Source organism: Paenibacillus sp. MSJ-34 (assembly GCF_018918005.1).
Taxonomy (GTDB): domain Bacteria; phylum Bacillota; class Bacilli; order Paenibacillales; family Paenibacillaceae; genus MSJ-34.
Genome location: NZ_JAHLPR010000041.1, coordinates 1 through 57671, shown reverse-complemented (window position 1 = coordinate 57671; position 57671 = coordinate 1). Strand labels below are relative to the sequence as shown.

The 57671-nt window shown below is 46.1% G+C and carries 45 protein-coding genes and 1 rRNA gene (1 of these 46 running past the window's edge); 30 read left to right on the top strand and 16 right to left on the bottom strand.

Annotated features, from left to right (window positions below; genetic code table 11):
* Nucleotides 1-971, bottom strand: partial view of an O-antigen ligase family protein gene (locus KQI79_RS20350; RefSeq protein WP_216540131.1) — the start only. Its footprint begins 1516 nt before the window's first position; only the first 971 of its 2487 coding nucleotides appear in the window; it begins with the start codon at nucleotides 969-971; the stop codon falls past the left edge of the window.
* A gap of 205 nt (nucleotides 972-1176) precedes the next feature.
* Here KQI79_RS20350 and KQI79_RS20345 point away from each other — a divergent pair, with 205 nt between their 5' ends.
* From KQI79_RS20345 to KQI79_RS20260, 18 genes are all read left to right on the top strand, one after another.
* Nucleotides 1177-1965, top strand: coding sequence for an ABC transporter permease (locus KQI79_RS20345; RefSeq protein ID WP_216540130.1), 789 nt, complete (start codon nucleotides 1177-1179; stop codon nucleotides 1963-1965).
* The gene (locus KQI79_RS20340; RefSeq protein WP_216540129.1) at nucleotides 1955-3205 is read left to right on the top strand and encodes an ABC transporter ATP-binding protein; all 1251 of its coding nucleotides are present in this window, start codon (nucleotides 1955-1957) and stop codon (nucleotides 3203-3205) included. Before KQI79_RS20345 ends, KQI79_RS20340 begins: the two co-directional genes overlap by 11 nt.
* Complete coding sequence (locus tag KQI79_RS20335) at nucleotides 3202-3897, top strand: class I SAM-dependent methyltransferase (protein WP_216540128.1); 696 nt, start codon at nucleotides 3202-3204, stop codon at nucleotides 3895-3897. The genes KQI79_RS20340 and KQI79_RS20335 overlap by 4 nt, the downstream gene beginning before the upstream one ends.
* A gap of 14 nt (nucleotides 3898-3911) precedes the next feature.
* Entirely contained in the window at nucleotides 3912-5312 is a 1401-nt protein-coding gene (locus KQI79_RS20330) for a BUD32 family EKC/KEOPS complex subunit (RefSeq protein ID WP_216540127.1), read from the top strand.
* Nucleotides 5309-7906: a glycosyltransferase gene (locus KQI79_RS28345; protein WP_367398217.1), complete on the top strand. Its 2598-nt coding sequence runs from the start codon at nucleotides 5309-5311 to the stop codon at nucleotides 7904-7906. The genes KQI79_RS20330 and KQI79_RS28345 overlap by 4 nt, the downstream gene beginning before the upstream one ends.
* Before the next feature lie 15 nt (nucleotides 7907-7921).
* Nucleotides 7922-8893: a GDP-mannose 4,6-dehydratase gene (gene gmd / locus KQI79_RS20320; protein ID WP_216540126.1), complete on the top strand. Its 972-nt coding sequence runs from the start codon at nucleotides 7922-7924 to the stop codon at nucleotides 8891-8893.
* An 11-nt stretch (nucleotides 8894-8904) separates the two neighbouring features.
* Nucleotides 8905-9855 (top strand): GDP-mannose 4,6-dehydratase, encoded by a 951-nt coding sequence (locus tag KQI79_RS20315; RefSeq protein WP_216540125.1) that lies wholly within the window; start codon nucleotides 8905-8907, stop codon nucleotides 9853-9855.
* Nucleotides 9855-11225: a sugar phosphate nucleotidyltransferase gene (locus KQI79_RS20310; protein ID WP_216540124.1), complete on the top strand. Its 1371-nt coding sequence runs from the start codon at nucleotides 9855-9857 to the stop codon at nucleotides 11223-11225. Before KQI79_RS20315 ends, KQI79_RS20310 begins: the two co-directional genes overlap by 1 nt.
* Before the next feature lie 326 nt (nucleotides 11226-11551).
* Nucleotides 11552-12292, top strand: a complete 741-nt coding sequence (locus tag KQI79_RS20305) for a class I SAM-dependent methyltransferase (RefSeq protein ID WP_216540123.1) — start codon at nucleotides 11552-11554, stop codon at nucleotides 12290-12292.
* Complete coding sequence (locus tag KQI79_RS28340; RefSeq protein ID WP_216540122.1) at nucleotides 12279-12683, top strand: GtrA family protein; 405 nt, start codon at nucleotides 12279-12281, stop codon at nucleotides 12681-12683. Before KQI79_RS20305 ends, KQI79_RS28340 begins: the two co-directional genes overlap by 14 nt.
* On the top strand, nucleotides 12680-13699 hold the full coding sequence (locus tag KQI79_RS20295; protein ID WP_216540121.1) for a glycosyltransferase family 2 protein: 1020 nt from the start codon (nucleotides 12680-12682) through the stop codon (nucleotides 13697-13699). Before KQI79_RS28340 ends, KQI79_RS20295 begins: the two co-directional genes overlap by 4 nt.
* Nucleotides 13686-16409 carry a DUF6311 domain-containing protein gene (locus tag KQI79_RS20290; protein ID WP_216540120.1) on the top strand — a complete coding sequence of 908 codons (2724 nt, stop codon included), beginning with the start codon at nucleotides 13686-13688 and terminating at the stop codon, nucleotides 16407-16409. Before KQI79_RS20295 ends, KQI79_RS20290 begins: the two co-directional genes overlap by 14 nt.
* Nucleotides 16410-16457: 48 nt before the next feature.
* The gene (locus tag KQI79_RS20285) at nucleotides 16458-17201 is read left to right on the top strand and encodes a sugar phosphate nucleotidyltransferase (RefSeq protein WP_216540119.1); all 744 of its coding nucleotides are present in this window, start codon (nucleotides 16458-16460) and stop codon (nucleotides 17199-17201) included.
* 12 nt (nucleotides 17202-17213) lie between these two features.
* Nucleotides 17214-17762 (top strand): dTDP-4-dehydrorhamnose 3,5-epimerase, encoded by a 549-nt coding sequence (gene rfbC / locus KQI79_RS20280; protein WP_216540146.1) that lies wholly within the window; start codon nucleotides 17214-17216, stop codon nucleotides 17760-17762.
* Between the two features lie 13 nt (nucleotides 17763-17775).
* Entirely contained in the window at nucleotides 17776-18783 is a 1008-nt protein-coding gene (gene rfbB / locus KQI79_RS20275) for a dTDP-glucose 4,6-dehydratase (RefSeq protein ID WP_216540118.1), read from the top strand.
* Nucleotides 18784-18792: 9 nt separating this feature from the next.
* Nucleotides 18793-19638, top strand: a complete 846-nt coding sequence (rfbD, locus tag KQI79_RS20270) for a dTDP-4-dehydrorhamnose reductase (RefSeq protein WP_216540117.1) — start codon at nucleotides 18793-18795, stop codon at nucleotides 19636-19638.
* A 20-nt stretch (nucleotides 19639-19658) separates the two neighbouring features.
* A complete protein-coding gene (locus KQI79_RS20265; protein WP_216540116.1) occupies nucleotides 19659-20588 on the top strand; it encodes a glycosyltransferase family 2 protein in 930 nt (309 codons plus the stop codon).
* 49 nt (nucleotides 20589-20637) lie between these two features.
* The gene (locus tag KQI79_RS20260; RefSeq protein ID WP_216540115.1) at nucleotides 20638-21501 is read left to right on the top strand and encodes a glycosyltransferase family 2 protein; all 864 of its coding nucleotides are present in this window, start codon (nucleotides 20638-20640) and stop codon (nucleotides 21499-21501) included.
* 51 nt (nucleotides 21502-21552) lie between these two features.
* Here the strand turns inward: KQI79_RS20260 and KQI79_RS20255 are convergent, their stop codons facing one another.
* On the bottom strand, nucleotides 21553-23046 hold the full coding sequence (locus KQI79_RS20255; RefSeq protein ID WP_216540114.1) for a sugar transferase: 1494 nt from the start codon (nucleotides 23044-23046) through the stop codon (nucleotides 21553-21555).
* 140 nt (nucleotides 23047-23186) lie between these two features.
* Between KQI79_RS20255 and KQI79_RS20250 the strand changes: the two genes are divergently transcribed.
* Nucleotides 23187-24263: an acyltransferase family protein gene (locus KQI79_RS20250; protein ID WP_216540113.1), complete on the top strand. Its 1077-nt coding sequence runs from the start codon at nucleotides 23187-23189 to the stop codon at nucleotides 24261-24263.
* 18 nt (nucleotides 24264-24281) lie between these two features.
* On the opposite strand, the gene KQI79_RS20245 is transcribed toward KQI79_RS20250, so the two are convergent.
* Nucleotides 24282-24704, bottom strand: coding sequence for an HI0074 family nucleotidyltransferase substrate-binding subunit (locus tag KQI79_RS20245; protein WP_253298287.1), 423 nt, complete (start codon nucleotides 24702-24704; stop codon nucleotides 24282-24284).
* Nucleotides 24631-24987 (bottom strand): type VII toxin-antitoxin system MntA family adenylyltransferase antitoxin, encoded by a 357-nt coding sequence (mntA, locus tag KQI79_RS20240; protein WP_253298286.1) that lies wholly within the window; start codon nucleotides 24985-24987, stop codon nucleotides 24631-24633. Before mntA ends, KQI79_RS20245 begins: the two co-directional genes overlap by 74 nt.
* Before the next feature lie 251 nt (nucleotides 24988-25238).
* Here mntA and pcrB point away from each other — a divergent pair, with 251 nt between their 5' ends.
* From pcrB to KQI79_RS20210, 6 genes are all read left to right on the top strand, one after another.
* Nucleotides 25239-25925, top strand: coding sequence for a heptaprenylglyceryl phosphate synthase (pcrB, locus tag KQI79_RS20235; protein ID WP_216540111.1), 687 nt, complete (start codon nucleotides 25239-25241; stop codon nucleotides 25923-25925).
* A gap of 44 nt (nucleotides 25926-25969) precedes the next feature.
* The gene (pcrA, locus tag KQI79_RS20230) at nucleotides 25970-28312 is read left to right on the top strand and encodes a DNA helicase PcrA (protein ID WP_216540110.1); all 2343 of its coding nucleotides are present in this window, start codon (nucleotides 25970-25972) and stop codon (nucleotides 28310-28312) included.
* Between the two features lie 58 nt (nucleotides 28313-28370).
* On the top strand, nucleotides 28371-30368 hold the full coding sequence (gene ligA, locus KQI79_RS20225) for an NAD-dependent DNA ligase LigA (RefSeq protein ID WP_216540144.1): 1998 nt from the start codon (nucleotides 28371-28373) through the stop codon (nucleotides 30366-30368).
* Between the two features lie 591 nt (nucleotides 30369-30959).
* On the top strand, nucleotides 30960-31508 hold the full coding sequence (locus KQI79_RS20220; protein ID WP_216540143.1) for an ECF-type riboflavin transporter substrate-binding protein: 549 nt from the start codon (nucleotides 30960-30962) through the stop codon (nucleotides 31506-31508).
* A gap of 9 nt (nucleotides 31509-31517) precedes the next feature.
* Nucleotides 31518-33245, top strand: a complete 1728-nt coding sequence (locus KQI79_RS20215; RefSeq protein ID WP_216540109.1) for an ABC transporter ATP-binding protein — start codon at nucleotides 31518-31520, stop codon at nucleotides 33243-33245.
* Nucleotides 33238-34065 carry an energy-coupling factor transporter transmembrane component T family protein gene (locus KQI79_RS20210; protein ID WP_216540108.1) on the top strand — a complete coding sequence of 276 codons (828 nt, stop codon included), beginning with the start codon at nucleotides 33238-33240 and terminating at the stop codon, nucleotides 34063-34065. The genes KQI79_RS20215 and KQI79_RS20210 overlap by 8 nt, the downstream gene beginning before the upstream one ends.
* Nucleotides 34066-34192: 127 nt before the next feature.
* Here KQI79_RS20210 and KQI79_RS20205 read toward each other — a convergent pair whose 3' ends face one another.
* The 7 genes from KQI79_RS20205 to KQI79_RS20175 all read right to left on the bottom strand — a co-directional run bounded on the left by KQI79_RS20205 (nucleotide 34193) and on the right by KQI79_RS20175 (nucleotide 43594).
* Nucleotides 34193-35386, bottom strand: a complete 1194-nt coding sequence (locus KQI79_RS20205; RefSeq protein ID WP_216540107.1) for a hypothetical protein — start codon at nucleotides 35384-35386, stop codon at nucleotides 34193-34195.
* Between the two features lie 207 nt (nucleotides 35387-35593).
* Nucleotides 35594-36598 carry a carbamate kinase gene (arcC, locus tag KQI79_RS20200; RefSeq protein WP_216540106.1) on the bottom strand — a complete coding sequence of 335 codons (1005 nt, stop codon included), beginning with the start codon at nucleotides 36596-36598 and terminating at the stop codon, nucleotides 35594-35596.
* A gap of 90 nt (nucleotides 36599-36688) precedes the next feature.
* Entirely contained in the window at nucleotides 36689-38050 is a 1362-nt protein-coding gene (locus tag KQI79_RS20195) for a tetratricopeptide repeat protein (protein ID WP_253298284.1), read from the bottom strand.
* A gap of 54 nt (nucleotides 38051-38104) precedes the next feature.
* Complete coding sequence (locus KQI79_RS27745; RefSeq protein WP_253298283.1) at nucleotides 38105-39652, bottom strand: xanthine permease; 1548 nt, start codon at nucleotides 39650-39652, stop codon at nucleotides 38105-38107.
* Nucleotides 39653-39768: 116 nt separating this feature from the next.
* The gene (locus KQI79_RS20185) at nucleotides 39769-41196 is read right to left on the bottom strand and encodes a YlbE family protein (protein ID WP_216540104.1); all 1428 of its coding nucleotides are present in this window, start codon (nucleotides 41194-41196) and stop codon (nucleotides 39769-39771) included.
* Nucleotide 41197: 1 nt separating this feature from the next.
* Nucleotides 41198-42742, bottom strand: a complete 1545-nt coding sequence (fdrA, locus tag KQI79_RS20180) for an acyl-CoA synthetase FdrA (RefSeq protein WP_216540103.1) — start codon at nucleotides 42740-42742, stop codon at nucleotides 41198-41200.
* 3 nt (nucleotides 42743-42745) lie between these two features.
* Nucleotides 42746-43594 (bottom strand): oxamate carbamoyltransferase subunit AllH family protein, encoded by an 849-nt coding sequence (locus KQI79_RS20175; RefSeq protein WP_216540102.1) that lies wholly within the window; start codon nucleotides 43592-43594, stop codon nucleotides 42746-42748.
* 33 nt (nucleotides 43595-43627) lie between these two features.
* On the opposite strand from KQI79_RS20175, the gene KQI79_RS20170 reads away from it, so the two are divergent.
* Both KQI79_RS20170 and KQI79_RS20165 read left to right on the top strand, forming a co-directional pair.
* Nucleotides 43628-43918, top strand: coding sequence for a hypothetical protein (locus KQI79_RS20170; RefSeq protein WP_216540101.1), 291 nt, complete (start codon nucleotides 43628-43630; stop codon nucleotides 43916-43918).
* 99 nt (nucleotides 43919-44017) lie between these two features.
* Nucleotides 44018-45706 (top strand): PucR family transcriptional regulator, encoded by a 1689-nt coding sequence (locus tag KQI79_RS20165; protein WP_216540100.1) that lies wholly within the window; start codon nucleotides 44018-44020, stop codon nucleotides 45704-45706.
* A gap of 852 nt (nucleotides 45707-46558) precedes the next feature.
* Here the strand turns inward: KQI79_RS20165 and KQI79_RS20160 are convergent.
* The 5 genes from KQI79_RS20160 to KQI79_RS20140 form a co-directional block, all read right to left on the bottom strand.
* A complete protein-coding gene (locus KQI79_RS20160; RefSeq protein ID WP_216540099.1) occupies nucleotides 46559-48337 on the bottom strand; it encodes an alpha-glycosidase in 1779 nt (592 codons plus the stop codon).
* A gap of 20 nt (nucleotides 48338-48357) precedes the next feature.
* Complete coding sequence (locus tag KQI79_RS20155) at nucleotides 48358-50031, bottom strand: alpha-amylase family glycosyl hydrolase (RefSeq protein WP_253298282.1); 1674 nt, start codon at nucleotides 50029-50031, stop codon at nucleotides 48358-48360.
* Nucleotides 50028-50876, bottom strand: coding sequence for a sugar ABC transporter permease (locus KQI79_RS20150; RefSeq protein WP_216540098.1), 849 nt, complete (start codon nucleotides 50874-50876; stop codon nucleotides 50028-50030). The genes KQI79_RS20155 and KQI79_RS20150 overlap by 4 nt, the downstream gene beginning before the upstream one ends.
* Nucleotides 50873-52186 carry a carbohydrate ABC transporter permease gene (locus KQI79_RS20145; RefSeq protein WP_216540097.1) on the bottom strand — a complete coding sequence of 438 codons (1314 nt, stop codon included), beginning with the start codon at nucleotides 52184-52186 and terminating at the stop codon, nucleotides 50873-50875. Before KQI79_RS20145 ends, KQI79_RS20150 begins: the two co-directional genes overlap by 4 nt.
* An 84-nt stretch (nucleotides 52187-52270) precedes the next feature.
* Nucleotides 52271-53584 carry a sugar ABC transporter substrate-binding protein gene (locus KQI79_RS20140; RefSeq protein ID WP_216540096.1) on the bottom strand — a complete coding sequence of 438 codons (1314 nt, stop codon included), beginning with the start codon at nucleotides 53582-53584 and terminating at the stop codon, nucleotides 52271-52273.
* A gap of 463 nt (nucleotides 53585-54047) precedes the next feature.
* Between KQI79_RS20140 and KQI79_RS20135 the strand changes: the two genes are divergently transcribed.
* The 3 genes from KQI79_RS20135 to KQI79_RS20125 all read left to right on the top strand — a co-directional run.
* Entirely contained in the window at nucleotides 54048-55079 is a 1032-nt protein-coding gene (locus tag KQI79_RS20135) for a LacI family DNA-binding transcriptional regulator (protein WP_216540095.1), read from the top strand.
* 5 nt (nucleotides 55080-55084) lie between these two features.
* A complete protein-coding gene (locus KQI79_RS20130) occupies nucleotides 55085-57046 on the top strand; it encodes a glycoside hydrolase family 15 protein (protein WP_367398216.1) in 1962 nt (653 codons plus the stop codon).
* 503 nt (nucleotides 57047-57549) lie between these two features.
* Nucleotides 57550-57671, top strand: a 16S ribosomal RNA gene (locus tag KQI79_RS20125); the annotation flags it as partial.

Sequence of the window (57671 nt, the reverse complement as noted above, 5' to 3'; positions counted from 1 at the left end):
ACGACCGTATATAACAAGGAGACGCCGAGCAGCGTCAACCACCCTTTGGCCGCGAGCGACGACGAGAATTGCTCCTGCAGCTTCAGTCCGGTATCCGTGAGATTGCCAAGGAACGCAAGCGAAATGACAAACGCGATCCCGAGATGCACAACCCATAAGATTTGCCTGTAAGGCTTTTGGAAAAACATGAAAAAGAGAAAAGCAATAGGCACAAGCACAATCGCTCCCCGCGACAACGTCAGGAAAAACGAAATGATGATCGGGACGAGCATGAAGGCGTTCAGTGCCTTCACATACCATTTCTGCGACTTCACAAGCATGAACACCGCGCAGAACATCAAGGCGATCAGCAGTCCGGCATACGTATTCGGATATTGGAATACCGAAGACAACCGGTGGCCAATGGCCTGTACCCAAATCGTCTGATTATAGCTGCCGTCCGTCAGAATCGGCCCGTACGGGAACCCTTGCACCAACCAGGAAACGAGCGAGCCCGTAAGCTTCGCATGCCCGAACCAGGCGATCATCCCGTACCATACGACCAAATAGCCGGTAATAAGCACGACCGATTGAATGATGCGGTTCGCCGCCCGGTGCTTCAACACGTATGCGCCAAACAAGAACAAGGCCACGTAGACGAATTGTATGTAAACCATATTCATCGCATAATAGGACGAGCCCGCAGAGCTTAGCGAGATGAAATAAGTAAGAGGCAGGCCGAGCACTAGCAAACTGAGCCAGTCTTTCTGCTCTTCCAATCTCCAAATCTTAAAAAAATAGCCCGCCAGCACGACAAGCGTAATACTCATCCAGCATACCGCGGTATAAATCGGACTCTCGTAATTAATCGTATTCCCGTTAAACAACCCAACCTGAAACGGCGCCCAAAACAAAAACAGCACCACCGACCCGATCAGGCCCCACTGCCAAGCCGTAAACTTCTCCCCCGGCATCGTCTTCTTTTCTACCATTGGAAATCTCCTTCAGTTGATAAAATTCGACTTTATTTTATCATAAAAGGGAGGGGGAGGGGAAATGGTAGGGATAATCGTTTTATAATATAAATCTGGATATCTAATATACTAGTATTTAGTATGTGTGTTTGTTACAATACCATTGACGAATTCTTTTAATAGGATTTAATCAAATTTTACACCAAGGGGATAGTATTTCGTAATGTTTAAAACTTTGTGGATTAATAGAAATCTTATTAAACAATTTACAATACGTGAAATAAGCGGAAGATATCGAGGCTCTTTGCTTGGAACGCTCTGGTCAATTATAACTCCTTTATTAATGTTAAGTATATATACTTTTGTCTTTAGCGAAATATTTAAAAGCAGATGGTCACCTGAGAGTGAGAATAAGCTAGAGTTTGCATTGTTAGTTTTTTCTGGACTCATTATATTTAATATTTTTGCTGAAATGCTAACAAGAGCACCTTCTTTAATTATTAGCAATCAAAATTATGTAAAAAAAGTAATTTTTCCATTGGAAATTTTACCCATAGCAATTTTGGGCTCTGCACTTTTTCATAGTTGTATTAGTTTTATTATACTTAGTTGCGGGCTTTATTTTTTTATGGGAACTATCCATTGGACAATCATACTTTTGCCAGTCATTTTAATTCCATTTGTTTTTCTATCGATTGGGTTGTCTTGGATATTATCAGCATTAGGCGTATATTTTAGAGATATAGGGCATTTTATAACTTTATTAGTTCAAGCCCTTATGTTACTTAGTCCAATTTTTTATCCCATCTCTATGATCCCACAGAATTTATTATTTATATATTATTTTAACCCCCTTACACTAATTGTTGAGAATACAAGGAATATTTTGGTTTGGGGACAGTTGCCTGAGTGGAATACGTATGCTGGTTTCACTATAGTATCTCTGGTAATTTATTTTTCTGGTTACTTTTTCTTCCAAAGAACAAAAGGAGGTTTTGCAGATGTCTTATGAGGTGGTCATTGACATTCACGACGTCAGTAAAACCTATCGATATTTTAATACGCCTGCCGAACGATTAAAACAATTACTTTTTAAAAGGAATAGGGAGAAAAACGGGTATTTTTCTGCACTATCAAAAGTATCCCTAAAGGTGAGTAAAGGGGAGAAAGTAGGAATCATTGGTAGAAATGGTTCAGGTAAGAGTACATTACTGCAAATTATAGCTGGGATTCTTACTCCTTCAAGTGGCAATGTACATGTCAAGGGAAGGGTTGCAGCTTTATTGGAACTTGGTAGTGGATTTAATCCGGAATTCACTGGAAAAGAAAATGTTTTTTTAAATGGAGCAATATTTGGCCTGACTCATGAACAAATTGAAGAAAAATTCGACGAAATTGTTAATTTTTCAGAAATTGGAGACTTTATTAATCAACCAGTCAAGACATACTCTAGTGGGATGTTTGTTAGGTTGGCATTCTCAGTTGCGGTTCATGTTAATCCTGAGATCTTAATTGTAGACGAAGCATTAGCAGTAGGAGATGTTTTTTTTCAAAGAAAGTGCTTTTCTAAGATAGATGAACTAAACAGGGATGGTTGTACTTTGATATATGTCACTCATGAATTAGCCAATTTAAAACAGGTTGTAAATAGGGCTATATTATTAGATAAGGGTGAACTTAAATTTGACGGCTCCCCGGTTGATGCTGTGAATAAATTCTATAAAAATGTTTATGGAATTCCATTGCATGAAAAGAAGCTGGATGATGTTTCAGATGTATATCCATCAAATTCCTTGCACTTGAAAGATCGTGAACGTTATGGAACTCAGTTTGCTCAAATTGAATCTGTTATCATAAATGGTGCAGACGGGACAGTATGGTCCGGGAAATCTTTGAAGTTAAAATTGTTAATAAGAGCAAAAGATAATGTAGACTTTTTAGTTTTCGGCATAAGGGTTAAAACAAAAACTGGAATTGATGTTTTCGCTTCGAATACACGAGACGAGGGAATAATTTTAGACGATCTAGTTGCAGATAGTAGCTATGAGTTTCAACTTGAATTCGAAAACTTTAATTTAATTGCTGGCGAGTATTTCTTATCGCTAGCTCTAGGTTCACAACAAGGAGATAACTATATTCCTGTTGATCATAGAATAGATGCAGTTAATTTAAAAGTTTTACAAGCTGAAAAATCGACAGGGATTACCAATCTCCAACCCAAAATATCGATTACTAAGGGTGCATCAATATGAGTTATCAACCATTGGATTGGAACCAGGAACTCTTACTTCGTTTAAAAAATGATAAAATAAACATCGTAAGTTTGTATGAACAATTAGACCTGAGCTCTGTTGAACGTTTTAGTTTTGATAGGGCATTGGCTATATGTAATTTTTTAAATTTAAATAATATAGAAAAACCTGTAGTTTTGGATCTTGGTTCAAGTGGTGGCGTCTTCTCATTTGCTTTAAGGGTAACTTTGAATGCACATGTAACAGCAGTGGATGATGATCGATATATAAATATTCAAAAAGAAAACGAACAATCAAGTATCATGATGATGAGAGAAAGGCTCGAAAAGTGCAAGATTGATAGAGTTATCCCTGTTAATTCGTCTATAGAGGATTTTCTTCACACCCTTCCTCCATTCCCAGTATATGATGTTGTTTTATTGCTTAATATACTGCACCATTTCTATACTGGTTATGGACAGATGTCACAACACGGTAAAATGAATTGGGGTGAAAAGGTTGAAATTCTTCGTAAAATTGGCTTGATTACAAAGAAATATCTGTTTTTTGAAATAAACTCTCTAGTAATTAATGATTATGAGAAATATTTAACAGATATAATGTATGCCGGTGAATTTAAAAGTTTAGAATACGTTTCTCGTTCCGTAGCTACAGATGGGAAGGTAAGGGCGATTTGGTGTTTCAAGAAATAAAGGAGGTGAGAGAAATGATTCTCCGTCTGCCATTGTATAATAGGGGGAATTTGGAATATAGTATAGTCTCCGAAAGGAAGCCCTGTTCGGAAAGTTGCCTTCTAAATTATGAGGATTTTGTTGCTTTTCATATGCCGGGATTGGGGGGAGATTGTTCCCATTTAAATTATCCTCTTATTACTAAAAGAAGCACATTAGTAAAGATGAAAAATAAAGAAAAAAGAAAGTGGAATAGGCTATCTTATAACTTTGAAATAGATCCGTATATTCAAGACTCTATTTATAAAAAACTTATTGATCACCCTATAGAAGGATTAGTCACAATTTTAAAAGAATGTAAATGTTGTTATGAGATGGAGTTTGTAAATGGTAAGCTTTCTAACAGCGGAGCATTGCCAATTACTAAATACTATAATCATCATTTCTCTGTAGACACAGATTGGAATTATAATAAGTTAATTAATTTTGTAGAGCAATCAAGTCAAATTTTAAAAGAGTTGCATGATTTAAATATTATTCATGGTGATGTCACTACTCAGAATTTTATTATTGGGTTGGATAATGAGGTTACTTTAATTGATCTAGATAATGTTATGATTAGTAGTTCAAATTTAATTTCACAAGAGATTGTATCCTATATATTTTATACTATCTTACCGATACTTAGAACGTTTGAAAATAATGATAGAACTAGCGCTATAATTTCTAATTTAGTTAGAGTAATCGATCATATGTCAAGTGGTGTAGATTGGGCTCGTTATTTGATTAATATCTTTGAGAAACGTGAAACTTTAAACAATGCGAATCCTTTCATCTCTGCCTATTTTTATGATTTGGATATTCTTGAGCGAGTTGTTGAAAATAACTACTCTTTAGTTAATCGTACTCAACAACTTCAAACAGAGATTTTAGAGTCAAACCGCGTTAAAGATAACGCTTTGCAGACGCAAACTGAGGTTTTTCGTGAACAATTAAGTGAAGCGTCTAATTACGCTAGAACATTGGAAATTAGTTTTAATGAGGCTGACCAATATGCTAAGTCTTTAGAAAAAAAAATAAACGAAGCTACAAATTACGCTCTGTCACTGGAAGAAAACGTAGAAAGTTGCACTAACTACGCCAAATCATTGGAAGAAAAACTTAGAGAAGTTACTGAATATACTGAAACATTAGAGGTTAATAGGAAAGAATCTACTACTTATATAGAGTCTTTGAATGATGAAATTATTAATATTAAAAATCAATACTCTTCTTTAGAAAGAGAATTAACTAATAAAACTAATCAATTAAGTTTATTAGAAGATGAGTTGCAAATGCTTTATCAAATAATAAGAGAAAAAAGTGCAATAATTGACCGTTTTGAAGAAAAACAAAAAAAACCATTTCTCGAAATATTTAAAAGAAATAGAGGGTGAATCAAATTAATACAGCTGTTTTTACTATTGTCTCTAAAAATTATTTATCTTTTGCTAGAACATTGTTTAGTTCGGTTAGACAACATCATCCTGAGTGGGAACCTTTTTTGCTTCTTGTAGATGAGGTTGATGGAGATTTTGATGTAGACGAAGAGCCTTTTGAAATCAGATTAATGTCTGATTTAGATTTACCTGATTTAAATAAGTTTTTATTTAGATATTCAATCCTAGAATTAAATACTGCAGTTAAGCCTTGGATGTTTTCTTGGCTTTTTAAACAAGGAAAATACGATAAGGTCATATATATTGACCCTGATATTTATCTTTATGATCAATTACATGAGGTAGAAGAAGCCCTTAATAAAGGTCAACTAATGGTTTTAACTCCACATCTAACCGGATTTCTGGATGATAATAAAAAGCCAAGTGAATTAAATATATTGCAAGCCGGCACCTACAATCTTGGTTTTTTGGCAGTATCCAAACATACAAAGACAAGTCTTTTTTTAGAATGGTGGCAAAGTAAACTGGAATTTGATTGTACAGTAGATATTCCAAATGGACTTTTTGTAGATCAAAAATGGATTGACTTAGTTCCGGGACTATTTGAAGATGTTACAATTCTTCACCACCCTGGTTATAATGTTGCTTATTGGAATCTTAAACATAGAACTGTAACCGTCCAAAATAATCGTTTTTTCGTAAATGGAAAGCGGCTTGTTTTCTTTCATTTTAGTGGTGTGAATCCAAGTAATCCAGATTCTTTCTCAAAACATCAAAATCGTTTTTCTTTAAAAGATATTGGTCCAGTATCATTATTAGTTAATGAATATACAAAAAATGTTCTTAATCAAGGTTTTGAAAAAACAAAAAAATGGACTTACTTTTATAATTTTTTTAATGATGGGATAAAAATTAATGATTTTGTAAGAATTTCATATAGAAATCAAGAAACTTTACAGCATATATGTGGGGAAAACCCATTTTTAAAATCTTCTTACTTTTTAACTGAACCTGCTAGAGCTGAGGATAAAAAGACCAATACTCCGTTGATAACCCATATTATGCTGACTCTTTGGGAATCTAGACATGATTTGCGAAATGTCTTTCCTGATATATGGAATCGCGATAGGGTTTCTTTTTGTCAATGGTTTGTTGATAGTGCACAAAGAGAATATGGATTTACTCAAGATTATATTGAACCTGTAAGGGGATCGCTTGAGTTAGCAACTGGAGTTAATAAAGTAGAAGAGGAATCTCAACAAACTAATTTAAAACCTATAGAGTGGAAAGTTAAAGCGTACCGAAAATTATATAACGTTTCATTAAAATTAAAACCTTTGATTATTAAGGTAGTTCCTGATTCACGAAAATCGCAACTTAAGCAATTAAAAGAGAAGATTCAACGAAAAGCTTACACAGGTCAAGTTGAAAGCTCTTTATTTAATGTTAATACTTTGGTGTCTGTTACAAGTGAATCTGCAGTTAATGAAAAAGGAATAAACCTAATAGGTTATGCTCGTTCAGAGACTGGAGTTGGGGAGTCGTGCAGATTAGCGGCCAATGCTTATACTGCGGCTGACATATCCTTTGGCATTATTAATTTTAATTTGGGTAATATTGCAAGAAGCCAAGATATGACGTGGGCGAGCAAAGAAATTGAGCGACCTCTTTATAATGTAAACATATTCCATGTGAATGCTGATCAAATGCCGATTGCTTGCGAACATTTAGGTCAAAATATTGTGTCGGGAAGATATAATATCGGGTATTGGCACTGGGAGCTGCCTGAGTTTCCTGATGAATGGAACTCTAGTTTTCAATTAGTCCATGAAATATGGGTGCCTTCTCAGTTTATTGTTGATGCAATATCAACAAAATCGCCTGTTCCAGTAATCAAGATCCCTCATGGAATCGAAGTAAAGCTCTCAGGCTATTTTGACCGAAATCATTTTGGATTACCCGATAAGCCATTTTTATTTATGTCTATGTTTGATACCTACAGTTTTCAGGAGAGAAAGAATCCAATTGCGGTAGTACATGCTTTTAAAAAGGCTTTTCAACCTAATGATGAGAAAGTTGGTCTTGTTATTAAAGTCAACCATTCTAATGGTAACCCAGAAGGGATCAATATGTTAAAAAGAGTTATAGAGGGTTATCAAAATATATACCTTATAGAGGGTACTCTTAATCGAGATGAAATTAATGCATTAATTACCAATACCGACTGTTTTGTTTCCTTGCATCGTTCTGAAGGATTTGGGTTAGGTTTAGCCGAGGCGATGTATTTAGGTAAGCCTGTCATTGGAACAAATTGGTCCGCAAATATTGACTTTATGAATCAAAAAAATTCATGCACCGTAGACTACAAACTTATTCAGTTGGGTAGTGACATGGGACCATACAAAGCTCATCAATATTGGGCAGACCCCGATTTGGACCACGCTTCGTATTATATGAAAAAGTTATATTCTGACAGAGAGTATTATGAGAGAATAGCAGTAGAGGGTCAGAAAACGATTCACAATGAGTTTTCACCTAAAGTTGTTGGCGAGAAAGTTAAAAATAGACTGAAAAATATTGGTTTATTATAGGTTAAGAGGTGTGAAATGAGTAGAGCATTAATTACAGGAATAACTGGGCAAGATGGGGCATATTTAGCGAAGCTTCTGTTAGATAAAGGGTATAAGGTATATGGGCTTATTGCGAGGAGAAGCACATCTACGACATGGAGGTTAGAGTATTTAAATATTGTTAACGACGTTGAGTTAATTGACGGAGATCTAACAGATATTTCATCTCTAATAAATGCAATTCGGATTTCAAAACCGACAGAAGTTTACAATTTGGCAGCTCAAAGCTTTGTAGGAACCTCATGGGAACAGCCTATTACAACAACACAAGTTACGGGTTTAGGCGTTTTAAATATGTTGGAAGCAATTCGTAATATAGATCCTACCATAAAGTTTTACCAGGCTTCCACGAGTGAAATGTTTGGACTTATACAGGAAGAAAAACAAACTGAAAATACTAAATTTTATCCTAGAAGTCCATATGGAGTTGCGAAATTATTTGGTCATTGGATTACTATAAATTATAGAGAAAGTTATAATATGTTTACTTGCAGCGGGATTTTGTTTAATCATGAATCTCCTATTCGAGGTATCGAATTCGTAACAAGAAAGGTTACTGATGCTGTTGCTAGAATAAAATTGGGTAAACAAGATCAATTGAAATTAGGGAATATCGATGCAAAAAGAGATTGGGGATTTGCAGGGGATTATGTAGAGGCAATGTGGCTTATGTTGCAACAGGAGGAAGCAGATGATTACGTAATAGCAACTGGTAAAACTACAACAGTAAGGGATATGTGTAGGATCGCATTCAATTATGTTGGACTCAATTATGAAGATTACGTTGTTATTGATCCAAAATATTATAGACCTGCAGAAGTCGATATATTATTAGGAGATCCTTCAAAGGCGAGAGGCAAATTAAATTGGGAACCGCGAACAAGCTTAGAAGAATTGATTGAAATGATGGTAGAAGCTGATTTAGTGCGTAATAGAAAACATGCATAAGGTGGATTAATATGAGGGTATTAGTCACGGGGGCGAATGGGTTTGTAGGAAGGAAATTGGTACGTGAACTTTTAGATAGAAACCATGAAGTATTTGCCGGAGTCACTTCATTTGACAACGATAATGACACAATAAAAACAGGTTACCTAGATATTTTGGATGAGAACTCGATTATTCATGCTGTACGGGATTTTAAGCCACAAGGTGTTATTCATTTAGCGGCGCAAACTATGGTAAGCAAAGCATGGGATAATCCAAAAGGGACAATGGAAATCAATGTTCACGGAACGATTAATATGCTCCAAGCGATTAAACAGTATGTACCTGAGGCTAAAGTTTTGACTATTGGTTCAAGCGAAGAGTATGGACTAAGCGGAAAGCAGGGTGTTTCTTTAACAGAGGAAACACCCTGCTTTCCGCAAAATCCATATGCGGTTAGTAAGTTTACTGCGGGTCAGATTGCTCTTCAAATTTCATTAAAGGAAAATATAAACTTAGTTCATGTACGCCCCTTTAATCATTTTGGACCTGGTCAGAAGAAAGGGTTTGTGATTAGCGATTTTATTTCACAACTTGTACTAATGGATCAGGGGAGGATAGAGCCAATTATTCATGTTGGAGATGTAAATGTCAAAAGAGATTTTACTTATATAGATGACATAACTAGAGCATATATTTTGCTTTTGGAAAGAAACGTAGGAACTGGAATATACAATGTGTGCTCTGGAATTCCTAGAAAGATTGAAGATATATTATTTTATTTAATGAAGCTAATTAAAATTCCTATAACGATAATGAAAGATGAGAAAAAAATGAGGGTAAACAATACTCCCTTATTTATAGGATCTGCGCAAAAAATAAATACTACACTTGGCTGGAGTCCACAAAAAGATTTTTATGTTGGACTAGAAGAAACGTTCGAATGGTGGCGTCAAAAACATATTATTGAAGGTGAACAATAATGAGATTAGTACTTTTATCTGGTGGTTCAGGGAAGAGGCTCTGGCCATTAAGTAACAATTCCAGATCAAAGCAGTTTATCAAGGCTCTACTCAATGAAGAGGGCGAGTATGAGTCCATGATTCAAAGAGTGTGGAGACAGATAGAGGCAGCAGGACTGAACCAAAACATTTCAATTGCAACCAGTAAAACTCAAAAAGAAATACTCATTAATCAGCTAGGTCATAATGTAGATATCATTGTTGAACCTGAAAGAAGAGACACTTTTGCAGCAATAGCACTTGCTTCGTTGTTCCTTTACAAGAAAAAAAATGTAGATTTAAATGAGATTATTGTTGTTTTACCAGTAGATCCATTTGTTGAAAACGAATTTTTTGGAATGATTAAACAAATGGAGATAGCAATTCAAGAAACTAATGCTGATTTAGCTCTATTAGGAGTTTTACCAACGTATCCTTCGGAGAAATATGGCTATATAATTCCAAAACAAAAATACAGTGATTTTTTTTTCCAAGTAGATTATTTTAAGGAAAAACCTACTGAATGTGAAGCGGAAAGCTTGATTAAAAATAATGCTTTATGGAATTGTGGCGTTTTTGCTTTTCGTCTAGGATATATTATTTCAATTCTTAAAGAAAAAAAGCTATCTTTAGAGTATGAATTGTTTCTAAAGAATTATAACCATATTCCTAAAAATAGTTTTGATTATGAAGTGGTTGAAAATACCGAAAATATTATTGTAATCCCTTATAGAGGATATTGGAAGGATATCGGGACATGGAATACATTTACAGAAGAGTTGTCGGATAGTGTACTTGGGAAGGGATTTATCAATTCAGATATTTTAAATCATAATAATCACATAGTTAACGAGTTGGATATTCCTATTGCTCTAGTTGGCTTAACAGATGTTGTGGTCGCCGCTAGCCCGGATGGTATACTGGTAAGTACTAAGGAAGCAAGTTCGCAGGTTAAAGAAATTGCTAATAAGTTTGACGGCAGATTGATGTATGAAGAACGAAGATGGGGTTGGTACAGAGTTCTTGACCATACCGTACAGGAAGATCAAAAAGAAATACTAACAAGAAAAATTCATTTATCCTCTGGGAAAAATTTAAGCTACCATTCTCATGACAAAAGAATTGAAATATGGATTGTATTAAATGGCCAAGGTGAGTGTATCATCGAAGGTGAAAAAATATATATTAAAGCAGGAGATACGTTGAAAATTGATAAAAAAATGAAGCATGCTTTAAAAGCACTATCCGATTTAGAATTTATTGAAACCCAAATTGGAACTGAACTTTCAGAATCAGATATTAAAAGATACTATCTAGAATGGTATGAAATAATAGAAAAGATAATAAAGTAAAAAAGTATTGATAAATTTAATAGATTTTATGATATATTGTGTAGGTTCTTTGGACAAAACATAGATGATTCATTTTCATTTATATTATATTAAAGAAAAAAGATTAAGCCTACAGTATTCCTAAGGGTTCCTTATATTAATAATTAAGTTAATGTTTGTTTTTTGATACGTCACTTATATTTAAAGACTCTTCTTATAAAGATGACTATAAGTTTTTGGGTATAAAAGGATCATGTTTTGCCAAGAATTCGATAAATTGCAAAATAAAGTAGTAAAGATTATATTAGTAATTGAGTAAAGACTAATAGTTGATATCTGGAGGTAAAATGAAAAAAGAAATATATCTTCAAATGAATGAAATTGAGAGTAATCATTGGTGGTTTAAAGGAAGAAGAAGAATAGTTGAAAAAACTATAGAATCGCTGCAACTCCCTTTAAATCCTAAAATATTAGATATTGGTTGTGGAACAGGTGGAAATCTTAGTCTTTTATCAAGATTTGGTGAAGTAACTGGTATTGAACTTGAAGATACCGCAATTGAAATTGCCCGACAAAAAGGAATCGGGACAATTCATAAAGGTTATTTGCCTGACGGAATTTCTCAATCTGAAGATAAGTATGATTTAATAATATTATTAGATGTCTTAGAACATATTGAAGACGATCTAGCTTCACTTAGAAAGCTTAAGTCAATGCTTACAAAAAGAGGGCAGTTAATAATAACTGTGCCTGCTTTTCCATTTCTTTGGAGCCAACACGATGTAGAGCATCACCATAAAAGAAGATATCGACTTTCAAACCTTAAAAAATGTATATTAGATTCAGGGTTGTATCCCCGTCATATTACTTACTATAACATTTATTTATTCCCAATTATCTCATTTGTTAGGATTTTGAGGAGAATTATTCCTTATAAGGATGCAGGGCAGGATGTAAAGATTCCTAATAAGTTTATAAATTCAATATTAGAAAGTTTGTTCTCTAGCGAGCGTAAGTTAGTTTGTAATTACAAACTTCCATTCGGTGTTTCGCTTCTTGCGGTTGTACAAAATAATGAAAATTTTTAGATTTATTTTCAATAAGGAATTTATAACGTTTGCGGGAGTAGGAATATTTACAACAATTTTACATATAGTTATTTACTATGTGTTGACCGAATTACTAAAAATAAATGCAATTATTGCTTCTATACCTGCCTTTATTATCTCAATGATATTTTCATATATTGCAAACCATAAGTGGACTTTTCAAGTTGTGAAAGAGCATGTTAGATATTTTCCAAAGTATATCGCGGTTGCTACCATGGGGTTATTATTAAACTTACTTCTTATTTTTATAGTAGTAAATCTTTTAAAATTTTCTAATATAATCGGAGTACTGGTTGTTGTTCTTATAGTCCCCCCTTTTAATTACATCGTAAATAAATTTTGGACTTTTAGGGTGAGTGAAAAAATATGACAGTGTATGCAAGTAATTATGATAATCTTCTTTCAATTATTGTCCCTGCGTATAACGAAGAATCAGTTCTAGAAGCGTTTCATAAACGACTAATTTCTGTTCTTGATGGGATTGAAATGAAGTCAGAAATCATCTATGTGAACGATGGTAGTAGAGATAGAACTTTGGAAATATTGAATTCAATTCGTCAATGTGATCATCGTGTGGCCATTGTAGATTTAAGTAGAAATTTTGGTAAGGAAATAGCAATGGCTGCAGGGTTAGATTATGCAAATGGAGATGCTGTTGTAATTATTGATGCAGACCTACAAGATCCTCCGGAATTGATACCAGAACTGATTAAGGAATGGGGGAATGGTTTTGATGTAGTTTATGCAAAACGTACTTTGCGGCAAGGAGAAACCTTTTTCAAACGAACAACTGCCTTTCTTTTTTATCGATTTATTCAACGAGTTAGTAATGTATCGATTCCAGAAGATACAGGCGATTTTCGCTTATTAAGCCGAAAAGCAGTCGAATCGTTAAGGAAACTTAGGGAACAGCAGAGATTTTCTAAAGGTTTATTCGCTTGGATAGGATTTCCCCAAAAAGAAGTACTATATCAAAGGGATCCAAGATATGCAGGAGTAACTAAGTGGAATTATATACGATTGTGGAACTTGGCGATAGAAGGGATCACATCCTTTACCATTGCACCTTTAAAGATAGCGAGTTACATGGGAGGAATCTTTGCTCTTATTTCCTTCTTATTCATATTAGTTATTATTTTTCAAACATTAGTTTTTGGAAATCCAGTTAAAGGATACCCTTCTCTAATAGTTGTAGTTCTATTTATTGGAGGGATTCAACTAATATGCTTAGGAATTATTGGGGAGTATCTAGGGAGAATTTTCAATGAAACTAAGAAAAGACCGCTATATTTACTTAATAACTATTATCCTAGTGAAAATTCTAGTCAAATATTAGCTAGTGATAGGTTTATAGTACAGGAGAGAATCGTAAATGGATCCCGTTAGATTTATTAAGGCTATAGAGTCTAAAAAGAATATAATAACATTGATCGTTTTTATATTGATATTTGTTACATCCTTCTTATTCTTAAATGATTCTGGGAAGGTAACAATAAAATCTATTACTGCCTCCGCACAGTATCCGGATAATGTCGGAGGTTTTTCACCTTATAAGGTTATTGATAAGTCTACACAAGAAGATACAACCGATTATTGGCTGTTACCCGATCATACTAATGGATGGATTAAATTGGATTTAGATCATGAATATACAATAACTTCTATTAAAATACTGAATACTAATAATAGTTATTTCAAAGATAGGGGTACATTAAAATTTGATCTCGTTTTCATAGATAAAAATGGGAACGAAACTATTTTACCTAATGAATCACTTCCTCAGTTTCCAGAATGGAAAGAATATATTTTTTCTACTGGGGAAGAGGTATATGCAAAATCAATTCAGATTAATATTAATGAATATTATATGAATGGCGGAGGTTTGAACGAAGTAGAGATTAATGGTTATAAAGGCGATTTGGGTATTAATGTTACAAATAATATCTTGCTATGTTTCTTCCTTTCAATTACAGCTTCAACAATTATTTATTGTTTAATAACAGGGAAAAATGGAACAACAATAACCTTAGTACTAGGTGGAATATTAGGAATTATAGTATTTTTATACAATTTAGGAATCAGAATTTTGAATCCAACTTATATTGATTGGCTTGTTACAAAAGGAGATCCAGCAACCCATTTTTTAGGATGGCATTTTTTTAGAAATGAACCATGGCATTTTCCAATTGGTCTTATAAGCAATTATGGAGCACCGGAAGGAACAGCAATTGCACTAACTGATTCCATCCCTCTTTTAGCGATAATATTTAAGCTTTTCAATATATGGTTACCTCCGGATTTCCAATATTTCGGATTTTGGATTTTGATTTGTTATATATTACAAGGGATTTTTGCTTCATTATTAATGAAAACAATAAACAAAAATGTATTAGTACAAGTTCTAGGTACTATACTTTTTACTTTAAGTCCTATTATGTTATGGCGGGCGTATGGACACTATGCCTTAATGGGCCACTGGACTATTTTAGCATCTATTTGGTTATTATTCGCGAATAACAAGAAATTCCCATCTTTTTGGTGGATAGGGATTATATGCATTTCAATTTTAATACACCCTTATCTTTTTATTATGGTGATTGGATTATGTTTTATTGGGGTGTTCGAGGCATATTTTGTAAAAAAACTTATTAATAATAGATTCGTTTTTATATATTCCATAACATGTGCTGTTTTAATAATATTTATCTTATGGATGATAGGTTATTTTAGTATTAGAGGTGGAGAATTCGCAGCAGGTGGATTTGGTAATTATTCCATGAATCTTAACTCTGTTATTAATCCACAGGGGTGGTCTAGCATTCTTGTGGATAGACAAAATGCAACCCCCGGACAAAATGAAGGGTTTAATTATCTTGGTGTAGGAGTAATGGTATTAATATTTTGGTCATTGTATGAATTGGTAAAGACGCCTCCAACAAAAAAAGTAATTATGAAATTAATTCCAATAGGATTAGTTTGTTTGATCTTTACTACTATTGCAATAAGTAATGTTATAACTTTTGACGGAAAAGTTTTTACTATTATTCCTATTCAAAATAGAGTATTGCTATTGTTTGAAACGATTAGAGCGTCGGGAAGATTTTTTTGGCCTGTTTATTATTTAATAATGTACTTTATATTTCGATCCATAATTCCCAGGAATCACAATAAGCCTGTAATAGCATTATTATTGATAGCTTTGGTTATTCAATATGTTGATATAAATGGAAAAATGTTGGAATTTAGAAATGATTATATGAGTACTATTAAATGGGATAATCCATTAAAATCCGAACTATGGAATACTTTAGATGGTTCATATAGTAGAATTATTTTTGTTCCTGTTAATCTCGATGAGAGTTATGTTCCTTTTTCCTATTTAGCAGTAAAAAAAGGAATGTCTATTAATGTGGGATACTTTGCTAGGTATAGTAATGCAGCTTGGCAACGGCATAATGAGGAAGTCACTAACGATTTGAAAAAAGGTAATTTTTATGAAGATGCAATTTATATCATTAGAGATAGTAAAATAGAACAAGATATTGTCACTAAGATGGGAGAAAATGATTTTTATGGTATTGTCGATGGATTTAATATTTTTATACCAAATGGAAAGCATCTAACAAAGGGGAGTAGCTCAAAAACTTTTGAAGAATTGATTCAACCCTACGAACTTGGTTCTAAAATTAACTTTGGAAACAAAGGAAATGCTAAACTGTATCAGGATACAGGTTGGAGTGAGGCAGAGGGGGAATTTACTTGGACTAATTCAAAAAAGGCAATTCTAAGGATGCAAATAAGTAAAGTAAATACAAACTTAAAATTAGATATGAGAATTTTTCCTTTAGTTTCAAGCAAGCTTAAAAATCAAAAATTGATAGTACGAATAAATGAGCATTTAATAGATGAACTAAATATTTCAAAAGAGGGAAATTATATAATTAATATTGAAAGAGAACTCTTATCGAATAGTAACGAAGTAAAATTAGAGTTTGAGTTGCCGAATGCTACTACTCCTGTTGAGCTAGGATTAAATAATGATTTACGAACACTTGGAGTTGCCTTTAAATCTCTTAAAATCTCAGAAGAAGATTAACAAAATTAAAGTTTAGGATCAACCTGAATAAATAAGGATGGTGAAGTAATGAAAGGGATTATTCTTGCTGGGGGCACAGGCTCACGTCTATACCCTTTGACGAAAGTGACAAACAAACATTTACTCCCCGTCGGCAAATATCCAATGGTTTTTCACGCTGTCCATAAACTCAAAGCATCTGCTATCCAGGATATTCTTATCGTCACCGGCAAAGATCACATGGGTGACGTTGTTAACCTGCTCGGTAGCGGCCATGAAATGGGAATTACCTTCACGTACAAAGTCCAAGATGAAGCTGGGGGGATTGCACAAGCGCTCGGATTGGCCGAACATTTTGTCGGAGACGATCAAATGGTCGTTATACTCGGGGACAATGTTTTTTCGGACGATATTGCGCCGTATGTTCAAAATTTCCGAGAGCAACAAAAAGGCGCGAAGATTCTTATCCAAGAGGTTCACGACCCGCAGCGCTATGGTGTACCCGAACTCAATGGAGATAAAATTATATCCATTGAAGAGAAGCCTAAAAATCCTAAAAGTAATTATGCTGTGACGGGTATCTATATGTATGATAATTCGGTTTTTGATGTAATTAAAACCCTAGCACCTTCCGCTCGTGGAGAGTTGGAAATCACAGACGTTAATAACGCATATATTAAAAGAAATCAACTCACTTATGATATACTCCAGGGTTGGTGGACCGATGCGGGAACGCATGCTTCATTGGCCAAAGCAAATGAACTGGCCAAAGAGCTCGTTTTCAGCGAGGAATTTGGAAAATTAAAATTGTAAGAGGTGTATATGATGCAAGTCGTAAAAACGAAACTCGAAGGGGTTTTTATTATTGAACCAGCTGTGCATGGGGACAGTCGCGGTTTTTTTATGGAAACATACAATAGTGTGAAATTTAAAGAATTTAAAATCGATTTTTCGTTTGTTCAGGATAATCATTCTTTATCAGCCGAACCTGGTGTCCTACGGGGACTTCATTATCAATTAAATCCAAAAGCGCAGACAAAGCTGATTCGCGTGATACAAGGTGCAATTTATGATGTGGCGGTAGATATTCGCAAAAGTTCGCCTACTTTCGGTCAATGGGTAGGTGTTATTTTGAGCGCGGCAAATAAACGCCAGTTGCTTGTTCCACAAGGCTTTGCCCACGGCTTCTGTACCCTCGTTCCGAATACGGAAGTAATTTACAAAGTGGACGATTACTACTCCCCCGAACATGACCGCGGCATCGCCTGGAACGATCCTGCACTTGGGATCGATTGGCCGACATCAAACCCGATCTTATCAGCTAAGGATCAGACGCATCCGCTTCTTAAAGATGCCGAGATCAATTTCGATTAAAGGAGACGATACCTTGAAACTACTCGTCACCGGCGGAGCCGGTTTTATCGGCAGCAACTTTGTTCATTACATGTTGAATAAATACCCCGACTATGAAATCATCAACTTCGACGCTTTGACATATGCCGGCAATCTGGAAAACCTTGCGAGCGTGCAAGACAACCCGAATTATACGTTTGTGAAAGGCGATATTGCCGACGCCAAAGTTGTCGACGAAGTATTCCAGCAGGGGATTGATTACGTCGTTAATTTTGCTGCGGAATCGCATGTCGATCGGAGCATTATGGATCCGGGCATTTTTGTGCGGACGAATGTGATGGGGACGCAAGTGTTGCTAGACGCCGCCAAAAAATATCAAGTGAAAAAGTATCTTCAAGTTTCAACCGACGAGGTATACGGGACGCTTGGGGATACCGGACTATTTACGGAAAATACGCCGCTTGCGCCTAACAGTCCTTATTCGGCAAGCAAAGCCGGGGCAGACATGCTAGTACGCTCCTATCATGAAACGTTTGGGATGCCAGTGAATATTACACGTTGTTCGAACAACTACGGGCCGTACCATTTTCCAGAAAAATTAATTCCGTTAATGATCTCCAACGCCTTAAACGATAAGCCGCTGCCTGTCTATGGCGACGGTCTTCATGTTCGCGACTGGCTATACGTAGAAGACCATTGCAGTGCTATCGATCTGGTTCTTCATAACGGAAAAGACGGCGAGGTTTATAACGTAGGAGGAAACAACGAAAGAACGAATGTTCAAATCGTAAAAACAATTCTGCAGGAGCTCGGCAAACCGGAATCGTTAATCACGCATGTTACCGATCGGCCAGGCCATGACAGACGTTACGGTATTGACGCTACAAAATTGACGACAGAATTGGGATGGCAGCCGAAGCATAACTTTGAAACAGGCATCAAAGAAACGATCAAATGGTACCTTGAAAACCAACAATGGTGGACACGGATTCAAACTGGGGCTTACCAAGAATACTATCAGTTGCAGTACGGTTCTCGTTAAGGTGCTGCCATGAAGGTGATCGTTACGGGAGCAGGGGGGCAGCTAGGAACCGATGTCGCGGCTATATTTAAGCAAAATGGCCATGACGTGATCGATCTGGATCGTTCGAAATTAGATATTGCCAACCAACAGGCATGCAATGATATCATCAGTGCGTCTCAACCGGACGTCATCGTGCATTGCGCCGCTTACACGGCCGTCGATGCGGCGGAGTCCGAAGAGGATCAAGCATACCTTGTTAATGCGGTCGGTTCGCGAAATATCGCTGTTGCAGCGGAAAAAACGGGCGCAAAAGTATGCTATCTCAGCACGGACTACGTCTTTGACGGAACATCGACAGAGCCGTATCGTGAATACGACAGCACCAATCCGCAAACCGTCTATGGCAAGTCCAAGCGGGCCGGGGAACAACTGGTGCAAACGTTATGTTCGCGCTATTTCATTGTTAGAACTTCTTGGGTTTACGGGAAGAACGGGAATAACTTCGTGAAAACGATGCTGAAGCTCGGACGAGAAAAGCCTTCCCTGCAGGTGGTGCATGATCAAATCGGCTCTCCAACGTATACGGTGGATTTAGCGACTTTTTTATTAGAACTGGTTGCTACTGAAAAATACGGTGTCTATCACGCCTCCAATACCGGAAACTGTTCATGGTATGAATTTGCGAAAGCGATTTTCGAGGAAGCGGGTATGGAGACCGAGGTTCGTCCATGTACGACGGCGGAATTCCCGCGTCCCGCCCCGAGGCCGAAAAACTCCGTGTTGGATCACGGCTCGATTCGCACGAACGGATTCGAGGACTTGAGGCAGTGGCGTGACGCATTAAAGGAATTTATCGTCGAGTTAAAAAAATAAAAGTTTGAGGTCATGCCATCATGCCAACCGTTAGCGTTCATATCGTCACATACAACAGCGCCCAATATATCCGCCGGTGTTTGGAGTCTGTTTTCCAACAAACGCATCCGATTTCGCAGGTTATCGTAATTGACAACGCCTCGACGGATTCGACATTTGAAATTGTGAAAACGATGGGCAATAACATTCGTCTCGTACGCAATGAAACGAATACCGGCTTTGCCCCGGCGCATAATCAGGCGATGGCATTGTCCGATTCCGATTATTACCTCGTATTGAATCCGGATGTCGTGTTGCATCAGGACTATGTCGCTTCGATCATTAAACAGATGGAGCGAGACGACAAGATCGGCAGCGCCACAGGAAAACTGCTCTTACAATCCGATCCGACTAAAGTCGATAGCACCGGCATTGTCATGAACAAAGCACGCAGAGCATTCGACAGGGGGGCGGGCGAGGACGCAGAACGATGGAACGACTCGGGCGAGGTGTTTGGCGTATCAGGCGCTGCGGCGCTCTATGCAAAGCGGATGGTCGACGATATTCGGGTGCAGGGGGAGTTTTTCGACGAAGATTTCTTCGCCTACAAAGAAGATGTCGATGTTGCGTGGCGGGCTCGGCTATTAGGGTGGAAAGCCTACTACGTTGCGGATGCAATCGCCTATCATGTTCGCGGCTGGAAACAGGGAGCGCGCAGCAAGCAGCCTTTATTCGTGCGCAGACACTCCTACATCAACCGCTATAAGATGATGTATAAAAACGATTCCCTGTCGCAAATTGGCAGAAACGTACTTCACATCATTCCCTATGAAATAGCCGGCTTTGCTTTCGCGCTGTTCACGGAACCCGGGCTACTCGGAGCATGGCGTTCCTTCTTCAAAGAACGTCCGAAACTCAAACAAAAACGCACACATATCCAACAAAGGCAAAAGGCTAGAATCAAATTCTAGTCTTTTTCATGTTATAATAACTGAAACTAACAATCACAGAGGTAAACCAATGGATGTCAGTATCCTCATCGTAAGCTACAATACTTGCAAATTAACGCTAGACTGTCTCCAATCCGTCTATGCATCGGAGACCGAATACAGTTATGAAGTCATTGTCATCGACAATGATTCCAAAGACGACAGCGTTCGGCAAATCGAGCAATCCTATCCGCAAGCCAGATTGATCCGAAACGAAGATAACACCGGTTTTGCCAAAGCGAACAACCAGGGCATGGAGATTGCACGAGGGCGATACGTCTTATTGCTAAACTCGGATACGGTTATTCAACCGGACACGCTAGAGATCATGCTGTCCTTCATGGACTCCAGGCCCGATGTAGGAGCTTCGGGGTGTAAAGTTATCCTGCCCGACGGATCGCTGGACAAAGCGTGCAAACGCGGATTTCCGACGCCATCGGCTTCGTTTTATTATGCGTTCGGGTTTTCCAAACTGTTTCCGAATAATCCCCGGTTCAATCAATATCAACTAGGATATTTGAGCCCGGACGAGGAATACGAGATCGATTGTTTGGTTGGCGCTTTTATGCTTGTCCGCAAAGAGACGATCGACGAGGTGGGGATGCTGGATGAAACGTTCTTTATGTATGCCGAAGATACCGATTGGTGCTACCGCATCAAGCAAGCCGGCTGGAAAAACTACTATTACCCGCGAACAACCATCATGCACTACAAAAGAGCCAGCAGCCGCAACAAGCCGCTTAGAATCACATACGAATTTCATCGTTCCATGGTCATCTTTTACAATAAGCATTATAAACAAAAGTACCCGTTCTGGGTAAGTTGGTGCATCTATGCGGGAATTGCCGTTCAATTCGCGCTGGCCATTATCAAATCCAAGCTTCTGAGCAGATAAAACTTCTTCGAACGCAAGAAAAACCCGGATATCCGGGTTTTTTTCAAGCCGTCAATACGCTCCTTCGCCCTTCAGTACGACGGGGATCGTCTTAAGCAGTATTTTAATATCCAGCGAAACGCTCCATTTCTCTATATAATAAATATCCAAATTCACCCACTCTTCAAAAGTTAAATCGCTTCTGCCGCTTACTTGCCATAATCCCGTAATCCCAGGCAGCACATCGAGCCGGATCCAGTGCTGGTCCGTATATCGCTCCACTTCTTCCGGCAAAGGAGGGCGCGGTCCGATCAAGCTCATTTCTCCACGAAGTACGTTGAACAATTGGGGCAACTCGTCGATCGAATATTTGCGAATAAACCGTCCGATGCGCGTCACCCGAGGATCGTTTTTCATTTTGAAAACCGGACCGGTAGCTTCGTTATGCCGCTCCAGCTTTTTCTTCATTTCCTCGGCATCGTAGATCATGGAACGAAATTTATACATATGAAAGGTGGAACCGCTTTTGCCGATTCTCTTTTGCTTGAAAAATACCGGCCCTTTCGAATCGATTTTGATTAGTAGCGCGACTATGCATAACAATGGCGAGAGCAAGGCCAAACCAAATCCGGATAAAATAAAGTCGATACACCGTTTCAGAACTAAATTCACTCCGCGCAGAGGCGTTTTCACAATTTCAATATACGCATAATCGTAGGTCTTATCGAAATTAACCGTTGTCGCGACAAGCTCGAACATTTCCGGAATGACTTTGATTTGAATATCGTATTTGCGTATCGTCGATATAATACGATGAATTAAGGCCCGCTCGGAAGGAATCGTAATGTAAATTTCATGCACTTTATTTCTTTGAATGACTTTTTCCAAATCCCGCGTTTGCCCGAGAATGTTGCCGCCCTTCTTATAATCGTCCAAAAATCCGACAAAATGGTACCCGATCGTCTTTTTACCGGTTAATTTATGGCTTAAATCCGCTCCAACTTTGCCGGCTCCGATAATGAGGACATTTCTCGTATGCATCTTCGATTTTTTCAATTGGACGACGATGATCAATTTTAACGATCTGATAAGCATCGCCGATGCGAGCATAGAAACGGAAAACATCAGAATGACGACCCGGGAATATAGAAAACTCGTTTTCAGAAAAAAGGCAAACCCGAGCGCGATGAGGAAAGAGATGGCGATCGCTTTGACGATCGTGCTCATATCGTCGATCAGGCTGGCCGACCGGTTGAAACGATAGAGTCCTTTCTGAAACATAATGACGGAATAAATGATAAAAATAAAACCTAGCAGAATCATATAATCGTTCAGAACGGTAATTTGCGAAAGCCCGCCGATAAGGTTATCCGCATCAACGCCAGGGTAATCCGGCATAACACGCCACATAAACAGCACAATAAAACAGGCTATGTATAATACGTACTCTAGTCCTATTAACGCTGCGTTAATCATTCTCTCCGTGCGGACGATTTTCTTTTTATGACTGGCGATATGCTCTGCGAGAATGAGATTGGTTTTGTTTATTTGAACTTGCGCATTCATTCCATGTGACCCCTTTACTTCAATTGCCTACTTTTCGATTATAGCATAAGAATGGGGGGAATTCAGTTGATTCGACAAAAGAAGGCGGCAGGAGTTGACGGTCGATTGACAGAGGGGACCTTTTCGATTTTAATGGAACTATGAAACAGCACAATGAAACATTGACCGGTTTAAGGGGGTTTTTAGCCCTTTCTGTCGTTTTATATCATATCTACGAATCGGCCGTCCTGGAAAACTCTATTACGGCTCTTCCAAAAAACAACATATTATATCTAATCCACCACGCCGGTTCGATCTCCGTGAATCTCTTTTTTGTTATAAGCGGATACTTGATCACGAGAAGTCTGATCTCGACAAGGACCGTCAAAGCCTTTTTCATCAATCGCCTATTGCGTATTTATCCTGTTTTCATTGTGATTCACCTCATGATCTTCGCTGTTGGGCCGTTCATGAAATACAAATGGATGGACGGAATCGGAGCAGGGGAGTATATGGTTCATTTCTTCTCCAATCTATTGTTGCTTCCAGGCATGTTTCCTCTTCCGATCGCACAGATCGTAGCCTGGTCGCTCAGTTATGAGTTTGCTTTTTATATTTTAGCGGGATTGGTCTTTATCGTATGGAGCAAGGAGTCTTATCACCGCTTTGTAAAATATTTTTGCTTCTTCCTATTAGCTGCTGTCTGCCTCACTGTTGTATATTGGCATCCTAATTTTCTGTTTTTCCTCGTTGGGATTGCCGTATTTATGAGCGAGAATCAAATCAAAGCAAGTTGGAAACCTTCCAAATTGTTTAGCTTAGGCGGGTTCATTTTACTTATATTCATTTATTTATCGTATCAGCTGAAACAGTTCTATTTAATTATTCCGTTATTGCTTAGTTATCTGTTTTTTCTTACGGTCGCGATGGAGCACGGCTTCTTTTCCCGATTTCTGCGAACGCGTATGATGCGTTACTTAGGGCAGATTAGTTTTAGTTTATATATGTGGCATACGGTCATCATGTTCCCGCTCAAAAGAGTCGTTCCACGGATTGGATTGGGCGTACCCGAGTATGAATTTGCGATTTATGCGGTGCTGTCTCTGGCATTGTCTATTGCCGTTTCGCATGTATCGTACCGGTATATTGAAATCAAATTGACGAATTTCATCAAGAAAAGTTTCCGGACTAGAAGATATAAAGCCAATAAAAAGGCCGGCACATCGTACCCTTTTTAAGGAAGCGGCCGGCTTTCTTTATTCATCTTGTTTTTGAACATCTACTTCGTATCTTTGCATTAACCGTCGATATACTTGTTCGAACTCTTCGAAATTTTTTTGTATATGACGGAAAATTCTAAGCGCTGTATCCTCGTCGTAAATGTGGGAGGTTGCGTTCCGATTTTTCAGAAATTGAAGCCACAAAGTTTCGTTATCAATGAAGCGGGAGGAATATGCTTGTTGCAACGCTTCCCGAGGAGTCGATGTTTCGATTCCCTCGTAAGCGAGAATTCGTTTCAATGTTTTCCAATACAGTTCGATGACAAACTCAAATCTCTGAATCGTCGCGTCGACGACCAGACTGTTCGTGCCGGAATGATCCGACTCAATCGCTTCCTTTAACCGCATGATCGCGTTGCCTAAGTTCGTCAGGCTTTGTTTCACCTTTCGGCTGTTCATAAACAATTTGACCCTCCTTAGATATCACTTCGCGCAAGGAAGAGGAGGCTTCATCTAATCGTATAATATCTATGGCAAGCAACGTATCGGCGTCCTCTAATTGATGCATAATTTCAAGCCATTCCTTTTCATCCGCTTCGGGCGCTTCGACCGCCAGATCGATGTCCGAACGCTCGTCGGCATCTCCTTTGGCTCGCGAGCCAAACAGGAATACGCGCCGAACGTTGCGATGCTCCGAAGCAGTCCGCATAAAATGTTGGCGTATGGAAGGATCTAGCAGCAAAAAAATCGCCTCCTCCGGCAAATGATCGATAACGTCCGTTTACCCCGATGGTATTATTATTTTAGCATGTTTCATGGGGGTTATAAACATTTCAGCGGCCAGCAAACTTCGCTTGCGAACACACATTCCCTCTGGTATCATCAAATTGACAGCATTCCTCGCGTGGACTAGACTTATTCTGTTAGGATATTTATGCACTTCAAATAACTCATTCATACGATCCAACAACGTAAACAACGGAGGAACTCCCCTTGAAACCATTCTACTCACCCTGGCGCCATGTGTTCAAACTCGATCCCGACCGCACGCTTTCGGACGAAGCGCTCGACCGCGTCTGCATGTCCGGAACTGATGCGATCATGGTCGGCGGATCGACCGGGGTCACATACGACAATACGGTGGAACTGCTCTCGCGCGTGCGGCAATATGAAGTGCCTTGCGTGCTGGAAATATCGAATCATGAAGCGGTGGTGCCGGGATTCGACTTATACATGATCCCCATGGTGCTCAATACGACGCGCGCGGAGTGGCTGATCGGACATCATCAGCGGGCAATACACGATTACGGCTATATGATGCCTTGGGATCAGCTTGTGCCGGAAGGCTACATTATTATGAACGGCGACTCCGCGGTCGCGAAACTGACCGAAGCGCAGACGGGCTTAACGGCCGAAGAGGCCGTTGCTTACGCACAAGCGGGGGAACGACTTCTGTCGCTGCCGATTGTTTACCTCGAGTACAGCGGTACATTCGGCGACATGGAGCTGCTGGGCCGGGTGAAGCGCAGCATGCATCATTCGCAGCTGTTCTATGGCGGCGGGATCGACAGCGCTCTGAAGGCGCAACAGGCCGCGGCCTTAGCCGATACGATTGTCGTCGGCAACATCATTTACGAACATATGGAACGGGCTCTTGAAACGGTCCGGGCGGTAAAATAGAACGATTACTGCTACTTGAAACTCACCGGAAAGGAGCACTCATCATGCACAATTCCATTGACATAAACGAAGCGATCAAACGCCTCAATCCGCAGCAGCGCGCGGCGGTGGAAGCGACCGAAGGGCCGCTGCTCATCATGGCCGGCGCGGGCAGCGGCAAGACGCGCGTGCTGACGCATCGCATCGCTTACCTGATCGCGACGCGCAAGGCCGCGCCGTGGAGCATCCTCGCGATCACGTTCACGAACAAAGCGGCGCGCGAGATGCAGGACCGCGTCTCCAAGCTGGTCGGACCGGAAGGAGGCGACATTTGGGTATCGACGTTCCACTCGATGTGCGTGCGTATTTTGCGGCGGGATATCGAGCGGATCGGCTTCTCGTCCAATTTCACCATTCTCGATTCGGCGGACCAGTTGTCGGTCATCAAAGGCTGCATGAAGGATCTTAACATCGATACGAAAAAGTTCGAGCCCAAAGCGGTCCAAGCGATGATCAGCGGCGCCAAGAACGAGCTGATCTCGCCGAAGCAGTACGAACAGCGAATCGGGGATTATTTCCAGGGCATCGCGGCGAAAGTATATACCATGTACCAGAAACGGCTCAAGGCCAACAATTCGCTCGATTTCGACGACCTCATCATGACGACGATCCAGCTTTTTAAGGACGTGCCGGAAGTGCTCGAATTTTACCAGCATAAATTCAAATATATCCATGTCGACGAATACCAGGACACGAACCGCGCGCAATACATGCTGTGCCGCATGTTGGCCGATCGGCATCACCGCATTTGCGTCGTAGGGGACAGCGACCAGTCGATATACAGATGGCGCGGAGCGGACATTACGAATATTATGAACTTCGAAGAGGACTACCCGGAAGCGCAGACGATTCTGCTCGAGCAAAACTATCGTTCCACCGGCAATATTCTCGCCGCGGCCAACGCCGTGATCAAGAATAATACCGGACGCAAGCCGAAGAAGCTGTGGACCGACCAGGGCGAAGGCGCGAAAATTATCGTCTATCAAGCCGATTCCGAGCATGAAGAGGGATATTTTATTACATCGGAAATAAAAAAGAACCGCGAGCAAGCCAAGGCGTATCAGGATCATGCGATTTTGTACCGGACGAACGCGCAGTCGCGGGTCATCGAGGAAATTTTGATCAAATCCGATATCCCTTATCAAATCGTCGGAGGCATCAAGTTCTACGATCGGAAGGAGATCAAGGACCTGCTCGCCTACTTGCGGCTCATATCGAACCCGGACGACGACATTAGCTTAACGCGCATCATTAACGTGCCGAAACGCGGAATCGGCGACACGACGCTCGGGAAATTAGCCGATGCGGCGGCCCAGCGTGGGGTCTCCATCTTTCACACGATCGATGAAATGGATGATCTCGACATCAACGGCAAAACGAAAGCGGCGCTGCTCGAATTCCGCACGATGATCGGACAGCTGCATCAAATGCTCGAATTTCTGTCCGTCACCGAGCTTACCGAGAAAATGCTTGAAATGACCCAATACAAGCTCGAATTGCAGCGCGAGAATACGTTGGAATCCCGTTCCCGCATGGAGAACATCGACGAGTTTCTATCCGTGACGCAAGAGTTCGAGAAAAATAACGAAGACAAATCGCTCGTTTCGTTTCTGACCGATTTGGCGCTGATCGCCGATATCGACACGTTGAACAAAGACGAAGAGGAAGCGAAAGACGCGGTCGTGCTCATGACGATGCATAGCGCGAAAGGATTGGAGTTCCCGGTTGTGTTCATTATCGGCATGGAGGAGGGCGTGTTCCCGCATACCCGCGCGTTCCAGGACAACGAGGAACTGGAAGAAGAACGCCGCCTCGCTTACGTGGGCATTACCCGGGCGGAGAAGCAGCTGTTCCTGACCTGCGCGCGGATGCGTACGCTGTTCGGACGGACGACGGCGAATATGCCGTCCCGCTTTCTGAATGAAATTCCGGCGGAGCTGAAGGAAGAATCGGCGATTACGCGCGATCGCTACGGACGCAATATGTCGGCCGGGGGATTCGGATTCGGATCGCGCGGCGGCGCGGGCGGCGGCATCGGCTTCGGCGCAACCGGCGGCAGAGCCGCAAGCCCGGCGGGCGTGCAAAGCAACCGCGGCGGCGCGTCGGCTTGGACGCCGGGGGCGAAAATGACCGTCTCGACGCCGATGGATGCGGCCCGTTCCCAAACGGGCGGCGCGGCAGCGGGCGAGTTCAAGACCGGCGATAAAGTATCGCACGGCAAATGGGGCGTCGGCGTTGTCGTCGCGGTCAAAGGCAGCGGCAACGACACCGAACTGCAAATCGCTTTCCCGGCGCCGGTAGGCGTGAAACGGCTTCTGGCCGGGTTTGCCCCGATTACAAAGGTGTAAAAGTAAAATTTGAAATGATGGAGGGACGACGGTGACGGTCTCGGATCAATTGGAAAAGATGCAACGTTTGGTTGCGGAATTGAATCAACACAATTACCATTACTACACCTTGGACAAACCGCTAATTAGCGATAAAGAATATGACGCATTGTACGATCAACTGGTCGAACTCGAACGCGCAACAGGTACGGTACTGCCCGATTCTCCGACACAGCGCGTCGGCGGGGAACTGCTGAAAGGCTTTGCCGAGCATCGCCATTTATCGCGGCTGTGGAGTTTGGACAAGGCGCAGGACGAGGCCGATCTGCGCGCTTGGAACCAGCGTGTTATGAAACTGGTGAACGACTATAACGCCAATCATCCGGACGAGCCGTTGCCGCCGCCTTCATATGTGGTGGAACTGAAATTCGACGGGCTCACGTTGAATTTAACTTATACGGACGGCCGGCTTGTTCAGGCGGCGACGCGCGGCAACGGCGTCGTCGGGGAGGGCATTCTCGCGCAGGTCAAGACGATTCGTTCCGTACCGCTTACGATTCCGTTCGCGAACGGCACGATCGAGGTGCAGGGAGAAGGCATCATGAACCTGTCGACGCTCGAAGCGTACAACAAGACGGCGGCGGAACCGCTCAAGAACGCGCGCAACGCCGCGGCCGGCGCATTGCGCAATTTGAATCCGAAAGTAACGGCGGAACGGAAGCTAAGCGCCTTTTTCTACAATATCGGATATGCGGCCGGCATCGGGTTCGCCAATCATCGCGAAATGATCGAATTTCTTAAAGACAATCATTTCAAAGTCAATCCGTATATTGCTTATTTCGATGAGATTGACGGCGTGATCGAGGAATTGGCCAAGGTGGAGGAGCAGCGGAACCAGCTTGACTACCTGATCGACGGAGCGGTCGTGAAAATCGTCGATATGCGCACGCGCGAAGTTCTCGGCTATACGGATAAATTTCCGCGCTGGGCCGTCGCTTACAAATTCGAAGCGGAAGAAACGACGACCGTGCTCGAATCCGTCTCCTGGGAAGTGGGCCGTACCGGCAAAATTACGCCCGTCGCCCGCGTCGAACCGGTCGAACTGGCCGGCGTGACCGTGCAGAACTGCACGCTGAACAACATCGGCGATATCGAACGCAAAAATTTGAAGTTCGCGCTCGGCACGCGCGTCATGATTCGCCGTTCGAACGACGTCATCCCGGAAATTCTCGGCAAGGTGACGGAGGAGAACGACGGAGCGGAGATCGTCTATCCGACGAATTGTCCGGCATGCGGATCGCCGCTCGAGCAGAGAGGGGCGCATCTGTTCTGCAACAACCGGCTCGGCTGCAAACCGCAGCTGATCGGCCGCATTACGCATTTCGCCTCGCGCGACGCGATGGACATCGAAACGTTCAGCGTGGCAACGGCGGAGCAGTTATACGACGAAGTCGGCGTACGCGATCCGTCCGATCTGTACACGATTACGTACGATGACATCATCAAGTTGGAGCGGTTTGCGGAGAAGAAAGCGAATAACTTGCTCGAGGCGATCGAGCGGAGCAAGCATTGCGATCTGGCCGCATTCCTGTTCGCGCTCGGCATTCCCAACACGGGCAAGGCGACGACCAAAATGTTGGCCGATCATTTCGGCAGCCTGGACCGCCTGATGGAGGCAACGGCGGAGGAACTCATCACCCTGCCGGATGTCGGCGACATTGTGGCCGACAGCATCGTATCGTTCTTCGCCGATCCGGTGATCCGGCAGAGCATCGACCAAATGCTCGCCCACGGCGTCCGGCCGACCGCGCCGGAACGCCCGGCCGCGCCGAAGACCGACACCGTCTTCAGCGGCAAGACGGTCGTGCTTACCGGCACGCTGCCGAACATGACGCGCGACGAAGCGGCGGCGAAGCTCGAAGCATGCGGCGCGAAAGTGACGGGCAGCGTGTCGAAGAAGACCGATTTCGTCATTGCGGGCGAGAACGCCGGCAGCAAGCTGGCCAAAGCGCAGCAGCTCGGCATCCGCATTATCGACGATGAGCAAGAACTGCTGAAGCTGTTGGGCGAAGCATAGCACGCGAAGCGCAAGGCACTCTGCAAAGCAACCCAACCCAACGCAACTCATAACGAAGCCGGCCCAATCGGGTCGGCTGTTTCGGTTCAAGCAATGTCAGACTGTTAACCGGACAGGAAGTCCGCTATTTTGCCGAAACGGCCCCTTTTTCGACGGTACGCGGACAGAGGAGCCGCTATTTTCCACAAATCGGCCGAATTCCCCTCGTCTCAAGGCGAATAGCGGGATGTCTGTCCTGCAAACCCAAGAAAAAGCCCGTTTATCCCAAAATAACGGCTTCTGTGTCCTCCCGAGATCGAAACGAGGCCGAAAGCGAAGCGAAATGCGGTGGTATCCGAAATACGCCCAGCATTTTGCATATTATTGTTTACAAATCCGCCGTTCCTTTTTACAATTAGATTGATTCGAACGGTATCGAATGCGCTCACACCCCCAAATCGTATCAAAAATCCTTATATTTCCCGAGCGATTCAACCAAAATGTTCGTATTGAAAGATGGTTTCATCTGTTTTAACATGGGAGTAGAACGATCAGGGCGTGTGCTTCAATAAAATTGGAGGAGGAGTAAATAGAACGATGAATCAAAAATCGATTTTTCAGTTCAACACCAAAAATGTCGTGGCGATCGGGATCGGCGCGGCGTTGTACGGATTTCTCGGATTTTTCGGATTTCCGATCGCACCGGAGACGTGGGTGAAGCCTGCGGTGGCGTTTCTCGTCATTTTCGGCGCGATGTTCGGCCCGGTTGTCGGCTTCTTGATCGGCTTCATCGGCCATACGATCACCGACCTGATCATCGGCGGCGGCGTATGGTGGGGCTGGGTGCTCGGCTCGGCCATTATGGGCTTGTTTATGGGCTTCATCTTTATGAGCAGAGATTTCAGCGTCAAAGACGGTTCCTATTCCGGCAAGCACGTATGGCTGCTGCTTCTGTACGGAATTCTCGGAATCGTTGTCGGCATGGGCGAAGCGACCCTATTCGATATTTTCCTCATGAACGAACCGTTCCAGAAAATGATGGTCCAATTCGGCACGTCGATTGTAGCCAACGTATTGGTGCTCGTCGTTTTAGGCTTAACGATTGTGCTCGGCATTTTGCAAGTCAACAAGAAAAACTCGAACTTAACGGTAGACAAATAGGAGCAACGAATGATTCGATTTCAAGATTTCAGCTTTCAATATAAAAACGTAACCGAACCGACACTCAAAAATATTACCCTGGACATTCATCCCGGCGAGAAAATATTGATCGCCGGCCCGAGCGGTTCCGGCAAGTCGACATTGGCCCATTGTATCAATGGGCTAATTCCATTTACGTACGAAGGAAAGTTCACCGGTACGTTTACGATCGACGGAAAAAGCACGACCGAACAGAGCATCCACGAAATCAGCAAGACGGTCGGCACGATTTTGCAGGATCAGGACGGGCAATTTATCGGCTTGTCCGTGGGCGAAGACGTCGCTTTCGGGTTCGAGAACGACGGCGTGCCGCAAGCGGCCATGATCGAGGCGGTGCGGCGCGCGCTCGACACCGTCGACATGCTCGATTGGATTGAGCAAAGCCCGCATGACTTGTCCGGCGGACAGAAGCAGCGGGTGTCCTTGGCCGGTATTTTGTCGACGCAGGCCAATGTGCTGCTGTTCGACGAGCCGCTCGCCAATCTCGATCCCGCCAGCGGCCGCAAAGCGATGCAACTGATCGAGGAGATTCATCGGCAAACGAACAAGACGATCATTATCATCGAACATCGCATCGAAGACGTGCTTGAGCAACCGATCGACAAAATCGTCGTCATGGACGGCGGCGAGATTCGGGCGGCCGGCAAGCCGAACGACTTGCTGGCTACCGACGCCCTGCGCAGCCACGGCTTGCGCGAGCCGCTATATATCGAGGCGCTGAAATATGCGGGATGCAAGCTCGATCCGTCCGCGGCGCTTACGCCGCTGCCCAAGCTGGATCTGGCGCCGCATCGGGCCGCCTTGCTCGAATGGTACGGCGAGCCGATTCGCCCGAACCGCACAGCCTCCACCGATCCCGCCACTGGCCAAGCAGACGCCAAACCTGCGCTGCTGTCCTTAACGGACGTCAGAGCGTCCTATGACGGCACGCATGAAATCATCCAAGGCGTCTCGTTCGATATGCAAGAGGGTGAAGTTGTCGCACTGCTCGGAAATAACGGAGCCGGCAAATCGACGTTAAGCCATCTCGTTACAGGCATTATGCGTCCGACGGCCGGGGAGATCAAATTCGCGGGCGAGAGCATGAACGATTGGAGCGTTCGCCGCCGCGGGGAACGGATCGGATATGTGATGCAAAATCCGAACCAGATGATTACGCAGCATATGATCAAGGATGAAATCGGAATCGGCCTCAAAGTGCGGGGAGTTGCGCAAGACCGGATCGACGCGAAGGTGGAGGAGTTGTTAAAAATATGCGGCTTGTACCGTTACCGCAACTGGCCGATCTCCGCGTTAAGCTACGGTCAGAAGAAGAGGGTCACGATCGCCTCGATCCTTGCCATGGAGCCGAAGCTGATTATTTTGGACGAGCCTACGGCCGGACAAGATTTCAAGCATTATACCGAATTTATGGACTTCATCGCCTCCTTGTCCGCGAACGGTTTATCGTTCTTGTTCATTACCCACGACATGCATTTGGCTTTGGAATACACGGAGCGGGCGATCGTGCTGTCTGGCGGACAAGTAATCGCCGATGATCGTGTCGCCGACGTCCTCACGGACCGCGGCGTGATCGAACGGGCCAATCTGAAGGAAATGTCGTTGTCGAGGCTGGCCGAAGCAGCCGGATTGCCGTCTTCCTCCCGGTTTGTGGAGCATTTTATTATGCATGAAAAAAAGGTGAAGCAACATGAGTAAAATGGGTACATTATATACGCCTGGGGACAGCATTTTTCACCGGATGGACGGCAGTGTGAAAATTATTCTGTTCGCGGCCTGGACCGTCACGACGTTTCTGTTTCTCGATTTGCGGGTATTTCTCGTCATGCTCTTCGTAAGCTCGGTCATGCTCGCCTCGGCCCAAATTCCGTTTCGCCGCATTCGCGTGCTGCTCTGGTTTATGACCGTTTTCAATATATTCAATGCCGCCTTTATTCTCGTCATCACACCCGTGCACGGCACGGAATTGACAGGCACGAATACGCCGGTAATCAATATCGGTTATAACTGGATCAATGCGGAAACGTTGTTTTACGTCTTAACGTTATCCGCCAAATATTTGACTTTGCTGCCGATCAGCATCGTCTTTATTTTCACGACGCATCCGAGCCAATTCGCCAGCAGTCTCAATCGGCTTGGCGTACCGTACAAGATCGCCTATGCGGTCAACATCGCCTTCCGCTACATTCCCGACATCCAATCCGAATTCCGCAACATTACGAATTCGATGCAAATGCGGGGCATCGGCTTCCGCAAAGGAGAGGCGCCGCTGCTGCAGCGGATCAAAAATATATCGTCCATCGCCGTTCCGCTCCTGTTCTCCTCGTTGCAGCGCATCGAGGTCGTATCGAACGCGATGGAACTGCGCGGCTTCGGCACGAATAAACGCCGCACCTGGTACAACGCCACGAAGCCTGCCGTTTCGGATTATATGGTCGCCGCCGTTTGCATCGCCGCGGTTGCGCTGGCGGTTTGGCTTAAGGCGAATGTGCTCACATCGTTCTGGTATCCGTTCTGAACCGGCCGCTTTTTTTACCGTAATCGATTGGCCAAACAAAGAGGGAACGAACATGCATCTATAGCGACTTTTTTTATCCGCCAATAGAGCGCATTCGCTCCCTTTTTTCTTTGCGCAACGATGTTTCTTATCGAATTTTTTTCCAGTCGATTCCGTTATTCGAAATGGCTATCCTTCCGTCGTCGCCGTAGCCGACTAACGTGTTATCGTTCGCCTGAATGACATCCATGGAATTAGGCACATTTTTATCAAGATTGATTTGTTTCCATTTCGCTCGATCGGTTGAGACGAGCGCTTTCGAACGGATCACCCCGGGGCTATGCCAATATTGCGTGAAAATGATATAGTTTTTGCCTGCTTTGAATGTCGGAGTACGGTGATAGTTGGTCGGAAACAAATCCCGTCTGCTCTGAATGGTAAAGCTTTTTCCATCCTTCGAAGTCAAAATATTCCCGTAATAATCGTATAATGTGATGACGCCATCCGCGGTGTACTTCTCGACATCATAGTAATAATTGGTGGACGGAATATCGTTGACGACAAATTTATAGAGCATTCCGGATTTCACCTGGCCCGATTGCATGGTCCAATCCTGCAGATTGTTCGAGCTGTAGACAATCATCTCGGCATATCGTTTATCCTTGGAATCGACCAAAAACTGATTTCTGCCGAATGTTGCCGGTTTATTGTAAAATATATATCCGCTGCCGTAAGCGGTGTAGACCGACCCGTTCCATGTAAGAAAGTATACGGTCGACGGAATGTTTGCCGTTTCGGTCCAAACCATACCGTCCGCAGAAGTGAACAGGATCGATCCGTTTTCCGTTCGATACTGTTTCGCGATCAGGATGTATGTTCCATTGACATACTGAACATTTACAATAGTAACGGCCGGAGCGCCGTCAGGAGTGAGATGCAGGATAGACCATTGATCGCCGTTATCGGAGACGTAGATCGGGATCTCCTCATACTCTTTGTTCACATGCATTTTGGACAAATAAAATTTGCCTTGAGCATACATGACGGAGTACATGTCCGACGTTGGGGTCTTGCTTGTCGTCCACGTTTTTCCGAAATCGTGCGTGACGTTAATATAATCGTAAGTAACGGCAATGATGGTTCCTTTTTCATCCGCGGCGAGAGAAATAATGGAGTCGCCGGTAGCGCGTTGAAATACGACCGGGAATACGATCGGGTCTTGATCCGCAGTGTTCTCAGACGCATTTTCTAATCCGGGCGTTTTTTGACCCTCGGCTTGTATGATTCCGGGGGAGACGAGCAATAGAACCATCATGTGCACTAGCAAAAGAAACTTCTTCAACAATAATCCCTCCAAATGATCTTCCAAATTCCTTTATAGAATATATCGGACATGTCGGCTGTTGCGATTAATTTGATCAAGATGTCCGTTTGTCGATATCCCCTTCATTCAGCAAGCCAAAGGCCGGTTATTTAATGTTAAAGCGCACGGCGACACTTCACCAAAAAAATAAGCCAACCGGATCGTCCCGGTTGACCTATTTCACCTTTAGAGGCCGGTTACATGCCGTCCGGCTTCCACCTGTTCCTTTCCGCCTTTGCCTTGATTGACAATATGCGTGCCGGCCTTGTTCCGGATCGCATCCCCCAGATGTTCCGGATTCGTAATGATCACTCTGCGGCCCGGCTTTTCCAGGAAGCGGAGGCTTGCTTCGATCTTCGGCAGCATGCTTCCCGCCGGAAAATGCCCTTCCTCCATAAACGTTCGGGTCTCCTCGACCGTAATTTCCTCGAGCGCTTGCTGATTCGGCTTGCCGTAATGAATGAAGACTTGGGGCACGCCCGTCGTAATGATCAGCGCTTCCGCATCGATTTGGCCGGCCAGCAGACTGGTCGCGAAGTCTTTGTCGATGACGGCGTCGATGCCGTTATACGTTTGCCGCTCCGTTTTGACGACCGGAATGCCTCCGCCGCCGACGGCGATCACCACATAACCGGATTCGAGCAGCGATTTGATGACATCCTTTTCCACAATATCGATCGGTTGCGGCGACGGAACGACGCGGCGGTATCCGCGTCCGGCGTCTTCGGCCATGATCCAATCCGGATTCTCGCGCTTCATCTCTTCGGCCTGCTCGAGCGTGAAGAAGGAGCCGACCGGCTTGGTCGGATGGCGGAAATTGGGATCGTCGCCGCTAACCTCCACCTGCGTCACGACTGTGGCGACCTTCTTGTCGATATTACGGCGAATGAATTCATTCGTCAGCGCTTGTTGAATTTGATAGCCGATACCGCCTTGCGTATCCGCCACGCAATTGACGAGCGGCACGGCATCCATGCCCGCGGCTTCATGGGCCAGTTCGCTTCTTCGCAGCGCAAACCCGACCTGCGGACCGTTGCCGTGGGTAACGACAACGTCGACGCCTTCCTGCACCATATCGGCGATGTTGGCGGCGATTTCACATACGGCTTCGTATTGATCTTGAACCGATTCGCGGCCGTGATCCTTCACCAAGGAGTTGCCGCCGATCGCTACCACAACAAATTTCCCCACTGTACCCCTCCTAAGCGATGAATGGTTCTATTTTTGCAAAAGTGTATTCGACAGTGTTAACGCACAGCGTTCGAACGAATCGTATTGCAGTTAACGTTCGCCGAGCAATTCCCGGCGCATGCGGTTCGCCCGGCCGTGACCGGGATCCGCGGATAACGCCAGACTGATGGCGGCCAGCGCTTCTTCCTGCCGCCCCAACGCATGCAAGGAATGAGCTTTCTCGCAGTAATAATCCGCATTGGCGGGATTGTAGCCGATCGCGGTCTCGATCTCCTTGACGGCCTCTTCATAGCTTCCCAGCAAGGCGAGCGATTGCGATCGGTGCAAATGATATAAAGGATTGGTCGGGTCGGCCGCAATCGCATTCTCGATCGCCGCGGCCGCTTCCCGATGCCGGCCAAGCGATCGGAGGCTGTTCGCCTTATGGAACGAGAAGTCGTATCGATGAGGTTGCCGGGCGAGCAGACGATCCATTTCGCCGACAGCCTCTTCATGCCGTCCCAATTCGCGCAAGTAATTCGATTTATGATAGCGGTAGAACGTCTCGACCGGGTTCAGCGCGATCGCTTTATCATATTCCTTCAGCGCTTCTTCGGGCTTTTTCATCATCCGCAAGGCGTTTGCCGTATAAAAATAGAAATCGAGATCGTCCGCGTCGGCTTCAAGCGCTTGACGATAAACGGCGAGCGCTTCTTCATACTGCTTCAACTCTCCCAGACAAAAGCCCTTGTAATACAATAAATCCGTATTGCCGCTGTCTGACGCCAGCGCCCGATCGATTTCGGCAACAGTTTCATCGTACCGGCCGGCGAGCGCCAAACGGCGCGCTTCCCGAACGGCCGGCCGATCCTCCGCATACTGCTTCCGCAATATCGCCGCAACCTTGTCTTGCTTCATTTCTTCCGCATGCTGCAGCGCCGATTTGCCGTCGCGATCCGGCATATCAATATCCGCGCCTGCCTCGACCAGCAACTGGACGATATCGGAGTACAGGCGTCCGCCGTTGCCGAGAACGACCGCCTCCAGCAGCGCGGTCCAGCCCAACTGGTTGGCGTGGTTGACCGCAATTCCCGCCTCCAGGCATACTTGAACGGTTCGCAAATAGCCTTTTTCGCTGGACGGCAGCAGCGCCGTTCCTCCAAAGCGGTTGACGCTTGCAATATCCGCTCCGGCAGCCAGCGTCAAACGCAATATTTCATGAAACCCGTTCGCCCCGGCACAGAGGTAAGGGGTTAACATCGTAATATCTCTCGCGTTCACGTCGCTTCCCGCCTCGATCAGCCTTGCGGCCACATCGATCCGGTTGGCTTGCGTCGCCGCCATCAAGGCGGTGCGGCCGTTTGCGTCCTGCGCATGGACGGAGGCTCCTTTGTCCAATAGCCGCTCGACGATTTCCATATTTCCTTGTTCGCTGGCATGAATCAACTCGATATCCCATGATTCGTTATTCATGCGTGTAGCCCCCTTTTTCCGTAAATTCATGATCTATGCAACCTATGAAGCCCCTTAAGCCTCTGAAGCAGCCAATTGCTTCTCCGGGTCGTTGCGGTCTGCAAAATGTTTATAAACGAACAGAGCGGCAACCATCAAATAAGCATATACGAACGGCATCAGCGCTTCCTGCGCAAATCCGACCGTCGGCGCATGGATAATGCCGAAGAGCGACAATCCCGCCGCAATGACGGCGAACGTAGCGGCGCGCAGCGGCCGGTTCAAGATGGCGAAGATGGCGATCGAGCCCCACATAATGCTGCTCGGCGGCGCGCCGTTCCCCAAATGAACCAGACCGTTGTAATAAACGCCCTTCGCGCTCAGCGTATCGATGCCGACTTTGGCCGCCGTCGTTTGCGCCGCCGTCAACACGTTATTGGCCAGCGACAACGCCCAGTTCGCAATCCAAGGGAATAAGGTGATAAATATGACCGGCACTTCGATTTTAGGCGTTTCGCGCACGACTTGGTTCGCCGTTACGACGCCTACGTAGACCAATATCGGAACGATGGCGACGACCGGAATGACCGCCAGCAGCAGCGCTCCGATCCCGAAGAGGGCGATAATTAGCATGGATAAGCCGGATGCCACCGTATACCCTATTCCGGCGCCGATCGATTTCCAGCCTGCATGCCCGATATAGACGGTTACGGGGAAGGGATTGCCGGCAAAGGCGCCGATGCTCGAGGCAATGCCGTTGCCTAGCATGACTTTGCGGGTATTGTAGGAATCGCCCGCGGCATGCGCGCTCTCGATATTTTCCAAGTCGAAAATATAGTTCGCCAGTCCGAGCGGAACGGCCGATGCCAGATAAGGAAGGGCATGCGGGATCCCTTGGAATAAGCTGACGACATGCACTTCAGGCGGGTTGAACCCGAGCGTATGCAGCGCCGCTGTAATCGCTTCCGGGCTTTGTAAGCCGAAGATCCAGGCTAGAGCCGTACCTACCGCCAGCAGGAGAAAGCCTGTCGGTATTTTTTTGAATATCGGAGATTTGCCGAACCAGTTAATAAAAATAATGATCAAAACGACAAATGCGACAACAGGCGTTTCAAAAGATTGCAGCATCGGATTCATGGCGAGCAGCAGCAGTCCGAGACCGGATAAACAGGACAGCAATACGGTTCTCGGAACCATTTTGCGAATAAAGTCGCCGAGGAACGAGCCCGCAATTAAGATGAGCGCTTCGAAGAAACACCATACCAATGCGATCTGGAACGCAAATTGCGCGTTGTTGGTTTGCTGGTATACCGGCAAAATAACGAGAAATGTAACGGTAAAAATGGAGGGAGCGCTAGGACCGGACGGCAAAGCCGTCACGTCGAGTCTCCCGCTTGTCTTGGCAAGCTTGTACCCGAAGTAGCCGTAAGCCATGCTGGCGAGAAAGATCGAGAGACCGAAAGCGGGCACGATTCTGCCGTAGACCATATCGTCGGGAAAACCTACTACAAATAACAATAATGAAGCCATTGTCAACAGATTGGTTAAATTGTTGGCGAGCAAGCCGAAGTAGGCGGCCCAATCGCCTCGTTTCCATAACAATCCCTTTAATGCTTTGTCCATGTCATTGCCTCCTTAAGGTAGGTCGGTGAATAGTAGGTCAAATGCCGGGAATGCGATTCTCTCTCCCGCCGCAGGAGAACCGGCGGCAGGGGAGAGGGGCGATGCCAGGGAATCCGCTACCCGATCCGTTCGCTTAACGCAAGCAGCGCTTTCTCGAAGCAATCTGACGGCGGATGGGTAATGCCGGCGCCGATCATGCCGATTCCCGGTTCTTTATGCGCAATCGCCGTATTAATGACAGGCATAATGCCCGTTTGGACGACCTTGCGAATATCGATGCCTGTCGGAACGCCTTGGAAATTCAAAAGCGGGATCGTGACGTTCGGATTTTCGGCCGTCGTAATTTCCTTCATTTGCGTAGAATAGTTAAGCGCTTCGTCGACCGTTCCGCCGACCAGCGCCACGATCGCCGGCGCGGTTGCCATCGCGAACCCGCCGATGCCGTACGTTTCCGTAATGGCGCTGTCGCCGATGTCGAGCCCCGCATCTTCCGGCTTATAGCCGGCGAACATCGGTCCGACCACCTTCTGGGCGGGGCCGGTAAACCAGACGTTGCCCGGCGCGCCGCTCACGCGGATGCCGAATTCCACGCCGTTGCGGGCCATGGTCGTGACGATCGTGCTGTTCTCGATGCCATGCGCCGCGTCGAGCGCGCATTTGCATAATGCCATCCAAGTCGGCCCGGAAAAGTAATCGCTGCTTGCGACGAATTGGAATACGTCAATTTTGTCCTGCGTGCTGTAATTCGTTTGCAAAATAAGCGGCGTCAACGCCTGGATAAGCAAGGTCGTCCCGGCATTGTTCCGGTTATGGCATTCGTCGCCCATATGAAGCGCCTGCGCCAGCATCAGGCGCAGATCGATGCCGTTCTCGGACAGCTTCATCGCGTCCCGCAGCATAGGGCCGAGCACGTCTCTCATCCAGTTGAGCCGGGCGATGACCGTCTCGTCATTGGCGCCCATCCGCAATATTTTGGACAATTGTTCGCTTAGATTCGTGTAGGCGACGTTGCCATACGTTTTGTTCTCGACGATATGCATGAACATGGAGGCCGAAGTGACGCCCGCCATGGAGCCGACGCAGTTATGCTCATGGCACGGCGAGAACGTAATTTCCCCGGATGCGGCAAGCTGCGCCGCTTCCTCCAAATTGCTCGCGAGCCCTTCGAACACGAGCGCGCCGGTAACGGCGCCCTTCATCGGACAGCTCATACGTTCCCAATCGATCGGCGGTCCGGCATGCAGAATCGTCGTTTTGGTCATGCCCGGCACGACATTGATCGCTTGGTCGAACCCGGTCAATACCGGTTGCGACCGGATAATCCGTTCCACCGCCAACTTGTTGGCCGCTTCGATTTTCGCCAAGATATCGGGCCGTTCCAGCTTGTCGAGCGCGGCGATCAATTCGGGCTTGCCGCCGCCCGGCGGTTTCCACTCCAAATGCGTAACCTTCGTTTTTTGCTTAATCAAATCGTCCTTGAACATTTCCAAACCGACGTTGATGACGTGAAGTTCGCGATCGAATAGTTGGTTAATGTTGTTCATATTATACTCCTTTCTCAACGAAGCCTCTGGCCAGAAGTCCGGCGTTCGTACTGCTGCTGGCATAGGTAACTCCCGCGGCAACCAGCTTTTCCAATTGCTCGCCGACCGAAGGGGTGTCCAGATCGGTGCCTAACACATAGCCGACAATTTCGAGATGCCTTCCTTCTTGTTCGGCCAGCCGCTTCGCTTCCGTAATCGCAGGGAGCATGACGCCGACAGGATCTTCATGCGATCCGAAGCCCAGTACGAAGTCCATCAGAATGACGCCGACCGACGGGTCCTTCGCTTCCCGCATAAATCGTTCGATCCGCGTGGACGGGTCGATCATCGGATGCGGCTTGCCGTTCGTAAATTCGTCGTCCCCGAAGTCGATAAACGTATGCGCCTGGCTCGTATGAATATCGGCAAGCCGGTATTCCGGGCTTTTTGGAATATTGCTGTAGACGTCCGCATATTTCTCCATGGCCAAGTACATCGCCTCGTCGCAGAGCGTACCGCCGCAGAACAATCCGCGGATATATTTCTGCTCCGGCTTCAGCTTGGCTTTGATCTCTTCAATCAGCGGCAGATTGAGCGGATGCTTATCGATCGTGCTTTCATCGACGCCCGATAAAATAACCGCCTTCAGCGCCGCTTCTTTGGTCGTCTTGGCGAAATGTCCGCCCGCCTGAACGACAGCTTCTTCGGAACCGCCGATAAAGCAGACGACGACCGGTTTGCTCATGCTCTTGATTTCGGCCAGCACTTTCTGTTCCACGCTCTTGGCAGGCGGTTTGGAGACGAGTACGATGACTTTCGTCGCCTGATCCTCGTTCAACGCTCTCATGCCGTCGAGCATCATAATGCCGCCTACGCGTTCGCTCAAATCTCTGCCGCCCGTGCCGATCAATTGCGACACGCCGCCGCCGAAATCGTGAATGCGCACGCTCACTTCCTGGCTTCCGGTGCCGGAGGCGCCGACAATGCCGATGCTCCCTTTCCGTACGGCGTTGGCAAAGCATAATCCGGTATTGCCGATTATGGCCGTGCCGCAGTCCGGGCCCATCATGAGCAGCCCGCGTTCATGCGCGATCGTCTTCAACTCCACTTCCTCGTCCACGCTGACATTGTCGCTGAACAGCATGACATGCAGGCCGCGTTCCAACGCTTTCTTCGCTTCACGGGCCGCGTAAGCGCCATTGACCGAGATGACCGCCAGATTGGCGTCGGGGATCGCGCTTGCCGCCGAGTCGAGCGTGGAATACTTGATTTCGCTCGTTCCTGTGCCGGCGTCCTTTTTGTCGAATAACCGCTCGACCTCTTCGTAAACGCTTTCCGTCAGCTCGTCGGATACCGTCTTGACGACGATCATCAAGTCGCTGTTTTTCGCTTCCTCCAGCTCAGGAGTCATTAAACCGACATTTCGCAATACTTCTTTATTCATTTCCGTTCCCATCGCGATAAAGGCTTGATCCACGCCTTCCATCCGATTCGCTTTCGTCGACAACGACATGAGAGAGACGGAATCAAAGTAAGTGTTCTTTTTAATTACAATTTTGGTCGCCATATCTTACCTCCATCTATGTTGTGCTATCAGTTCCAAACCGTGTATCAGTCCCATCGCGATATCCGTTCCGGACGAGGATCCGATGTTTAGCACCGCCTTCAAACTGCGAATCGCTTGTTCCGGATCGCCGTCCGTTAACGAGCGGAGCAGTTCGACGACGGACTCCCTTACTTGGCCGGCCGCCGCTTTGATCAAACCCATATGGCTGATCGGATTCGTCAGCCCGGCCGCCTCGTTTGCGATATCCGCGCAGAGCGGCCGATACCGCCGAAGCGGGCTGTTCGGCAAGTTGACAATGGTAAACAAACCGAGCAAATAATCGTCGCCCGAAGGGGTCAGCCCCGGACCGAGACCGATTAATGTTAGCGCATGGTCCCTTGCGCCTGCCGTATCGCCCTTCGATAAAGCGAAGAGAAGAGAGGAGGAACGTTCCTCCAACCGTTTGGAGACTTCCGCATCGAACAGATTGTCTCGGGCTGCCGCTCGTTTCATGCCGCCGTTTTTGCCTTCCAGTTCTACAAATGCTTTCGCGGCGATCAGATTGCGCCTGAGACGCCGATCGTCGAGCGGATAGTTCGGGAGCGCGCTTTTCCATGCTGCGGCATCAGCGATCGAGACGGCCAGTTTGCGTTCCACGTACAGCATCGCACGATCCGCATAGACTCGATCGCCGGCGGCAATGCCCAATCCGGATAAACGGCCGGCCCGGATCACGATCGTATTGGGCCCGTTATCGATCGTGCAAGCCGCAATCGTGTACAATTCGCCGTTTTCAGTACATTGCACGTTAACGGTTCGATCGAACCGGCTGTGGACGGATCCAAGGAATGCGGAATTTCGTATACGTTGCATGAATGCCGCGTCTCCGGACGTTGCAGCGCTTACATGAAGCGTTCTGTCGACCCGGCTTGCTTCGCGATTGATGATCAGGCGGATTTCCCCTCCTTTGCATGTGATGAAGTAGCTTTTCCGGTCAGGCGCAATTCCTATCGAAAGCCGCTTGCACCTTTTTGGATCAGTGAAATCTATTGCCCGAGCATGGGCGAAGGTGCTAGAATAAAAGCAGATACATGGCAGAAACTTGGTCAGCTCTCTTTACTTTTTGAAAACTTTGTGAAATATTACACAAAATCTTTCGCGGTCTTTCACAAACCGTGCCTGACACCATTATTGTAGATGTTTATCAGCGTAATCGTCATTGTACAGCGAGACTAAAAAGAATCGATTTCCACTGGGCATATTGCACAATGGGGAAACCGAAGGAGCGTGCGATGGATGTTGACGGTAAGAGAACTGCTCAAAATTAAAGCGATCGACGGCATCAAAATCGTTGCGGGGGAGAAGGGGCTGGACAACGAAATTTCGATAGTCAATATTATCGAAAATCCGGATGTCTTCGACTGGCTCACCTCGAACGAACTGCTGCTATCGACAGGGTATATTTTTAAAGACAGCGAAGAATTGCAAAATAGAGTCATTAGAGAGTTGGCGGAAATTAATTGCGCCGGCTTATGCATCAAGATGAAACGTTATTTTGACCGACTTCCTAAGAACATGATCGATTTGGCGAACAAGTACGGGCTTCCGCTGCTGGAATTGCCTTTCGAATATACATTGTCGCGGGTGATCGCAATCATTAACGAGAAAACGAATGCGGATTACGACGCGCTGAACCGCAGATCGCTCGATCTCCATAACGATTTGTTTCGAATCGCCCTGGAAGGAGGGGGGCTCGAGCAGATTTCGGCGGAATTGTCGGATACGATCCGCAATCCGGTCGTCATTCTGGATCGGGATTGGAATTTGCTTCATTATACGGACCGTAAAGACAACGGTACGCCGCTTGCGCAATTTCTGCATCTGGCCAAGAACAGGCCGGCGTTCCCGCTCGCTTTCACGGATACGATCCCTAAATATATCAGCGACATCAAAAAATCGATCAAACGCATGTACTGCGCGAACGGGCTGGAAATCAAATGCCATATTATGCCGATCGCCGTAACCGATTATGTATACGGTTATATTGTCGTGCTGCAAACGGTGCGCGGGTTGGAGGAGTTCGATTATGTGGCGTTGGAGCACGCGGCGACCATCTTGGCGCTCGATCGGATCAAGGCGAGGGAGATTACCGCAGTCAAACTGCGAATCAGGCAAGATTTCTTCGACGATCTGCTTACCGGCAAAATTACATCCGCGGAAACGCTGCAAAGCTTGTCCGATTTGCATGGCCTGAAGGTAGACTATTCCTATTATTGCATTGTCGTTCATATCGAACCCGATGCAACCTATGAAGATATGGTCCATCGCAGGTACGAACTCGAGCATACGGCCAAAAAATGCGCCGATCTCATCTACGGCATGTCCGGTAAAGCGGCAGGGGAGTTGACTTGCTACTACAAGAACAATCAGATCATCGTTTTGATCGGTCGAAACGAGAACAAACCGCCCGTCCCGATCAGCGAAGCGAAATCTTTCGCTCAAGAACTGTACGGCCTGCTTGCCGGGAAAATAAACAACACGACGTTCCGCATCGGAATCGGCCGGGAGTACCCGTCGATCTATTCGCTGCACAAGAGCTTCTCCGACGCCCATGAGACGATCCGGCTGATGTTGAGGTTTAAGGATACGAAAGCGGTCTCCCATTTCGACGACTACGGCGTATATCACCTGCTGGATACGAATATGAAAATTCCGGACATGGAAAGCTTCTTCCTGCAAACGTTGGGAGCGGTGCGCGATTACGATCAAGAGCACGGCGTCAGCCTGATCGACACCTTGGAGTATTACTTCGCCCATCAACAAAATGTAAGCGCGGCCGCCAAAGCGATGTTTATTCACCGCAACACGTTTATTTACCGCATCGACAAAATCAAGGAACTATTGCATACCGATTTGAAAAATGCGGAGGAACTTCTGCAAATCCAGTTGGCGTTGAAAATTTTCCGTTTGTTGAATAAAGGATAGGGGGATAGGGTAGGGGGGATTCGCTCTCGTTATAGCAATTTGTACGATTGCTTTTCCTCCTTTGTCGATATCCCCTTTGTTCAGTCTCATTCCGTTCGTCGACATCCCTTTTGCTCAGTGTCAACCCGTTCGTCGATATCCCCTTTGTTCAGTCTCATTCTGTTCGTCGACATCCCTTTTGCTCAGTGTCTTTCCGTTCGTCGATATCCCCTTTGTTCAGTCTCAATCCGTTCGTCGACATCCCTCTCGTTCAGAGAGCCGGTCGCAACGATTTTGTTGTGAACATGCCGGCATAAACAGCAATCCCATTTCTTGTCCCGGGTTCGCCGGCCAAACTGGCGATTCGTTCTTTATTAACTTTATAGCAATTGATGCGCCCCTCAGGCCTGAGCGAGAGGGATTTTGACAAAAGGCGTAAAAAAGAGGTCACTTCGGAGTTCGCGAGCACGCCAAAAGGTTTTTCGCAAGGTTTACACTTTTGAAAAAACTATTAAAGGTAAAATATGGAGTTAATTTGTTGATTTGGACCGGTGAGAGAGAAATAGCGGTATTTCCTGGAGCTAAATTTGGCAGGTTTGGCAGATGTATAGATTTTCCATGAAATAGCGGTAGTTTTTGGCGATAATGAGGTGATACAGCCGTTTAGCTACAAATTAACGCCGGTTTTTGGAGTTAGTTAGAGTGTGGGAAGTGTAGATCGCCGTGCACCGGTTAGTTAGATTGAGGAAGTGTAGATTGCCGTGCCCGGTTAGTTAGAATGCGGAAGTGCAGGTCGTCACGCCGTGCCCCGGTAAACGGAGCAAAAAGGAGCCGTCAGAGATATTTCTTCAGACAGCTCCTCATTATTTTCCACTAAACTTTATGCAAAATCCTGTAACCGTACGGCGGCAGCGATAATTTAGCCTTCCGCCCTTCGACGGCAATCGCTTCTCCGCTCAATTCGTCGTTCCATACTCCTTCCGGCAGCGCCATGTCGATCGTGCGCGCACGTTTGCCGGCATTCATCGCAATGACGAAATGATCCTGGTCGTTCCAACGTTCGTACACGAGCCGCGAGTCGTTCGCTTTGGCATGCAGGAAGCGGAATTCCCCGTTGCGCAGCGCGGCATACCGATGTCTCAGCGCGATCGTCTGCCGGTAAAACGCATGCAGCTCGCGATCCTGCTTCGACTCGTCCCATTCCATGCATTTGCGGCAACCCGGATCGTGTCCGCCGGTCAAACCGATTTCATCGCCGTAATAGATGCATGGCGTTCCAAGGAACGTGAGCTGGAACGCCGCCGCCAGCATCATTTTGCGCTTGTCGCCTTCGCATAGCGTCAATAAACGAGCGGTGTCGTGGCTGTCGAGCAGATTGAACGTGGCCTCGTTCGCTTGCAGCGGATAACGGAACAGTTGCGAATAAATATTGCCCGCGAACGTCGCGCCGTCCGTCCGGCCCAGCGCGAAGAAGTCCAGCACCGCGTTCGTAAACGGGTAGTTCATCAAAGCGTCGAACTGGTCTCCTTGCAGCCACATCATCCCTTCGTGAAACAGCTCTCCTAGAATGTAAGCGTCCGGGTTAACGCCTTTCACCGTTTTACGGAACTCCCGCCAAAATTGGTGATCCACCTCGTTGGCGACATCCAGGCGCCATCCGTCGATGCCGACTTCCTCGATCCAGTAACGGGCCACCTTGAGCAAATATTCCTTCACTTCCGGATGCTCCGTATTAAGCTTCGGCATATGCGGCTCAAAGGCGAAGGTGTCGTACGTCGGCACATTGTCGATCACTTCGAGCGGGAATTGCCGTACATGGAACCAGTCTTTATACTTCGAATGCTCGCCCTTTTCCTTCACATCGAGAAACGGCGCGAACGTGCCGCCGCTATGATTGAAGACCGCGTCCAGCAAGACGCGAATGCCGCGGCGATGGCATTCCGACACTAATATTTTCAACGTTTCGTTCGAGCCGAAATGCGGATCGACCTTGAAGTAATCGCGCGTGTCGTATTTATGATTTGTCGTCGCCTCGAAGATCGGCGTGAAATAGATTGCGGTAATGCCTAAATCCGCCAAATAATCGAGGTGATCGATCACGCCCTGCAAATCCCCGCCGAAGAAATTATAAGGCGTCGGTTCGCCGCCCCAAGGCTCCGCGCCTTCCGGATCGTTAGTCGGATCTCCGTTCGCGAAGCGTTCGGGGAAAATTTGATAGAAGACCGCATCCTTGACCCAGGCCGGCGGTTGGAATACGTCGCCCGGGTTAAGGAACGGGAATTCGAACAGCCCGAGGTGCATGTCCGGAGCTGCACCGCTGAACCCGCGCTCGGTCATCCAAACGGTCTCGCCCGCATCGCGCTTCTTGGAACGCGTTCCCCCGGCCGGCCGCGCTTGCAGCTTAAATCCGTAGCATAGCCGGCGGAAGGGAGGCTTCACCTCCGCTTGCCAATAATCGAACAGTTCGTCGGAACCGATGATGCGCATGGGAACGGTTTGCATTTGATTCCACGGCAAGTATTTGTCCCCATAGATGACTTCGGCGTTTTGCACGTCCGCACGCTTCGTCCGCAGCCGTAAATGGATCGTTTGCGGGTCGTATGCGTAGGCCCAATTTTGTTTCGGACGATGATAAACCGCTTCTAGGAACATAGATATCCTCCTCAAATGTGTTATTTTAATAGGACGGTAGAGTAGGGCGGAAGATCCAACTGCCCGTCGGATAACTTGGCACCCGTTCCGCTGGCCAGGGCAAGCGTAGAGAATGAAGTATCCCGTACAGCGACCGATTGCCGCTCGCCCGATAAATTATGCAGAACGAGCGCCTTTTCTTGGTTCGTTATTCTTGCATAGGCGAGCACGCTCGCGTTGTTCGCGTTATAAGATACGATATCGCCGTTTTGCAAGACGGCGTGTTCGTTGCGCCATTGAATCATTTTGCGATAATGATGAAGAAGCGAATCCGGATCCTGCAATTGCGTCGAAACCGAGCTTCCCCCGTCTTCATTGTAGAAAGCGGGCATCCACGCCGTTTGTCCCGTTCCGGCAGAACCGTCGTCCGTCTCCGCCCAAACCATCGGTTCGCGAATGCGCTCGTCCGGTTTCATGCCAAGCATGCCGATTTCCTCGCCGTAATAAATAAATGGATTCCCAGGCAGAGTTAATAAGATCGAAGCGGCCATTTTGGCGTGCTCTACCTTTCCGTCCAATTCGGACATGACCCGATTTTGATCGTGATTCGTAAGGAAAATAGCGTCGATAAACGTTCCTTGAGACGATTCCTTGTAAAATTGGTAGCTTCGGCTTAACGTAAACCCGATATCCGACGCTTTCTCCGAGCGGGCGTTCGACAGAATCGTTTTCGCTAGATCGAAATTGAAACAGGAATCAAGCGCTTGATTGAGATAAGGCCCGATCGTAGCCGTCGTATCCCATACTTCGCCGACCAGATAGGCGTTCGGATTGACTTCGTTCAAGCCGGCGCGGAATTCCTGCCACCACGCCTTGTTTTTCTCTTTCACTTCTTGGCTTGCTGCGTTCGATTTGAAATCCTCATAGATATGTTTGGCCGCATCGAGCCGGAAGCCGTCAAACCCTTGCTTAAGCCAAAATTGGCCGATCTTGATCACTTCCGCCCGTACTTCAGGGTTGTCGAAATTCAAATCCGGCATTCCTTCCCAGAACACGCCCAAGTAATGGTCGTTCCCGGAGGAATGCCAAGGGTTCGAGCCGGTAGCCCCGTCGGTGGCAAGTTTCTGTCCCGGTTCGGCCCAGGTGTACCAGCTCCGGTAAGGGCTGTCCGCATCGGCCGCGGCCGCTTGAAACCATGGATGCTCCGTACTTGTATGGTTGACGACCAGATCCATCAGCACTTTGATGCCGCGGCGATGCGCCTCGTCCAGCAATTCCTTCAAATCCTCCATCGTGCCGTATTCCGGGTTGACCTCGTAATAATCGGTCACATCGTAACCGTGATAGCTGGGCGACGGTTGAATCGGCATGAGCCATATGCCTCCAATCCCCAATTCCTGCAAGTAGTCAAGCTTCTCCGTCACCCCCCGCAAATCCCCGATTCCATCGCCGTTCGAATCGTAAAAACTCCGCACGAAAATTTCATAATAGACGGTAGAAGGCTGTTCGTGAAGATCGGCTGCGGCAAGGAGCCCGTCGAAAGCCGGCACATTCCCGGAAGCCGTCCGCTCACTCTGAACACCGACATTTCCTCCGGCGGGTTCGACGTTCGAACATGCGGCGGTCGTAACAAGGATCAGCACAACAGCCCATAATATTGGGAAGACTCTGCGCCCCATCCGCGAATGGCGTCTTTTTGTCCGCCGGTAATTCATCCTTTCGACGCTCCCGCCGTCAGGCCTTCAACAAGGAAGCGCTGCAGGAAAATGAATAGAATCGTAATCGGCAGGGCGATTAAAACGGCTCCGGCAGCGAATGTCGTAAAATTGCTATTTTGAAAATTCGCAACCATATCCCAAAGGCCGACCGCTACCGTCCATTGTTCTTTGGAACGAAGTACAAGGCGCGCAAAAATAAAATCGACCCAGCCTCCGACAAAGTTCGTTAAGGCAACGTACGTGAGCATCGGCTTGGACAATGGAAGCATAATCCGCGCAAAGATCGTCAAATGGCTCGCTCCGTCGATCCGCGCCGCTTCTTCGAAGTCTTTCGGAATCGAATCGAAATAGCCTTTCAATACAAAAGCGCCCAGCGAAGCCCCCGCCGTATACACGATAATCATAGCCGCATGCGTGTCGAGCAAGTTCAATTGCATCAGTAAAATATAAATGGCGATCATGCTCATAAAACCGGGGAACATCCCTAGCACAAGCAGCACCGTTAACGACAACTTGCGTCCTTTGAAACGGAAGCGCGATAATGCGTACGCCGTCATGGTAACTAATAACGTGCCGAAAATCATGCTTAACGTCGTTATTTTTAACGTGTTCAAATACCATTTGCCGAACAAAATGCTTTTGGACGTGAACAGTTCCTTATAATGCGCAAGCGTAAATTGTTCCGGAATTAAAGTAGCGCTAAACAAGGACGTTCCGGGGCGGAAGGAAGACAGCAAAACCCATAAAGCAGGATAGATGCAGCAGATGGCCGCGATAATCAGAAAAACGTAACTGGCCGTCAGCCGCAATGTCGATTTCCCGGTCCGGTTTGATTTTTTCATCGGATCATATCCTCCTCTTTAAATGAACGTGACCTGCTGTAGCTCCAAATGGACAAGGAAGCGATAATTAGGAAAATAATAATGCCGACTGCGGACGCCATGTTGTATTTATTGTTGTTCAGCGTTAATTTAAACAACCAGGTAACCAACAAATCGGTGCTTCCCGCGTACTGGTAATTGCCGTTGACAGGATCGCCGTTCGTTAGCAGGAAGATCACGTTAAAGTTATTGATGTTTCCCGCGAACTGCATAATGAGAATAGGAACCGTCGTAAATAAAATATACGGCAGCGTAATCGATTTGAATTTCATCAACGGACTAGCCCCGTCGATTTCGGCCGCTTCGTACAAATCCTTCGGAATTGCCGTCAACACGCCTAGAATAAGCACCATGGAGACCGGTATGCCGACCCACATATTGACAATAATGACCGTCACTTTCGCCCAGAACGGGTCGGTAAGCCAAGGCAGCTTTTCCAAACCGAAATAGCCTAAATATTGATTGATCGGCCCGAATTGCCCGTTGAACATATTGCGCATGACCAGCAGCGAAATTAATTGGGGAATGGCGTAAGGAATAATGAAAATCGTCCGCCACAGCGTTTTGAAACGGATTCCCGCCTGTTGAATGACGATTGCCACGAACATGCCGCCGAAGTAAGTCGTTACCGTTGCGATTACCGCCCAAATGACCGTCCATTGCAGCACGCCGAAAAACGTCCTGCTCCACGATTTCAACTGCATCAGATTGATAAACGTATCGAATCCGACCCAACTGACCAGCTTCATGGGCGGGACATATTCGGGAGACGAATAGTTGGTAAAAGCCAGCAAAACCATAAAAATGATCGGCATAATCGTTAGGAACAAAATTCCGATCGCAGGTACGGTTAACAATACTTGCGGGAAGTTTTTATCCATCAGACTCGCTATATTTTTACGGAAAGAAGGGGCCTTCCCGCCTTTCTCGCGCAATTTTCCCATATCGTAAGCGTCTTTGACTGCATAAATGTAAAATGCGATAAAGATCAATAACGCCAAAACAGTGATCAATCCGCCGATCAGCAAATAAATGGAGTGGTCTCCAGCCACGTTGACGACTTTTTTGCCGACTTTTTCGAATTTGCTCGGCGTTTCTCCGAGCGTCGCAAGCCCCCATAGCGCATGCCCGAGATTGGCGATAAAATAATATAGTCCGAACGCATCGATACATAGGAACAGCAATCCTTTTATAAACTGTTTATTGTAGATTTGTCCCAAACCAGGCGCGAGCAATGATAACAAGGCTGCTTGCTTACGATGATTGCCCATTCTCATCCGGTCTCCTCTCTAACGGAATCACCCGTCGCCGGAGCGGCAGCGGGTGAGAGATCCATTATTCATACTTAAACTAGGTTAATTTGATGCGCCAATGGACTCATTGATTTGTTTCACTGCGTTATCGAGAGCTTCTTTCGGATCTTTTCCTTCGTTCCAAACGGTCGACATAGCGGCTTTAATCGGATCCCATACGCTTCCCATTTCCGGAATGCTTGGCATCGGCTGCGAATTTTTGAATTGCTCCAAGAAGCCTGCTACGATTTCATCGCCCGTCACGCTCGGGTCGGCCGCAGCTTCCTTATTGGCCGGCAACGCGCCCGTTAATTGGAAGTCAAGCAATTGCGCTTCTTTCGTGGAAGCGAAATGAGCGAACAATCTTGCCGCATTTGGATATTTCGAGTAAGAGTTAACATACCATGCTTTGATGCCCGAGAACGATACGGAAGGTTTTCCGTCAATCGAAGGGATGGGAGCGACTCCGAAATTAATGCCGGATGCGCGAATGTCGCCGATCGCCCAAGGGCCGTCAATATTCATCGCCAGCGTTCCGCCGGTAAATAATCCCTTTTTAATGTCGTACGTCACGTCACCGGATTTGACCGGCAGCACGTCTTTGCTTAACGAAGCGTACACTTTAGCGCCTTGCACGGCTCCTTCGTTGTTCAGACCGATGTCGGTTTTATCCGTTCCGTTGTTTCCGAATACATAACCGCCCGTTGTAGCCAAGAATGGATATTCGAAATAGAAGTTGTCAATTTCCCACATAAAGGCGTATTTATTGTTTTTGATATCGTTAAATGTTGCTGCGAATTCTTTAACCTCATCGTAAGATTTCGGAGGATTCGGCACTAAGTCTTTGTTGTAGAACATCGCATAGGTCTCAATGGAACGAGGATATCCGTACAAAATTCCGTCATAGGAAGCGCCTTGAACCGCAATTTCCGAGTTGGCGCTGCGCGCTTCTTCTTCAAAAACGTCATTAGGAAGAACAAGACCGGCTGCGACCGCTTTGCCCAAATTGTCGTGAGGGAAAAGTACAACGTCCGCACCGAGGCCGGCAGGCCCGTCATTTGTCAGCTTCGTCACTTGATCTCCTGCTCCGACCTCATCCATCTTCACAGGAATTCCGTATTTTTCTGTAAACTGTTTCGCAATTTCTTCCACGAAAGGTCGTTCTTCTTTACTTTCCCATATAAGCAAAGTCGCGCCCGGTTCAGGTTCAAGCCCTTCAATGTCTTCCCCGGCTTCGCTATCCCCGCCTGTTTCCGGTGCCGGCGCTTCCGTTTGCGTTCCCGAATTCACGGGCGGTTCCGCCGACTTTCCGCCGCCGCATGCAGCCAAGGTAAGCACCATTGTAAGAGTTAGAATAAGTACTAGCATTCTTTTCATTTTTCGAACCCCTCCTGAAAATTGTTGGTTTCCTTTGAAACGAATTCGTTTTCTAAGCTAACGATATTTCGCCTTCGAGCCTGTTCGGGAAGAGCAAGCATCTGAAGAAACGCAGCTTGTAAAGGCGACAGCGCTTTGTGCAAACGTTTGTACTAATATGCGGAAAGGCCAACTTTTTTAGCCGAAAGCATAAAGAAAATGACGCTGCAAACGCTATCTTTATGGTTTGATCATACATGATATCGATTGATGTGTAAAATCGTTTGCACAGATGGTTTTTACGGAAAAAACGTATAATTTCTTACCTTTTCTCCCGATTACGGCAAATATCAAATGAATTGAACGAATTTACATTGCTGTTTTCGCGATGATGTGCACTTGCTTTTCGTATTTACATTTCAGCATATTTGCGCTAACATGGAGAAAACAGTTGGTTCAAACGGTTGCACTGTGGAGGGATAATATGTCAGTTACGATTAAAGATGTAGCCAAAAGAGCGGGGGTCTCGCCTTCAACCGTGTCTCGCGTTCTTTCGAATCATCCGAGAATCAGCAGAGAAACGGTTGCGAAGGTCAAACGCATCATGGAGGAAATGGGCTACCACTCCAATATTATGGCGAGAAGCCTTGTTTCCAATAAAACTTTTACGCTCGGGATGATTTTGCCTCGGCCGGCGGAGGAGTTGTTTCAAAACCACTTTTTTGCCGAAAATATTCGCGGTATCACGACTCAAGCCTCCCGGAACGGATATGACGTCCTGATGACGTCCGGCAGCAGCGAGAACGATGAAATCGAAGCGATTACGCGATTGGTAAAGGGGCGTAGAGTGGACGGCATTATTTTGTTGCAGTCGCGCAGGAACGATCCGATCGTGCAATTTTTGCAGGAACACAAGTTTCCATATGTCTTGATCGGAAAAAGCGAGGACGTTCCGGAAGCATATTGCGTCGACAACGACAACGTGCAAGCGGCATACGATGCGACTTCGCATTTGATTTCGCAGGGACACGAACGAATCGGTTTCGTCAGCGGGCCGCCTAATCTAACCGTTTCCTCGGATCGGCTTGCCGGGTACCGCCAAGCGATGGAACAGCATAAGCTCCCGATGAATCCGGAATGGATCGTGGAAGTGGAGTTTTTGCAGGAGAGCGGATACCGGGCCATGTCTTTTTTTATGAATCAACCGGAACGGCCGACGGCGTTGGTTGTCATTGACGACAGCGTCGCGTTCGGGGTGATGCGCGGATTGACGGAGCTTGGCTTTCGAGTTCCGGAAGATTTGGCGTTGATTAGTTTCAACAATATATACTTGTCGGAGCTTTCGAGCCCGCCGCTAAGCAGTGTCGATATCGGCATTTATCAGTTAGGGTATATGGCTTCGCAATTATTGATCCGTTTAATTCAGAACGAAGCGGTTCAGCCGAACCGAATGATCGTACCGCATCGTTTGGCGATCCGCGAATCGACATTACATCATATTTCGAAACGGAGTTGAACTTAGTGAACACTTACTTGGACAAAAAGCCTTACTTGATCGATGCGGTTATTGGAAATTCCCGTTTTCTCGCCTCTTTGACGAAGACGGGAAGGATGGTACGGTTATGGTGGCCGCATGTTGATATCGCCCAGCATGTCGATACGATCCGCAGCGGAATTCGGTTGGACGGGGTGGGTGGCAAGACGAGTTGGTTCGACGGGGAGGAAGACGGCTGGAAGCATGCCGCCCGATACGTACCTCAAACGAATATATTTGCCGTTGCGGCAAATTCGGACAGATGCCCTATTTCGGTCGAGACTCATTATTATGTCGTGCCCGGGCAGGATATCGTTGTTTTCGATTATCGATTCACAAATCGAGGGACGGAGCCGGTTCGTTTTTCGCTTATTTTTTACAGCTCGTTAATGATCGGGGAAAACCCGTTCTATCATACAAGCCGCTTTGACGATGAGAACGATGCGATGGTTCACTTTCGGCATCAAGTTTTTTTTATGGCTTCGGGTGCAAACGTATGCACAAAATATCAAGCTTGCGATGCGTGGGATAATGCGCAGAACGGCGCTTTAAACGGGAATAACATCCAAATGGCCCCGGACGGAGCGATGGAATGGGAATTTGCCGAGCTTGCGCCGGGACAAACGGTGACGATGCCGGTTTATTTGACCGCCGGCAGCAGTTTGGCCGCCGCGGCCGCTGCGTTGCAGCATGCGAAGAGCCGTACGGCGGATCAATGGGCCGAGCAAACGGCAGCCTATTGGAAGCGATTTTTGCAATCGGCCAAGCCTTGTCCGCTTCCCGGAGTTGAAATAAACGAGCTGTACGAACGCTCCTTGCTGGCGATGAAACTGATGGCCGATGAACAGAGCGGCAGCATTATTGCGGCGCCTGAATTCGACGAACATTTTTCGCGATGCGGGGGATATGCCTTTTGTTGGGGACGCGACGCCGCATTTATTACCACCGCGCTGGATAAGGCGGGATTGACGGATTTATCAACCCGTTTTTACGATTGGGCGTTAACGGCGCAGGACCCAGACGGCTCGTGGCAGCAGCGCCATTATCACGACGGCAGCCTTGCCCCGTCCTGGGGGCTGCAAATCGATGAAGGCGGCTCGATCCTATGGGGCATGTTCGAACATTATCGCGCATTGCCCGAACGGGAGCGGGATTCGTTTGCGCGCAAAGTATGGTCGGCGGTCAAGGCGGGCGCGCAATTTTTGGCCGAATTTATCGATGAGGAAACGGGGTTGCCAAAGCCGAGCAACGATTTATGGGAAGAACGGGAAGCGGAACATACGTATTCCGCCGCCGCGGTATACGCCGGACTAAGGGCGGCTTCGCGTTTCGCCGAACTGATGGAAGAAGAGGAACTTGGCGCACAATGGCGCGCGTCGGCCGGGCGCATATCGGAGAGCATCGTCCGTTCATGTTGGAATGATGACAAGGGCATATTTTACCGGGGAGTAAAAAGGAAGATCTCGCGGGAACAATACGAAGAGGCTTTATCGCGGAATGTGCCGGTTTCGCTTGCGGAAGACGGCAAAGGATATCCGATTTGCCGTTTGCAATACGATGATGTAGTCGACGTCAGTCTTCTTGGCGTCTCCATGCCGTTTGCGGTGATTTCTCCGGACCATCCGTATGCCGTTCGAACGGCCGACACGATCGAACAAAGCTTAACCGTTTCCGGAGTCGGAGGAATTCGGCGCTATGAGGATGATGTATATATAGGAGGAAACCCGTGGATTTTAACCACGCTTTGGCTCGCCCAATACCGTGCCGTCAACGGTCAAACGGCGGAAGCGCGGGCTTTGCTTCAATGGGCTATCGACCACCGCACGGAGATGGGGTTGCTTCCCGAGCAAGTCGATCGCGAGACGGGGGAGACGGCTTGGGTCGTTCCGCTTACCTGGTCGCACGCGATGTTTATTTTGACAGTTCACTTACTGGCGGAACAAGAATGATGTCGGGATCGCCCACGCAATATTATTAGTTGTAACATTTTTTTAATTCGCAAGCTTTAATTCGCAAGCCGTACCCGCAGAATGCAATATGCTCCAGCGCATTGGTTCTGCGGTTTTTTTTGCCGATCATTTCGTAATTTCCAATTGTAAAAAATTGTGTGTTGAAATGCGGCGCGGATTTGTGATAAATTATTTCTTGTCGCTTCGGCGGCGCCAACGAAGTTCAGGCGAAGCTTGAACGGATGATGGTATCTATTCCGACCAACATTTTGGAAGGAAGTAGAAGTTGACTTTTATAGAACGATTTGATATGATGAAATTCCTGTTCGACGTGATTCGACGTTAACGAGTGCGAATGAAGTCGACGGGGTAAGTTCTTTGAAAACTGAACAAATGGATCGCGTTTAATCAATAATTGAGAACGACAAGTTCTCGTCAGCAACGAAATTTTGAGCTATTCGGCTCTTTCATATTCGGTTTTATCGGCTCTGCCGATGGAACCCTTAATGGAGAGTTTGATCCTGGCTCAGGACGAACGCTGGCGGCGTGCCTAATACATGCAAGTCGAGCGGAGTTCGTTTTGTAGCTTGCTACGAAGCGAACTTAGCGGCGGACGGGTGAGTAA

Excerpts from the sequence above, each read along its gene's own strand:
- KQI79_RS20345 (WP_216540130.1), top strand. The coding sequence starts at position 1,177 with ATGTTTAAAACTTTGTGGATTAATAGAAATCTTATTAAACAATTTACA.
- KQI79_RS20340 (WP_216540129.1), top strand. The coding sequence starts at position 1,955 with ATGTCTTATGAGGTGGTCATTGACATTCACGACGTCAGTAAAACCTAT.
- KQI79_RS20335 (WP_216540128.1), top strand. The coding sequence starts at position 3,202 with ATGAGTTATCAACCATTGGATTGGAACCAGGAACTCTTACTTCGTTTA.
- KQI79_RS20330 (WP_216540127.1), top strand. The coding sequence starts at position 3,912 with ATGATTCTCCGTCTGCCATTGTATAATAGGGGGAATTTGGAATATAGT.
- gmd (WP_216540126.1), top strand. The coding sequence starts at position 7,922 with ATGAGTAGAGCATTAATTACAGGAATAACTGGGCAAGATGGGGCATAT.
- KQI79_RS20315 (WP_216540125.1), top strand. The coding sequence starts at position 8,905 with ATGAGGGTATTAGTCACGGGGGCGAATGGGTTTGTAGGAAGGAAATTG.
- KQI79_RS20310 (WP_216540124.1), top strand. The coding sequence starts at position 9,855 with ATGAGATTAGTACTTTTATCTGGTGGTTCAGGGAAGAGGCTCTGGCCA.
- KQI79_RS20305 (WP_216540123.1), top strand. The coding sequence starts at position 11,552 with ATGAAAAAAGAAATATATCTTCAAATGAATGAAATTGAGAGTAATCAT.
- KQI79_RS28340 (WP_216540122.1), top strand. The coding sequence starts at position 12,279 with ATGAAAATTTTTAGATTTATTTTCAATAAGGAATTTATAACGTTTGCG.
- KQI79_RS20295 (WP_216540121.1), top strand. The coding sequence starts at position 12,680 with ATGACAGTGTATGCAAGTAATTATGATAATCTTCTTTCAATTATTGTC.
- KQI79_RS20290 (WP_216540120.1), top strand. The coding sequence starts at position 13,686 with ATGGATCCCGTTAGATTTATTAAGGCTATAGAGTCTAAAAAGAATATA.
- KQI79_RS20285 (WP_216540119.1), top strand. The coding sequence starts at position 16,458 with ATGAAAGGGATTATTCTTGCTGGGGGCACAGGCTCACGTCTATACCCT.
- rfbC (WP_216540146.1), top strand. The coding sequence starts at position 17,214 with ATGCAAGTCGTAAAAACGAAACTCGAAGGGGTTTTTATTATTGAACCA.
- rfbD (WP_216540117.1), top strand. The coding sequence starts at position 18,793 with ATGAAGGTGATCGTTACGGGAGCAGGGGGGCAGCTAGGAACCGATGTC.
- KQI79_RS20265 (WP_216540116.1), top strand. The coding sequence starts at position 19,659 with ATGCCAACCGTTAGCGTTCATATCGTCACATACAACAGCGCCCAATAT.
- KQI79_RS20260 (WP_216540115.1), top strand. The coding sequence starts at position 20,638 with ATGGATGTCAGTATCCTCATCGTAAGCTACAATACTTGCAAATTAACG.
- KQI79_RS20255 (WP_216540114.1), bottom strand. The coding sequence starts at position 23,046 with ATGAATGCGCAAGTTCAAATAAACAAAACCAATCTCATTCTCGCAGAG.
- KQI79_RS20250 (WP_216540113.1), top strand. The coding sequence starts at position 23,187 with ATGAAACAGCACAATGAAACATTGACCGGTTTAAGGGGGTTTTTAGCC.
- KQI79_RS20245 (WP_253298287.1), bottom strand. The coding sequence starts at position 24,704 with ATGAACAGCCGAAAGGTGAAACAAAGCCTGACGAACTTAGGCAACGCG.
- pcrA (WP_216540110.1), top strand. The coding sequence starts at position 25,970 with ATGCACAATTCCATTGACATAAACGAAGCGATCAAACGCCTCAATCCG.
- ligA (WP_216540144.1), top strand. The coding sequence starts at position 28,371 with ATGCAACGTTTGGTTGCGGAATTGAATCAACACAATTACCATTACTAC.
- KQI79_RS20215 (WP_216540109.1), top strand. The coding sequence starts at position 31,518 with ATGATTCGATTTCAAGATTTCAGCTTTCAATATAAAAACGTAACCGAA.
- KQI79_RS20210 (WP_216540108.1), top strand. The coding sequence starts at position 33,238 with ATGAGTAAAATGGGTACATTATATACGCCTGGGGACAGCATTTTTCAC.
- KQI79_RS20195 (WP_253298284.1), bottom strand. The coding sequence starts at position 38,050 with ATGAATAACGAATCATGGGATATCGAGTTGATTCATGCCAGCGAACAA.
- KQI79_RS27745 (WP_253298283.1), bottom strand. The coding sequence starts at position 39,652 with ATGGACAAAGCATTAAAGGGATTGTTATGGAAACGAGGCGATTGGGCC.
- KQI79_RS20185 (WP_216540104.1), bottom strand. The coding sequence starts at position 41,196 with ATGAACAACATTAACCAACTATTCGATCGCGAACTTCACGTCATCAAC.
- fdrA (WP_216540103.1), bottom strand. The coding sequence starts at position 42,742 with ATGGCGACCAAAATTGTAATTAAAAAGAACACTTACTTTGATTCCGTC.
- KQI79_RS20175 (WP_216540102.1), bottom strand. The coding sequence starts at position 43,594 with ATGCAACGTATACGAAATTCCGCATTCCTTGGATCCGTCCACAGCCGG.
- KQI79_RS20170 (WP_216540101.1), top strand. The coding sequence starts at position 43,628 with ATGAAGCGTTCTGTCGACCCGGCTTGCTTCGCGATTGATGATCAGGCG.
- KQI79_RS20165 (WP_216540100.1), top strand. The coding sequence starts at position 44,018 with ATGTTGACGGTAAGAGAACTGCTCAAAATTAAAGCGATCGACGGCATC.
- KQI79_RS20160 (WP_216540099.1), bottom strand. The coding sequence starts at position 48,337 with ATGTTCCTAGAAGCGGTTTATCATCGTCCGAAACAAAATTGGGCCTAC.
- KQI79_RS20155 (WP_253298282.1), bottom strand. The coding sequence starts at position 50,031 with ATGAATTACCGGCGGACAAAAAGACGCCATTCGCGGATGGGGCGCAGA.
- KQI79_RS20150 (WP_216540098.1), bottom strand. The coding sequence starts at position 50,876 with ATGAAAAAATCAAACCGGACCGGGAAATCGACATTGCGGCTGACGGCC.
- KQI79_RS20145 (WP_216540097.1), bottom strand. The coding sequence starts at position 52,186 with ATGGGCAATCATCGTAAGCAAGCAGCCTTGTTATCATTGCTCGCGCCT.
- KQI79_RS20140 (WP_216540096.1), bottom strand. The coding sequence starts at position 53,584 with ATGAAAAGAATGCTAGTACTTATTCTAACTCTTACAATGGTGCTTACC.
- KQI79_RS20135 (WP_216540095.1), top strand. The coding sequence starts at position 54,048 with ATGTCAGTTACGATTAAAGATGTAGCCAAAAGAGCGGGGGTCTCGCCT.